The organism is Mycobacterium sp. E2497 (genome assembly GCF_001668695.1).
GTDB lineage: Bacteria > Actinomycetota > Actinomycetes > Mycobacteriales > Mycobacteriaceae > Mycobacterium.
The window spans coordinates 55,060-110,753 of sequence record NZ_LZKD01000137.1; the positions used below are offsets into that span (position 1 = coordinate 55,060).

Sequence of the window (55,694 nt, forward strand, 5' to 3'; positions counted from 1 at the left end):
CCACCTCCAGGGCGTAGCGCCGGTAGGACTCCCGCCCACCCGGGTTCTTGAACTTCAACAGGTTGACCATTACCACCGGCTCGTCGGCGGGCCGGGTGGCCAGGGCCGCGAACTGTTCGGGGGTGGGCTCCAGGGAATGGCTCATGAAAACGATTCCAGCAGATCGGTGATGGTCTTCAGGCCCGCTTCGTACAGGACGCCGGGCAACATGCCGCCGTCATGCTCGATGGTGGTGCCGTTGACGAAGTCGGCCTCCCCGCCGGCGAGGAATACACAGACCCGGCCCACCTCCGCCGGTTCGCCCGCCCGGCGCAGCGGGACGGCCGCGAAATACTTTGCGCCGGTAGGGTCGTCTTTGGGCAGTACGAACGACCGAAAGTTCTCGGTCATGGTCGGTCCCAGTGCGATGCAGTTGACCCGGACCTTGGGCCCCCACTCCTCGGCCAGCGATCGGGTGAGATGGTTGAGCCCGCTCTTGGCGGCGCCGTAGGAGACCAACGTCGGTGACCCCGCCGGATGCCCGGCCCCGCTGGAGATGTTGATGATGCAACCGACCCCGTCCTGGGTGCGCATCTGCCGGTACGCGCGGATCGCGAACCAAAGGGGGCTGATCAGGTTCATCTGCACCGCGAACGCGTGAAAGAACGCCGTGCGCTCATACTCGTCATCGCTCGCCGGCGCACCCTGAATGCGTTGCACCAGTTCGGGAATGCCCTCCGCGTGCGGAGCCGGAACCGTCCCGCCGGCATTGTTGACCAGGATGTCGATGCGGCCGTGCTCGGCGACGACGTCCGCGACGAACGCGTCGATCGCGCGGTAGTCCCCTTGGTCGCAGACCTGTTGTGAGGCCCGCCCCGCCCATTCGGGTTCGACACCGGGGATGGTGTCCAGGGGCGAACGGGAACACCCGACGACGGTGGCGCCGGCGCGGAGCAGCTCATGGGCGATGCCGACGCCCACACCGCGGCTGGTTCCCGTCACGATCGCGACTTTTCCGTCCAGGGCACTCATGACAGGCCTTTCCACGCCAGGCAGATGTTGACAGTGACTGTCAGCGGGTCATACTGTGCCATTCCGGTCATCGGCGTGTAAAGGCATGCGATTGGGAGGTCACCCAGATGAGCAGTCCGTCCAAGCTCCGCGTCATCCAATGGGCGACCGGGGGCGTCGGCAAGGCGGCCATCGCGTGTGTGCTCAACCATCCCCAGTTGGAGCTCGCCGGCTGCTGGGTGCACTCGGCGGACAAGAACGGGGTCGACGTCGGCCGGATCCTGGGAACCGGGGACCTCGGCGTCACCGCCACGTCCAGCGCTGAGCAGATCCTGGCGCTGGACGCCGACTGCGTCGTCTACAGCCCGTTGGTACCCAACGACGACGAGGTCATCGCGATCCTGCGATCCGGCAAGAACGTCGTCACGCCGGTCGGCTGGGTATACCCCGACCCCGCCAACCGGCGGCACCGGGCCGTCGCCGATGCCGCGGCCGAAGGCGGGGTGACCCTGCACGGTTCGGGGATCCACCCCGGCGGCATCACGGAGCGGTTCCCGCTGATGCTGTCCTCCCTCTCGTCGGCCGTCACCCACGTCCGCGCCGAGGAGTTCTCCGACATCCGCACCTACAACGCCCCGGACGTCGTGCGTCACATCATGGGATTCGGCGGTACCCCCGAGGAAGCCATGCAGGGGCCCATGGCCGGCCTGCTGGACGGGGGCTTCAAACAATCGGTCCGAATGATCGCCGACCACATGGGTTTTCGCATCGACCCGAACATCCGGACCATCCAGGACGTCGCGGTCGCGACCTCCGACATCGACTACGCCCCGTTCCCGATCACGACGGGGGCCGTGGCCGCTCGCCGGTTCCGCTGGCAGGCCCTGGTGGACGGCGAACCGGTCATCACGGCGGCGGTCAACTGGCTGATGGGCGAGGAAAACCTGGATCCGGCCTGGGATTTCGGCGGACGTGGCGAACGGTTCGAGGTCGAGATCACCGGCGATCCCACCGTGAACCTCACCTTCAAGGGGCTGCAACCCGTGACGATCGCCGAAGGGCTGGTGAAGAATCCCGGCGTGGTGGCCACGGCCAACCACTGCGTCAACGCCATCCCCGACGTCTGCGCCGCAGAACCCGGGATCAAGACCTACCTCGACCTGCCCCTGTTCGCCGGCCGCCCCGCGCCAGGCCTCGCGGCGTCATGACCGGCGTCCTCGGCGACGTCTCGTTCTGCCACCTCGTCGTCGGGGTCACCGACATGGACCGCGCCCTGGCGTTCTACCGCGACCTGCTCGGCATGGAGGTCGTCTTCGAAACCCTGATCTCCGGTGAGCCTTTCGACGCCGCGCTGCACGCCACCCGCAGGCAGGAGGGCCGGGTGGTGGGCGGATTGCTCGGTGGGTTGATGGTCGAGCTGCTGTCGCTGGGTCCGAACACTCCAGAGCACCAGTCGGCACGCCGCGGCATCACCGGGATCCACAACGTCGCCCTGTCGGTGACCGACCTCGACGCCACCCACCGCCGTGTGACTGCGGCCGGCTACTCCCCCGACCAGGAGCCCTTCGAAATCGGCGGCGTGCGAATGTTTTTCGTCAAGGACCCGGACGGGACAACTCTCGAGTTCATCGAACTTCCCGGCGGCGCGCGCAGCACGTACGAGATGCACCGCGGGGTGCCGCTACACATGGGGCCCGCGACATGAGCTACACACACCCCGAGTCGATGCGCGACCACGTCGCGATCGTCACCGGCGCGGCCCAGGGTGTGGGCAAGGGCACCGCCGCCGCCCTGCTGGAGCGCGGCGCATCGGTGCTGCTGGTCGACATCCAGGACGAACTGCTGGGCACGACCACCGAGGAGCTGTCGGCGCTGGGCCGCGTCGAGAAGCTCACCGCCGACCTGCGCGACCCGGCCAGCGCCCAGCGGATCGTGACGGCCGCCGTCGACGCCTTCGGTACGGTCCACGGCCTGGTCAACAACGCGATCGCCACCAACGAGCCCAAGGCATTCGTCGACATCACCACCGAAGACTTCGCGCTCGGCCACGACGTCGGCCCACGCGCGACCTTCCTGCTCATGCAAGCCGTACACCCCGTCATGGTCGAAGCGGGCGGCGGGTCGATCGTCAACCTCGGCTCGGGCACGGGGACCGGTGGTGAGCCGAAGTGGGGTGGCTACGCCGCCGCCAAGGAGGCCATCCGGGGCCTGTCGAAGGTCGCCGCCCTAGAGTGGGGCCGAGACAACATCCGCGTCAACGTCATCTGTCCATTCGCCGAATCGGATGGCGTCAAGTTCTGGAAGTCGTTCGCGCCCAAGGAGTACGAGAAGGCCGTCGGACGCGTACCGATGAAGCGCATCGGCGATGTCCGCACCGACGTGGGCGCGTTGGTGGCGTTCCTGCTGGGCACCGACTCGACGTTCATCACCGGACAGACCATTCACGTCGACGGTGGGATCGGCTGCTTCCGGTGAGCTCGCCCGACAGACCGGAGTCGTTGCGCGATCGGCAGCGCGCACAGATCCGGGCCGACATCAGGCGTGCGGCGTTCCGGCTGTTCGTCGAGCGGGGGTACGACGCAGTGACCACCGAGGAGATCGCCGCCGCCGCGGGCGTTTCGGCGCGCACCTTCTTCCGGCATGTGCCGACGAAGGAAGACCTGTTACTCGCCCCCGTTCGCCATGGCGGCGCCGCGATCGTCAACCTGCTCGAGCAGCGACCCGCGAACGAGCCACCGGACGTCGCGTTGATCAACGCCATCGTCACGCGGACACGCTCATTCGAGCAGGCCGACACCGACGAGTGGCGAGAAGCGCTGCTGGTGGCGCCCCACCTGCTTCCCAAGGTGACAGTCCACACGCCCGCCGACAAGGAGCGAGCGGCCAAGCTGGTCGCCGGGCGCATGGGCGTGAACCCCGACGCCGACATGCGTCCCGGCCTACTGGTCCAACTCGCCTTCGCCGCAGCCGATTTCGGCTTCCAGCAATGGGTCCGCCGGCCCGGACGCGCGTGGCCGCTCGATCGCTACGTCACCGAGGCGCTGGAAGCGGTCAAGAGTCCGCACTGGAGACGCCAGCGCGGCTGATCACCCTCGCGACGCCTCGGGGTTGGCGATCCGAATGGGGGCCCCGTCCAGCCAGGCGGCCACCGACTCCACGGTGTCGGAGTAGAAGGCACCGAGCATTTCGCGGGTGACGTACCCCAGGTGGGGCGACAGGGTGACGTTCGGGAGCACCCGCAACGGGTGAGCAGTCGGCAGCGGTTCGATGTCGTAGACGTCAAGCCCGGCGCCGGCGATGCGCCGCGCCGTGAGGGCGGCGATCATCGCGGCCTCGTCCACGATCGGCCCCCGCGACGTGTTGATCAGGTACGCGTGCGGCTTCATCAGGGCCAGCTCGGACTCGCCGACCAGGCCGCGTGTGCGCTCGGAGAGCACCACATGGATGGACACCACGTCGGCCTCCTCGAACAGCGCCGCCTTGTCGACCCGGCGGGCGCCCAGCACCGCGGCGGCGTCCGCGGTGAGGTTCTGGCTCCACGCGATGACCTCCATCCCAAAGGCTTTCGCGTATCCGGCCATCCGCGTGCCCACCCGGCCGAGGCCGAGCAGCCCGAGCGTCTTGCCGGACAGGGTGAGACCCGTCGTCACCTGCCAGCCGCCGTCTCGCATGCGCCGGTGTTCTTCGGCCAGGTTGCGCACCGTGGCGATCAGCAGTCCCCACGCGAACTCGGGCGTGGCGTCCTGGACCGAGCGGAACCGCGGATGGGCGAAATCGGTGTTGGCGACCAGGATCCCCCGCTCGGTGGCCGCGGCCAGGTCCAGGTTGGGCAGGCTTCGGCCGACGATGGTGATCAGTTTGAGATTCGGCAACCGCTCGAGAAGCGTCCGCGGCAGTGCCATCCGCTCGCGCAGGGTACAGATGACGTCGAACGGCCGCAGCGCCTCCGCCGCCTCCTCCTCGGGCAGGTGCCGGTCGAAAACCGTTACGCGGGAACGGGTTTGCACCGGCGACCAGTCGGCAAGCCGCAGTGCCACGCCCGCGTAGTCGTCAAGGATCGCCACCTGGGGCGCGGGGTTCGCCATGACCCCCATTCAACCTCAGGTCAGGAATCGTCGATGGCCCACTGTTGGTTGACGAGGTCCGCGTCCATACGCCGGGCGAACTGGAATACTCAGCCACCACCTCCACCGGCGCCTCCACCACCCCCGACCGTCCCCGGCGGGATCTACGGTGGCGGCGGCAGCGGTGAAAGCGGTGCGGGTGGCGGGGCCGGGCTGGATGACGTCGGCACGGGCGGCGCCACGGGCACGTTGCTTGCCAGCGTGTTCGCGCCGGCCGCGCCACCGATGGCGACGGACAGTCCGAATGCGGCGGCACCACCGAGGACCACCAGGGCTCTTTTCGCTTCAGGTTTCATGGTGGGCCGCATACCCCTTGTTCGCATGCGCAATCTGAACTTCGGCGCCTTAGCTGAGCGCGGGCAGCACCTTGTCGGTGAGCAACTGGACCGACTTCCACGCCTCGTCGACGGGCATGCCGCCGACCAGCGGGTGCATCACGAGCGGCCCGTAGTTGGCTGTGTCGCGCACCTCGGCGATCAGCTCCGCGGGGGTCAGGAACCGGTACCGGCCCGACGCCTTGACCTCGTCCAGCGTCTGCACGCCGGGTAAATGCATGAGGGACCGCTGGTCGGTCGACCACCCGCCGTAAGTGACGGCCTCCCACAGGATGTGGTCGCCCAGCTCCGCCCAGGCCCGGTCGGGGTCCTCGTGCAGGAAGATCATTCCGCGGTTGACCGGCCCCGGCATGAGGATGAGTGGCGTCATGCCCGCGTCGGCACACAACTCGCGGTAGTAGGCCGCGATGTCGGGCAGGTGGTCGGCCAGGCTGAGCGGCAGCCGGAATCGCGCCGCCCGCCGCGCCGTGGCCCGCGCGCCGCCCCCGACATACAGCGGTGGATGCGGCCGCGTCCAGGTGCCGGTGCACATTGCCGCGTCGGCACCGCACCACACCGACAGCATGCGCTCGAGCAGCCTGTCCATCAGCGCGCCCCGTTGCGCGAAATCGGTTCCCAGAGCCTCATATTCGACCCTGCGGTAACCCAGGCCGACCGTGGTGTGCAGCCGGCCCCGGCTCATGTTGTCGACCAACGCGATGTCCTCGGCGAGGCGCACCGGATTCCAGAGCGGGCCCAGGGCACAGTCGACGCTGGCGATCAGCCTCGAGGTCCGCGCCAGGAACATCGCCGCCGCCATGATGGGGTTGCAGCTCCAGCCGTGTCCGGTCGCGTGGTGCTCGTCGACGCTGACCGAGGTGATGCCGTGCGACTCACCCCACTGCGCCAACTCGAGAGCGGCCGACAACAACGCGCTCTGCGTACGCGCTTCGCCCTGCGGGGACGCGAAGTTGAACCGCAACACCGTCAGCAACACGTCACGCCTCCCCCGGGCCCGCCATCGACTGCAGGAACGCCGGGAAGTCGGGAAACAGCGCGCGGTCGACGATCTCGATGCGCGTCCCGAAAGCGTCCGTGTAGTAGGCGAACAGGCCGAGGTCGGCGCCGGGCACGTCGGCGGTCATCTCGAGGGTGAAGCCGTTGTCCTGCAGCGCCCGTCCGCTCCTGGCCAGGTCGTCGCTGAAGTAGCCGATATGATGGACCGCGTTGCCCGGCGCAGCGGTCCACGCAGTTCCGGGCACCTCCCGGACGAGTTCGACGTGCGGGCTCTGCAACGAGTAGACGACCGTCGAAGTCAGTTCGCGGACGCCGGTCGCGGTGCGGAACGGCAGGGTGTAGCTCATCGGGGTGATCCACCGGTAGCCGGCCAGTGCGCTCAGCCGGGCCATGGCCGCATCGAGGTCGGGCACGACGATGCCGGTGTGGTAGAAGTCCTCGGGTCGCAGCGCCCCAACAAAAGAAGCCATGTTTTCCTCGTGTCTCAGACGCAATCCGACGCGGCGTCGACGACGAACACCGCGCCGCTGGTGTAGCTACTTTGCTCGGTGCACAAGAAGGCGATGGTGGGGGCGATCTCGCCGGTGGAACCGAAGCGGCGCAACGGGATATGCGCCAGCTCGGTCTCCACCAACTCGGCCGAGCCGTGCATGGGCGCGGTCATCGGGGTGTCGATGGCGCCCGGCGCCACTGCGTTCACCCGGATTCCCTTTCCGGCCCACTTGACCGCGAGATTCCTGGTGGTGCAGATAATCCCGGCCTTCGCCGCGCCGTAGCCGGGCACCAACGGGACGGCCCGGAGTGCGGACATCGACGTCAGGTTCACCACGCTGGCACCGCCGGCCGCGGTCGACGCCTTCAATGCACGATAGAGCCCGACGGTCAGCCGATAAGGTCCGGTCAGGTTCAGCGCGACCGACGCCTCGAACCCGTCCGGCTTCGATTCATCCAGGCCGCCCGGGAAATTGGCGCCGGCGTTGTTGACGAGCACGTCAAGGCGGGTGAACTTCCGCGCCAGCGCGTCGACCGACTCCGGGTCGCTGATCTGCAGCCGGTGATAATCCATGCCGGACAGGTCGGTCTCGTAGTCGTCCGGCGCCGGCTTGGTTCCGGTGACGGCGACGCGGGCCCCGGCGTCGCGGAACAACACCGCGGTCGCGTGCCCGATTCCGCTGGTGCCGCCGGTGATCAGCGCCGTGGTGCCCGTGAAGTCGAAGCTGACGCGCGCCGTCATGCGTTCCTCGCTATCTGGTTTCTGAGCCAGGCGCTTTCCCAGAAGTTGGAGCTGCCGGCCAGCAGTTTTTCATGGGCGTCCCGCAGTACGGACCGTGCCCCAACGTCGTCAGGCGGGACAAGCTCGGCCAGGTGAATGGCGTGCAGGGGGCGGCCGGCGGCAAGGTGTTCCCGGGCCCGATCCACCAGAGCGGCGGCCCCGGCCAGCTCGACCACGTCGGCGGCCACGGCATCGAACCCGACCGGATAGAGTTCGGTGGTCGACTCGTGGTGAAACCAGCCGGAGTAGTTTTCCCAGACGGCCCGCACGTCCCAGGCCACCTTTCCATAGCCCTGCCCCACTTCGCATTCCGCGGGCAACGTGATCTCGCGCATCAGGGTCCGGACGTCCTTGCCGGCATTCATTCCCTCGACGGTCTGGTCATGGACGTAGCGGATGGCGTCGCGCAGCCGGGTCAGTTCGGCGTGGATGCGCTCGGCGCCCGCGATCGGTTCGAAATGACCGGTCACCAGGAGTTCGGGCCTCAGGTCGCGCACTCGCTCCACCGACGCGATCGCGGTCAGCGCGTCGCGGTACCGGTCGCCGCGCATGGTGACCAGGTTGGGAATGTGCCCGAACAGCGGACCGAAGGTGTTCCCGCACAGGCAGATCCGCTCATCCGGCAGCCACACCACCAGCGAATCGGTGGTTTCGCCGCCGGGCACCGAGATCAGCTCCATCCGCCGGCCCCCGAGGTGCAGGGTCAGCGTGTCTTCGAAGTCGACGTCCACGACGGGAACGCTCTGGCCGGCCAACCGGGTGCTACCGAGGCGCCGCTGAACGGCTTGGATGCCGGCCGCCAGGGTGTCCTTGAACGCGAAGGCGCTGCGGCTGGCGCGGTACGGGATGAGGCGCTCGTTGTCGTCGCGCCACAACGTCCAGTTCGCCTGCGCGACCACGGTCGTCTCGGGGTCGCGCACGCTGTCCAGGCCCCCGACGTGGTCGACGTGACCCTGGGTGAAGATGACGTATCGCACCGGCGAGGGGTCGACCGCGTCGAAATTCGCGCGATGCACCGGGCCCTCGAACCCCATGCCGGTGTTGACGATCACCCGGCCCTCGTGCGTGGTGAGCAGGTAGGCGTTCGAGAGCCCCGGTGAACACCACAGGCCGGGCGCGATCTCCTCGGCCCGGTCGGCGGCCGCGGGCCGCATGGCGTCGGCCCCGGGCCTGCTGCGGTGGACCGGTTCGAAGCTCATCGTTCTCGTTCCCTTCGGGCTACGTCTCGGCCTGGACGTCGAACTTGTCGAAGTAGAAGTCAAATCGGCGGCGCAGCTCGTCGGCCGTGATGCCGAAGTGCCGATGCAGGTCGTAGCGGATGCGGCCATGTTTGCCGCGCGGATTGTCATCCAGGTACTTCTGGAACCGCGCCCGCACCTTCGGTGTCAGTTCGACGCCGCCACATTGGTAAAGCCGCTCGAGCACCGCCATTTCGCCGGCGTTCAGCTGATGGAAGTTGATGTCGACGCTGCGTTCGGCCGGCACCAGGTCGCGGTCGCGCACCCATGCGCTGAGCAGCCGGTGCACGCGGTCGGACCAGTAGTCGAGCAGCCAGTCCGGATCGATGCTCGTTCGGCGCAGCCGATCGGAGTAGGCCATCATGGTGACCGCCGACTGGATCACCGCGACGGGATCGCGGTGCGTGAAAGCCACTGTCGCGTCCGGAAACGTCGCCAGGAGCGGACCGAGTTGCTCGCAGTGCTGCGGGCTTTTCAGGACCCAGGTCCGCGGGCCGCGCAGGAAAGTCAACGCCTGGAGGACTTTCCTCAGGTATGCGTAGTGCCGGTTCTGGTCCAGGTTCAGGTAGTAGTCGCGCCAATCCGGTACGCGCGCATGCCATTCCAGGACGTAGGCGGCCATATCGAGGTCGAGCAGTTCGACCTCCTCCTCGATCGCCTCGGGGAATCGGTCGTGCATGGCCGCCACTACCGGGGCGCTGGCCATGAGCGCGTCGTGCTCGGACTTGGCCCGCGCATAGCGCGGATCCACCCCGAAGATGTCGGGACCCTGGCCGCGAGCGGGAAGGGGCTCCTGGCTCTCCCAGTACGGCAACGCCCTCCGACGAGGGTCGGCGGCAATGAGATTCACCAGATGAGTGGTGCCCGATCGCGGCATGCCGACCACGATGAACGGGTTCTCGATCGGGATGGCTTCGATTTCGGGATACCGCCTGAGGAGATCGGTCAGCGACAACCGGTTGCGCAGCAATCGCACGACGCGTTGCCGCAGGGATGAGCGCGTGAGCTGACGCAGGCCTTCGTCGCCTTCGATGGCCGCGACGTGCGCCTCAAGTCGATCGCCGAAGCCGTCGACGTCGTCGAGATCGTCCGCCCCGGCCTGGTCGACCGCCTCCGCGAGCATCCGGCCCATGTCGAACTCGACGACTCTGGCCTCGGTGAACTCCAGGATCTGGCGTTGGACGTCGGTCAGCTTGGGCGCGGTCAGGTCGTCGAAGTCGATGTCGTCAACGGCAGAGCCCACCGGATCCTCTTTTCGACGCGTCGTCGACGGCAAATATGACACAGACGCTAGACGTCGATCCGGCGTGGTTCCCTACAGGTTCGCCAAGTCGTCGGGCACGTCGACCTTGTGTTCCTGCAACGCCTCCAGCGGCACCACCTCGAGGGTGCGCTCGTGCGTGGAGGCCAGCACCACCGGCGCGGCGCAGCCGTCCTGATGCGCCCGAAGCCAATTCAGCGCCGTGACACACCAACGGTCACCGGGAAGCAGTCCGGGGAACCGGTATTCGGGAACCGGTGTCAGCAAGTCGTTGCCGATGGAACGCTGATGCTCGAGGAATTCGGCCGTCATGACCGCGCAGATCGTGTGCCGGCCGAGGTCCTCGGGCCCCGTCGAGCAACAGCCGTCGCGGTAGTACCCGGTCAGTGGCTCTGTGCCGCACGGTTCCAGTGGACCGCCTAACACGTTTCGCTCGCGCACGGATTCAGTATCGCGCTCGGTAGGGCGAAGTTTGAAGTATCTTTGCCGTCCGCGTCCGGCGATTTTCTCCGGGCCGGTGCGGGTCGCTATCCCGCCACCCGGTAGCCGGCCAGCGGGCGAGCTCCGAGCACGCTGCCGGCCGCGGCCGCGTCGACCTCGGTGTAGATGCGAGCGATGTCGAGGATCGCGGTACCCGTCCGGGCCAGCTCTTGTTGCGCGGCCGTGTGCAGCGCCAGAAAGGCGGTGGCCTCCGCGGCGAACGCGACGGCCGCCTGCACCGACACCTCGTCAGCCCCGGCGGGAACCAGGGCCGTGGTCGACGGGACCGCGGTCATGCCGGCCTGAAGCCCCTGCGTGGCACCGCGGACGATGTCGGACCCGATGTTGGCTGCGGCCGGATCGAATGACAGTGCCTGCACGGGCCCACTCCTCAATGCACTGGATGATGTCGTGGGGCGATAGTAGCAGTATGAAACTGTTTGTGTATGCAAAACTGTTTTTGAGAAAGAGTTAAGAGGCCGCGGTGACGGAGTGATAACAATTCCCACGTCAAGCCGGCGCGACGCGCTGAGCAAATCCCGGGGAAATCGCCGGGAAAATTTATCGTCACATCGTGCATCGAAGAACGGCCCTCAAGCTGCCACTTCTGCTGGCAGCAGGCACCGCGCTGGCGCGAGCGCCCCGCGCCTCCGCGGAGGAACCCGGCCGGTGGCCCGCCGACCGGGCCAACCGCTGGTATCAGGCGCAGGGCTTCCTCGTCGGATCGAACTACATCACCTCCAACGCCATCAACCAGCTCGAGATGTTCCAGGCCGACAGCTACGACCCGCGGCGCATCGACACCGAGCTCGGCTGGGCCAGGTTCTACGGGCACAACACCGCGCGGGTGTTCCTGCACGATCAGCTCTGGAGCCAGGACCAGCGGGGCTTTCAGGCGCGGCTCGCGCAGTTCGTCGACATCGCCGCGCGCCACCGCATCAAGCCGCTGTTCGTGTTCTTCGACTCATGCTGGGACCCGGCGCCAAGGGCGGGTCGACAGCGCCCACCCACGCCCGGGGTGCACAACTCCGGCTGGGTGCAGAGCCCGGGCGCCGAACGCCTTGGCGACCCGCGCTACGCCGGCGTCATGCGCGACTACGTCACAGGGGTGCTGACGCAGTTCCGCAACGACGACCGCATCCTGGGCTGGGACCTGTGGAACGAGCCCGACAACCCAGCGCGCCAGTACCGCAACACCGAGCGCAGCGACAAGGAACAGCTCGTCGGAAACCTGCTCCCACAAGTGTTCCGCTGGGCGCGCGCCGTGGACCCCAGCCAGCCGCTCACCAGTGGCGTGTGGCGCGGCGACTGGGGACAACCCCAGGGCCGCAGCGCAATCAGCGATATTCAGCTGGCCAACGCCGACGTGATCACGTTCCATTCCTACGCCGACCCCGCGGGCTTCGAGTCCCGGATCGGCGAACTCGCTCCGCTCGGCAGACCGATCCTGTGCACGGAGTACATGGCCCGCCCGCGCGGCAGCACCGTCGAGGCCATTCTGCCGGTGGCCAAGCGCCACAACGTCGGTGCCATCAACTGGGGCCTGGTCGCCGGCAAGACGCAGACCTACTTTCCCTGGGAATCGTGGGACCACCCGTACACGACGATCCCGAAAGTCTGGTTCCACGATCTGCTGGGGCCCGACGGCCGCCCCTTCAGGGACAGCGAAGCACTGACGACCCGAAAGCTGGCCGGAACTCAGGCGTGAGCCTGACGCTTTGGCTCAACTGAGCGCTCGAATTGCGACGTCGACCAGCCCGTTTGCGGTAGTAGGCTGGCATCGCAGAAGGGGGCGGCCGTGTGCGTGATGTCAGGTAACCGTTGACGATGCGATGACGCTGGCAAATCTGAGCGAAGCCGAGCTGATCGGTGCGGCCGGCGGCGATCCGTGGGCGATCAACCACAGCCTGCAGGCCGGCAGCCCATTTCAAATCTCTCGCCTTGCCGAGGCTTTTCACGGCGCCGGCCGGCACAGTGCTGAGGCCGACCACGCATTCGAGCAAGCCCGGAAACGCTTCGAGGTGGCGTGGAACCACCAGAATGGCGACAACCCGATCAACGATTCCGCTGAGGTACAGCGGGTGACTAACGCCCTTGGCCAGCAGTCCGAGCAGTTGCCCAAGATCGGCGCCGACTTGGAGAACGTCGCTGCCGCGTTGGCCGACGCGCAGAAGCAGGGTGCCGCCGAGATCGCGTCCCTGGATCATCGGTTGCAGGTTCTCGACAAGCTCATCGGCGCGGCGAAGAAAGACCTACAGCTGAACCTGCCCGAGCAGGAGCGCAACAAACTGCTCAAGTTGATCGACGCTGCGCACGCCGACGCCGTTGACGACGTCCGCGATGCCGTCAAGCAAATGGATTCGATCCGCAATGCCTACTCGGACACGTTGCACAAAGCGCTGGGATCGTTGCACACCGAAGGTTACGACCCGCCCCCCGTCATGACGACACCATGGAGCGTCCGTTGCGGGGCCAGGTGCGAGACCTGGGGCCGATCGCCGGTACGGGAGGCGTTCCCGGCATTCCGGGGATCGGGGCGGCGGACTTGGGCGAGGTCGTCGAGGTGCCCGGACAGCCGGGAAAGTTTCTTGCGATCTTTGGGGATTCATTCTCCGGCAACAAGGTTGGCGAGGGTGACCACTATCGTTCCGTGGCCGTACCGGTGACCTTCGACGCCGATGGACGCCCGCACTTCGGAGCGCCACTGACCGGAGCGAAGGACAGCGGCCACGAGCTGTTCACCATGCCCGACGAGGCGGTCAAGGCGGGGATCGACGACACGCTCCCCGCCGGGACGATCACGCTGGGGAACAAGACATACATGATGGTGACGGGCACCAAGGGAGATCTTCAGCCCGTGGGTTCGTGGCTGGTCGAAGTCAATGGCGACCCCGCCAAGGGCTGGACCATGGTGCCGGGTTCATTCCGCGCCGCGGGAGACGCACCCACTCAGGTCAGCGGCTATAAGGGCTCGGACGGCAAGGTCTACATCGCCGCCGACTCCTTCGATCGCAGCCGCGGGGTCACCATGTACCGGGCAGACCCGGACAAGGTGTTCGATCGCAACAGCTGGCAGCCGTGGAACGGCAACGCCTGGGGCCAGGCGGGGCAACATGCCGCGCCGGTGACTACCGACCGCTACGGGGAGCTCAGCTTTCGGGAGATCGGCGGCAAGCCGGTCCTGTCCGGATTCAATGTGGATGCTCAAGGCGGACGTATGGAGGTGCGGGTCGGACCTGATCCGACCGGTATATTCGGCAACGTGCCGACAACAATTGTCGCGCAGAATGGCGATCCAGGTGCGGCCAAGTTTCTGCCCCAGCCGTACGGGGGATACATCATGCCTGGGTCAACATTGGATGATCTGAAAATATTTGTCAGTCAATGGAATACAGGGAGGGACGCGAGCGGTGTGCCCATCGGCACGCCCTATCAAACTCGAGAATTTCAAGTCAACCCTTTCCATTGAAACCCGCACGCGTCGAGCCACCCAGAGTCGACAGGAACGAAATGATCGCAAAAGCACTCCCCGGCTGTTGCGCACTCATGTGCGCCGGTTCAATGGTTGTAGGCATGGCGTACGCCGACGCGCTCAGCTTCCCTGACCTGAGCGGATACGCTCCCGCCAATGCGAGAGATTATGAGATCTCAGTGCCCAATCCGGGACGGCAGCCTGAACCGACGGTGTATTTCCTGACGCCTGACGGCGTCGTCTGCAAATTCACCCTCGATCAGGCATCGTGCAGTGGAAATAACTTGCCTGCTGTACCCCCGGCGGCATCAAATCCTGACGCCGGAATCAGCGGCGTCAATTGGATAGGAACCACGAGTGGTCTGAAACAGACGAGTGGGGGCGAACCGTCGCATGTAATTCTCGGGCAGCCCATCAAGACGCTTCCTCCGGAGCACTCTCTCACGGTGAATGGATTTGTTTGCGGAGTCGATAGTTCAGGGATGACCGCATGTAAAGACCCGCAAGGGCGTGGCTTCGTGCTGTCGCCGCACGGCTCCGGTTGGCTGCCACACGTGTGAACGGTGCTTGGGCGGGGCAGTTCTCAGGCGGCTTTGATCCTGCGTACGGTCTCGGCGAGAACCTCGTCGAGGTTACTCAACGGCAGGGGCGGAGTGTCCCCCTTGAACAGCCATCCCCCGACACTTGAGCTGCTGATGACGATCAGCCCGCGTACTTGGGCAACTCGCAGGGCCTCGACGCCTTCACCACACACGCCGTGGCCGCGGACATCGACCTCGCGCATCCACCGATGCGTTAACCGAACCGTGTCCTCGCCTTCGGCGACAGCCGAGTCGGTTTGGAGGGACTGGCGATTCTGGCGTTCCCCGCACACTGTCGGCTTCTCGGCCAAATGCGGGGTGCAAGTAGCGATCTCAGTCCGAAGATCGGCCAGGAAGTTATCGCCAGCATGCGCCCGGCTGATCATCACTTTGGGCCTCGGTGGTTTTCCGGGCTTGTCCCACTTCGATTCGTCGAAGTCCTGCCAGCCTGCCAAGGGGTCGTAACGCGGGGCGGAAACCTGGCCACCGGAGGGGCAGAGCGACCAAGATCGGCTGCCCGGCTCGCCGGCGGAGGTGCTGCTGTCAGCAGGTGCGGTCTCAATGCCGGAATCCACCCGCAGCGCCGGAAGCAGCGTCGAGATCTGGGCCTGGCTCCAGTCGGCGAGCAGCGGCGGCAGCGCCGAGCGTGGTCGCGGTCGTCCTGCCGCGCCGATCAATTGCCACAGAAGTTGATTACGCGAGGCCGCCGACGGATCGGGCGTGCGATACCACGCCTGCACGGTCACCCTGCTGGGAAGCTCGGTCGCCGCCATGTTGACGACGGAGGGCCATTGCATGCCGGTGTCACCCGACTGATACTGCGTCAGCTTTTCGCTGGATTCACCGATCAGCCAGCCTTTGATGCCGTCGTTGTCCATGGAATGGGCAGTCGTCCACATGGGACACCGACGAGCCCACGTTTCCATCGCACTCGTGACGTCGTTACCTTCGTCGGCAACGGTGAACCGGACCCGGACGGAATCGCCGCCGTTTGCAGGGAATCGATTGCTCAAGGAACGACCAGTGGCGTCTGTGGCTGGGCTGTACTCCACGTCCAATTCCGGCTTATCCGTCGCTCCGAACCTCGGCAGATGCTGGCAGTCTTCGGGAGTGGACTCCCGCCCTTGGAAGGGCGGCTCAGCCCCGAAACTCGAACGGGGCTCGTAGACGCTCACGCGGTTGAAGAGATTGTCTTGTACGTCGGCCAACCCCGGTATGCAGCGTGCCAACCGGTCCGGCGCACAATCCCCGCCTTCGGTCGGCGCGGCCGTCAGCGTCGCCGGACTCGAAGCCGATTCGTGCTTGTGAGATGTGCAGGCAACCGCGGTCATCACGAGCACCGCCACCACGCCAAGCCTCGCGACCGCACGAACGAGACCCCGATCAACCGACGCCACGGGCCGACTCTATGCCACTGGCCTGGTCGAGCAACGAAACGTTTTGCGCAGCGAGCTTTACGGAGCCGCGAAGTCACCCACCACGGTCATCTTGTTGCCGTCCCAGGCGGTGGCGAAGCCGGCCGCGGTGAAAGCGCAGTTCACGATGATCCCTCGGTGTGGAGGGCTTTGCATCCACGAGTCGAGGGCCTGGGTCGGATTCGCCGCTGATCCGGTACCCCAAAAGACGATCTCCCCCGTTGCCGGGGTCCTGCTGTAGCCGGCATCTGCGATGCGCGTCCGCGGCGAAGATCCATCGGACCCGATATGGCCGCTTAAACCGGTGCGCAGCATATCGTCGGCGTGCCGCTGCGCCGCCGCCCGCAACCGCGGGTCGTCACTGAGCGGAGCGCATGGCTGACGGAGTCTGTTGACGCCGCTGTACAGCACGGTGCCCGGATCGTCTGCGTGCGCGACGAATTCAGTGGCGGTGCCCGGAGTCGCGACGAGCGCACTACAACACGAGAAGAGGGCGACGATCGCGATGTTCTTCGTCATGTGGCCTCTTGCCGCGCGCTTGGCAGTTCTCCGTAAGGCAATGCTATCCACCTTCGACCGAGCATGCCGAGGATCGGAAGGAAATCGGTGCACTCACAGGGAAGAACGGGCGCCAACCACGCGGACAATCCGGATTGACTCGGTTGCGTCGAATGTGATCAAAGCCGCGCCGGCATTTGCTATGCTCCGCCGATGGCGCTGCAGGGTCAACAGCGCGGCTTTCGTCGCATGCTCCTGGACACGGTCAATCTGAAGTATGCGCAGTATATCCATGAGTATTTCTATCAGAAGTTCTTCTACCGCTACTTGACCCGCAAGCTGTCCGTCAAAGACGTGTTGTTCCTCAACTACGGCTATGAGGAAGATCCACCGATGGGCATTCCGCTTGCGCCCTCCGACGAGCCGAACCGGTATTTCATTCAGCTTTATCACCGCACGGCGACGCAGGTGGATCTCAGCGGCAAGCAGGTCCTCGAGGTCGGTTGCGGCCACGGCGGTGGGAGCTCATACCTCATGCGGACCCTGCACCCGGCCTCATACACCGGGCTGGACTTGAACTCGGCCGGTATCGCCTTTTGCCGGGAAAGACACCATGTCGCCGGCCTGAAGTTCGTCGAAGGCGACGCCGAGGACCTGCCTTTCCCGGACGAATCGTTCGACGCGGTGATCAATATCGAATCCTCGCACCTTTACGCGCAATTTCCCCGCTTCCTCTGCGAGGTTGTGCGCGTGCTGCGCCCGGGCGGGCATTTTCTCTATGCCGATTTCCGCCTCACCGAGGGGCTTGCCGTCTGGGAGGCACAATTAGCCGACGCGCCGATGCGGATCGTCTCGCAGCGGGTGATCAATTCAGAGGTCATGCGCGGGATGGAGAACAATTCACAGTGGTGGATGGCGGCGGTGAATGCGCTTGTGCCCGCCTTCGCGCGCAGCTTTGCCGTAACCCGCGGTTACCGATTCGTGTGGAACACGTACCAGGGCTTCCGAACCGGGGGACCCACCGAATACCGGATGTACTGCTTCGTCAAGGCGTGAGGCGGTCTCCCGCGCGGAGAACGCCTGGCCGCGGTGGGAACCGCGGACCGCGACCTGAGTTGCTGGACGCGGTTAGGGGCGTTGGCGGTGGCGGAGGGATTTGAACCCTCGGACGGTGTTAGCCGTCACACGCTTTCGAGGCGTGCTCCTTAGGCCGCTCGGACACGCCACCGCCGAGCAGCTTATCTGACGGCCGGCCCCTCACCCCAATCGCTGGCGAGCGAAGAAGGCCTCCAGCGGTGCGGCGCACTCTTCGGCGAGCACGCCGCCACGCACTTCCGGCCGATGGTTGAGCCGCCGATCGCGGACCACGTCCCATAGGGATCCCACCGCTCCGGTCTTCGGTTCCCACGCGCCGAACACGAGCCGGCCGATGCGGGCCAGGACCAGCGCGCCGGCGCACATGGTGCATGGTTCGACGGTGACGGCCAGTGTGGCGCCCTCCAGCCGCCAGCCGTCACCGAGGACGCCGGCTGCCGCGCGCAGCGCCAGGATCTCGGCGTGCGCCGTGGGATCGCCCAGGGCCTCTCGGGCATTGACCGCGCGGGCCAGTTCGGTTCCGTCGGCGCCGACGACCACCGCACCGATGGGCACGTCGCGGGGACCCGCCGTCGCCGCGACCGACAACGCGGCACGGATCAGGTCTTCGTCGCCGATCACCGACGGGGCTCGGTCATTCGTGGCGACCCGCTACGCCCGGTCCCCCGCAAGCGGGGGTGCCCCCACCGCCAGCGCTCGCGATCACCGACCGATGCGGTCGATCACGGCCGACAACTGGTCGGCGAAGCCCATCTCCCGGGCGATGCGGCCGAGCTGCTCGTCCGCGTACAGGTCGGCCTCGTCGAGGATGACGCCCAGCACCGCCTCGGGCAGGCCGATATCGGACAGCAGCCCCAGGTCGCCCTCCTCGAAGGGGTCCGATTCCTCGAGGTCCTCGGGGTCGATGTCGGCGTCAAGTTTGTCCAGCACTTCGGCGGCGATGTCGTAGTCCAACGCCGCGGTGGCGTCCGACAGCAGCAACCGCGTCCCGGACGGCGCCGGGCGCACGATCACGAAGAACTCGTCATCCACGTCGAGCAGCCCGAACACGGCGCCGGAGCTGCGCAGCTCCCGCAGCTCGGTCTCGGCGGCCTTCAGGCTCGTCAGCGATTTGCGCGCCATCGGGGAACACCGCCATTGACCCTCTTCGCGCACGACCGCTACGCCGAAACCGTCCGGCGTATCGGCAGACAGGCCCTGGGCTGAGGCCCGTTGTGCTCCCATGGCCGCTTACGGTAGTCGCAGACGAGGCCCCCTGACCAGATGGAGCGAAACGCGGCAACGTCTGACCACACCGCGCCGCCGGATTGTGCCAACCTTGGTCTGTGGCTAGCCCTGTTTCTCGACCACCGGTGTGCGTGCTCGGGCTGGGGCTGATCGGCGGCTCGATCATGCGGGCCGCCACGGCCGCGGGCCGGGAGGTGTTCGGCTACAACCGGTCGGTGGAGGGTGCGCACGGGGCCACCGCCGACGGTTTCGACGCCAGCACCGACCTGACCGCCATGCTGACCCGCGCCGCCGACGCCGGCGCGCTGATCGTGCTGGCGGTGCCCATGCCGGCGATGGCCGGCATGCTCGCCCACATCGGCGAACTGGCCCCGAACTGCCCGTTGACCGACGTCACCAGCGTCAAACGGGCGGTGCTCGACGAGGTCGTCGCGGCCGGCCTGCGGCAGCGGTTCGTCGGCGGTCACCCGATGACCGGCACCGCTCACTCGGGTTGGGCCGCGGGCAACCCCGGCCTGTTCACCAGGGCGCCGTGGGTGGTCAGCGTGGACGACCACGTCGACCCGGTGGTGTGGTCGATGGTGATGACGCTGGCGCTCGATTGCGGCGCGGTGGTGGTGCCGGCCAAGTCCGACGATCACGACGCCGCGGCGGCCGCCATCTCCCACCTCCCGCACCTGCTGGCCGAGGCGCTGGCGGTCATCGGGGGGGAAGTCCCGCTGGCCTTCGCGCTGGCCGCCGGATCGTTCCGCGACGGGACAAGGGTGGCCGCCACCGCCCCGGACCTGGTGCGGGCGATGTGCGAGGGCAACGCCGACCAGCTGGTGCCCGCCGCCGACCGGGTCATCGAGCTGCTGAGCCGGGCCCGCGACTCACTGGTCGGGCACAAATCGGTGGCCGAACTCGTCGAGGCCGGGCACGCCGCCCGGACGCGCTACGACAGCTTCCCGCGTTCCGAGATCTTCCACGTCGTCATCGGCACCGAGAACTGGCGCGAGGAGTTGGCAGCCGCCGGCCGGGCGGGCGGGGTGATCAGATCCGCTCTGCCAAGCCTGGATAGTCGACGATGAAGCCCTCTTCGTCGACGCTCACGACGGTGTCGGCGACCGGGGAGCGCAGCTTGATGCCGTCGAGGCCGCCCGAGCTGGTGTAGCTCACGACATCGGCGGTGATGGACATGTCAGGCAAGGTGACATAGACCACCGGCAAGGTGACCGAGTCTGCCCGTTCGTGGAGGCCGAGCCTGCGGATGGGCAACGCGTTGAAGAACGGGCTGAACACCACGTCGCAGTCCAGGGCGCCGTTGTACGCCGCACGGCGCTCGCCCTGATGGTCGGTCACCAGCCACATGTTCTCTTCGTCGCGGGCGATGGAGATCACACGTTCACGCTCGGCCAGCGTGACGGTCATGCCGAGCCGCTTGGTGGCGCCGGTCTCATCGGTCTGCAGGTCGTAGTACGCGCCGAACGCCGGATTGGTTGCCGTGGCGGCGGCAACGATGCGGCCGTTGGCCTTGATTCTCTTGCCGGACACTTGAATTCGTACCGATTCCATCCGCGATACGTCCTGTGCACGCCAGGTGAGCATCGCCTGCCATACCCGCCGAGTCGAATCCGAGGAATCTGTGTTCACTCATCTACCGTAAATCGTGCCCGCCGGCCGTGGCGTACCTGCCCGGCGCTCGCGCCTGGCGGCGGTCTTGCGCAGGCGGTCGCCGCCCGGCACCGACGCCCACACCGCCAACGCCAGCAGCCCGTCGAGCGCCAACGCCAACACGGCCACCATCAAGGCGCCGACTAGGGCGAGGTGGAACTCGCGCTCCTTGATTCCGTCGATCAGGTATCTGCCCAGCCCGCCGAGACTGGCATAGGCCGCGACCGTCGCGGTGGCAACCACCTGCAGCGTCGCGCTGCGCAACCCGCCCAGGATCAACGGCATCGCGTTGCGCGCCTCCACCCAGAGCACCTGGGCCTCCGTCATTCCCATGGCGCGGGCGGCGTCGACCACGGTCGGGTCCACGTTGGCGATTCCCGCATACGTGCCGGCCAGCAGCGCCGGGACACCCAGCAGCATCAGGGCGACCAGTGGTGGCCCCAGGCCCAGCCCGAACAGCAGCGTTCCGAGCAACAGCACGCCCAGCGTCGGCAGTGCGCGAAGCCCGTTGACCGCGCCGACCACCAGCAGGGTGCCGCGGCCGGTGTGTCCGATGATCAGCCCCGCGGGAACGGCGATCAGGGCCGAGGCGCCCACCGCGATCGCCGTGTACTCGAGATGCTCCAGGACACGCGCCGCCAGTCCGACCGGGCCCGTCCAGTTGTCGGCGGTGAACAGGTAGGTGACGGCGCGCTGCACGAAGTTCATCGCGCGCCACCCACGATCGGGGCCACCACCGACCGTCGGCGCGGGGTGCGCCCCGCGCGCTCCCACGGTGTGACCAACCGGCCGGCCACCACGATCAACGCGTCGATGGCGATCGCCAGCGCGAAGAGCGCGATGATGCCCGCGAGGATCTGGTCGCTCTTGTTGGTCTGATAGCCCTCGGTGAACCAGGCGCCCAGGCCGCCGATGCCGATCACCGAACCCACCGAGACCATCGCGATGTTGGTGACCACCACCACCCGCAACCCGGCCACCAGGACCGGAACAGACAGCGGTAGTTCGACTTTCAGTATCCGGGCGAGCGGCGAGTAGCCGACCGCGGTCGCGGCGTCGCGCACCGGGGCCGGCACCGCGTCCAGCGCCTCGAACACCGCCCGCACCAGCAACGCCGCGGTGTAGGCGGTCAGCGCGACCATCACATTGGCCTCGTCGAGGATCCGGGTCCCGATGATCATCGGCAACACCACGAACAGCGCCAGCGACGGGATGGTGAACACGACGCTCGCGGTCGCCGTCGTCATCCGGCGCGCAAGCGGCGCGCGCTGCACCGCCGCGCCCAGTGGGACCGCGATCGCCAACCCGATCAGCACCGGCACCAACGACAGCCGCAGATGGACGAGAGTCAGCGCCCAGGCGCCGTCGAGGTGGGTGAGCAGGTAGTGCATCGCTCAGTCCCGCCGTCGGGCTGCCACCGCGTCCAGCACGTCGCCGGCCAGCACACCGCCGATGACCCGGCCGCCGTCGTCGACGGCGACGCCCATCCCCGACGGCGACGACAGCGCCGCGTCCAGCGCCTGGCTGAGATTTCCGCGGGGACGAAACAGCGAGCCGACGCCGCTCATGCTGTCGGACAACGAGGCACCCCCGCGATGACGGCGCAGCCCTTCGGTGTCGATCCAGCCCAGCGGCGCGCCGGCGCCGTCCACCACCACCGCCCAGCCGTCTGCCGGGCAGGTATTGAGCAGGTCGCCCGCGGGGATGCGCTGCACGTCGTGGAGCGGCAGGCCGGCGGCATCGATGAGTTGCAGCCATCGGTAGCCGCGGCCCAGGCCGATGAACCTCGCCACGAAATCGTTGGCCGGGCGCGACAGCAGCCGCGCGGGGTCGTCGTACTGCTGCAACGACCCGGCCCGGAACACCGCGACCTTGTCGGCGAGCTTGAGCGCCTCGTCGATGTCGTGGGTGACGAAGACGATCGTCTTGCGCAATTCGCTTTGCAGGCGCAGGATTTCGTTCTGCAGATCGAGCCGGACGACGGGGTCGACGGCCGAGAACGGCTCGTCCATCAACAGGATGGGCGGATCGGCCGCCAGTGCACGCGCCACGCCGACGCGTTGTTGCTCCCCGCCGGACAGCTGCGCGGGGTAGCGGCCGGCGAGCTTGGCGTCCAGCCCCACGCGTTCGAGCACCCCATAGGCGGCGGCGCGCGCCCACCGCCGGGATTGGCCCTTGAGCACCGGAACCGTTGCGACGTTGTCGATCACCCGAAGGTGCGGCATCAGTCCGGCGTGCTGGATGACGTAGCCGATGCCGAGGCGCAGCCGCACCGGGTCGAGGGTGGACACGTCCACCCCGTCGACGGTGATTGCGCCGGCCGTCGGCTCGATCATCCGGTTGATCATGCGCAGCGCCGTGGTCTTGCCGCTGCCCGACGAACCGACGAAGACGGTCAACTTCCCAGTCGGAACGGTCAGGCTCAACCGGTCCACCGCGGTGGTCCCGTCGGCGAAGGCCTTGCTGACGTCGTCGAAAACGATCATTGCCCGACCGGGTGATTGAAGCCGTTGTCCCGCAGCCATTTCCGGGCGGCCTGATCCGGATCAACGCCGGAGTTTCCCGCCACGGCGGCGTTGAGTCCGGCCACCCCCGCGGTGGTCAGCCTCGCCGACACGGCATCCAGCACCTCCTTGAGCCGGTCCGACTTCTTCTGCGAGTTGACCAGCGGCACGATGTTACCGGCCAAGAAGTTGTGCGCGGGGTCTTCGAGCACCACCAAATGGTTCTGCGGGATGGCCGGTGACGTGGTGAAAACGTTTGCGGCGTTGACCCTTCCCTCGACCAAGGCGCGCACCGTTACCGCGCCGCCGCCGTCGTCGATCGCGACGAAGTCGCCGGGGCTGATGTCGAGTCCGTACTTCTGCCGCAACCCCGGCAGGCCGGCCGGCCGCGTCGCGAACGCCGAGGGTGCGCCGAACCTCACGTCCGCCGAATAGGCCGCCAGGTCGGCGATTGTCTTCAGCTTCCAGGCATTAGCCGTCCCGCCGGTCACGGTCACGGTGTCGGTGTCGGAGGCCGGCGAGGGCGTCAGGATCGCCAGATCCCCCGGAAGTTTGTGGTCGAGCTCCAACTCGACGGCGTCCAGTACGGTCGCCGTCGACTCGGGCGCGAAATAGAGCAGCAGGTTACCGATGTACTCGGGCACCAGGTCGATGGAATGGTCTTTCAGCGCGGGGATATAGGTCTCCCGGCTGCCGATCCCCATCCGCCGGCCCACCTCGAATCCGTTGGCCTGCAACGCTTGTGCGTAGATCTCGGCGATGATGTGTGATTCCGGGAAGTCGCCGGACCCCACGACGATTGACTTCGGGCTGCGGACGGCGCCGCCCAGCGGGTCGGAGCTACTGCACGCCGATAGGACGCAGATCGCCGTGAACCAGACCGTCGCTTGGATCATCGCGCGGTGCACGCGCGACGGCATCCTCATACCGCCGACACTAACGGCAGAACCGCGCGGGCGCCGGGACCAGGCGGCCCGGTTGCGCGGTTTGGTTTCATTCTTTGCCCGATGGGACAAAGATGACACCATGAGCAGCCACACCCCTGCCTCGCCCAGCCAGCCGCCCGCCAAGCCCGCCGCGGCGCCCGAACCGGGCAAGGCGCCCAGGGAACCGGCGATCGGGTTCACCCGCGCCGGTGCGCTGTGGTCGTCCCTGATCGGCGGCTTCCTGATCCTGATTCTGTTGCTGATCTTCATCACTCAGAACACGGTGGAGACGCCCTTTACGTTCTTGGGCTGGCACTGGAGACTGCCGCTGGGGGTGGCCATCCTGCTGGCGGCCGTGGTGGGCGGGCTGATCACTGTGGCCGTCGGCACCGCGCGGATCCTTCAGCTACGGCGGGCGGCGAAGAAGCACCACGCGGCCTCGCGCAAGGGTTAGCGCGCCGCGGGCACGCCTCAGCGGGGCAGCTTGGCCAGCTCCGCCAGCCCGCGGGAGATCAGCGGCGCCACGACCTCCGGTGTGTGGTCGGTGTCCAGCCCGCGCGCCTGGTCCGACATCCGTCTGCGGAAGTCGATGCCCGCGGCGATGATCGCGAGCTTGAAGTAGGCCAGCGCCATGTAGAACTCCCAATGCGCCAGCGGCAGCCCGGCCACGAGTGAATACCGGTCGGCCAACTCGTCGGCCGTCGGCAGCAGCGGCGACGTCCACGCGGCCTGGGCGTTGACGATCAGGTCCAGCGCGGGGTCGCGGTACACGCACATCAGCGCCGCGTCGGACAGCGGGTCGCCGAGGGTGGACAGCTCCCAGTCGACCACGGCGCGCACCTTCGTCGGGTCGTCGGCGTCCAGGATGGTGTTGTCGATCCGGTAGTCGCCGTGCACGATCGACGTGCGGCTCTGCTGGGGAATGGCTTCCTGCAGACCGGCATGCAGGCGCTCGACGTCGGCGTCGCGGCGGTCGTCGGGCAGCCGCACCAACGCCCACTGCGAGCCCCACCGCCGCACCTGGCGCTCCAGGTACCCGCTGGGCTTGCCGAAGTCCGCCAGGCCCACGGCCGCGGGGTCGACGTTGTGCAGATCGACGAGGACCCGGATCAGCGAGTCGACGCAACCCTCGATGACGGTGTGGCTGAAGGCTTCCAGCTGGGCGCGGCGGCGCACCACCTGACCGGCGACGAATTCGACGATCTGAAACGGCGCACCCAGCACGGATTGGTCCTCGCACAGCGCGATCGCGCGCGCCACGGGGACGGGTGTGTCCCACAGCGCGGCGACCACCCGGTACTCGCGCGCCATGTCGTGCGCCGACGGGGTCAGCCCGTGCAGAGGCGGGCGCCGCACCAGCCAGCTGGTCGCGTCGTCGTAGACCCGGAACGTCAGATTGGACCGGCCACCGGAGATGAACTCCGCGCGCAACTCGCCCTCGCGTCCGATGCCCAGCGAGCGCAGGTAGGCGTCCAGCGAGGCCAGGTCGAGCCCTTCGAGTTGGTCAGCTGAAGTCACCGGACTTGTTTACCACCGCCACAGGGCGGTCCGGCTCACCACCGCTGATTTCGCGGCAGCAGGTCCCACACGTGCTCGACCCCGTTGACCCCCGCGACCGTCGCCTGGCCTGATCGCGAGAACAGCAGCCGGGTTATCGAGGCGTAGTCGACCGGAAAGGACAACAGGCGGGACGTCCCCAGGATCTGGTGCAGCAGGACGTTGATCACGCCGCCGTGGCTGAACACCGCGACGGTGTCCTCGGGGTCGGCGGCGGCGACGAGGTCGTCGACGGCCGCGCGCAGCCGCGCCAGGAAGGCGTCCTCGTCGACCGCGCTCGGCAGGTGGCCTTGGGCCAGGCGCGCCCACTCCTCGGGCATCTCCTCGCGGATCTGCTCGACGGGGATGTAGAGCGGAAGGTCGCGGTCGTATTCAGCGAATCGGTCGTCGATCTCTACCGCGAGCTCCCGCGCCGCCGCGACCGGTTCGGCGGTCTGGACGGCGCGCCTCTGGGGGCTGCTCACCACCCGGGAGATGGGAAACCGGTCCAGCGCCTTGGGTAGCCGCTCGATCTGCGCCAATCCCTCGTCCGACAGGTGCGGGTCGGAGCCCTGCCCGTGTTCGCTGCGCAATGGCAGCGCGTGCCGGACCAGAAGCAATTGCATGTGTTCGTTCCTGTCTGTGGTTGGCGCGACGTGTTCATTCAAAGCACGCGGACCGGCCGCCGCAAAACGGGGGCGCGGCGACGGCCGCCTCAGGGCCCCGGGGTTTCTGCTCTCCGCCCACAAGCCGGACTGAGCGGAAAGCCCGCCGCGCGCCGGAGAATGCTATTCTCCGTACAGAGAGCGAGGTGTGCGGATGGCGACGGTAGGCCAGGCCCAATTGGAAGCGGGCGTTCTTGCGCGTTGGCTGGACGCGAACGATGCGCCGGGAAACGGCGAGGAGCCGCGGCTGGAGCAGCTGAAGGGCGGTTCGCAGAACACGCTGTACCTGCTCGAGCGCGGCGGCGAGCGGATGGTGTTGCGCATGCCCGGCGCCCGCGCCGACGCCGCGCGCATCGACGGCTTGCTGCGCGAGATCCGGCTGGTGCGCACGCTGTCCGGCACCGACGTCCCGCATGCGGCGCTGATCGCCGCCGACGACACCGGTGCCGTGCTCGGCATGCCGTTCTACGTCATGCAGGCCATCGACGGGTGGAGCCCGATGGACGGCGGATGGCAGCCGCCGTTCGACACCGACCTGAATGCCCGCCGCGGGCTGGCCTTCGAACTCGTCGAAGGCGCGGCCAAGCTGGGCCGGGTGGATTGGCGCGCACAAGGTCTCGAGGGTTTCGGCCGCCCGGACGGATTCCACGACCGGCAGGTGGATCGCTGGCTGGCGTTCCTCGACGCCTACAAGGTGCGCGAGCTGCCCGGCCTGGATATGGCCGCGGACTGGCTGCGAAACAACCGGCCCGCGCACTACCGGCCCGGCATCATGCACGGCGACTACCAGTTCGCCAACGTGATGTTCGCCCACGACGCGCCGGCGCGGCTGGCCGCGATCGTGGACTGGGAGATGACGACGGTCGGCGACCCGCTGCTGGATTTGGCGTGGTGCCTGCTGGGCTACGACGGCGAAGAGCCGCGCGCCGACGGCTTCTATCTGGACATGCGCGGCATGCCCAGCCGGAGCGAATTGCTCCGGCATTACGAGACGGTCAGCGGGCTTTCCACCGAGAACATCGACTACTACCTGGTGCTGGCGAATTGGAAGCTCGGCATCGTGCTGGAAAAGACCTACGCTGCCGGGGTGCGCACCGGAAAGGTCGACCCCAAGGTCCAAGACGCCTTCGGGACGATGATCCCGCAGCTGATCGCGACGGCGGCCGAGCTGGCCCGCTCGTTGCCCTCCGGGGCCCACTGAAATGGGTTATGCCGACCAGCTTTTCGATCTCACGGACCGGGTCGTGCTGGTCACCGGGGGCAGCCGCGGGCTGGGCCGCGAGATGGCGTTCGCGGCAGCACGCTGCGGCGCCGACGTCGTGATCGCCAGCCGCAACATCGACAACTGCGTGGCCACCGCCAAGGAGATCCAGGCCGAAACCGGCCGCTCCGCTTTGCCGTATCAGGTGCACGTCGGCCGCTGGGACCAGCTCGACGGGCTGGTCGAGGCGACCTATGACCGATTTGGCAAGGTGGACACGCTGATCAACAACGCCGGCATGTCACCGCTGTACGACAAGCTGACCGACGTCACCGAGAAGTTGTTCGACGCGGTCGTCAACCTCAACCTCAAGGGCCCGTTCCGGTTGTCGGCCTTGGTGGGCGAGCGAATGGTCGCGGCCGGGCGAGGATCCATCATCAACGTGAGCACGGCCGGGTCACTGCGCCCGACGCCGGACATCGTCCCGTACGCCGCAGCCAAGGCCGGGCTCAACGCGATGACCGAGGCACTGGCGAAGGCGTTCGGGCCATCCGTGCGGGTCAACACGCTGATGGCCGGGCCCTTTCTCACCGACGTGAGCAAGGCCTGGGACCTCGAGGCGGCCCAGAGCAAGCCGTTTGGACACCTGGCGCTGCAGCGCGCCGGGGAACCGGCCGAAATCGTCGGGGCGGCATTGTTTTTGGCATCCGACGCGTCCAGTTTCACCACCGGCTCGATCCTGCGCGCCGACGGCGGTATCCCCTGACGTGGCGCGTCGCCACCTATGACCGCTGCCCAATGAACGAATAGGAGCATTCGAATGTCCTGGGACTTCTCCACCGAACCGGAATTCCAGCACAAGCTCGACTGGGTCCGCGACTTCGTCCACCACGAGGTGGAACCCCTCGAGGTGCTGTTCCCGGGTTGCGAGTTCCTGCCGCTGAACGACGAGCGCCGGCGGATCGTCGATCCGCTCAAGCAGCAGGTGCGCGACCAGGGGTTGTGGGCACCACACCTTGGCCCCGAACTCGGCGGACAGGGCTTCGGCGCGGTCAAGCTGACGTTGATCAACGAAATCCTGGGCCGCAGCCCGTGGGCGCCGATCGTGTTCGGCACGCAGGCGCCCGACACCGGCAACGCGGAGATCATCGCCCGCTTCGGAACGCAGCAGCAGAAGGACCGCTATCTCGCCGGGCTGCTGTCCGGGGAGATCTTCTCCTGCTTTTCCATGACCGAACCGCAGGGCGGCGCCGACCCGCGGGTCTTCCGGACGCGCGCCTTCCGCGACGGCTCGGAAAAAGACGGGGACTGGGTGATCACCGGGCGAAAGTACTTCTCCTCCAACGCCTCCGTCGCCTCGTTCTTCATCGTCGTCGCGATCACCGACCCCGACGTGCCGGTCCACCGCGGCGCGTCGACGTTCCTGGTGCCGGCTGGCACCGAAGGCCTGACCATCGAGGCCACCCATCATCTGGTGGGGGCGCTGCCGCACGAACCCGGGCATTCGCTGGTGCACTACGACGGGGTGCGCGTGCCGTCGGACGCGCTGCTGGGTGAACCGGGCCAGGGGTTCATGATTCTGCAGACCCGGCTGGCCGGCGGGCGGCTGCATCACGCGATGCGGTCGATCGGGGTGGCCCAACGCGCGGTGGAGATGATGGCCCGTCGCGCGAAAAGCCGTTTCACTCAAGGAAGTTCGCTGGCCGACAAGCAGCTGGTGCAGGCGTTCGTCGCCGACTCGTACACCGAGCTGATGCCGTTCCGGCTGGCGGTCCTGCACGCGGCGTGGCTGATCGACACTGCCGGCGAACACGCGGCCCGCGCCGAGATCGGCGCCTGCAAGATCCTGGCGTCACAAGTGCTCAAATCGATTGGGCTGCGGGCGATCCAGGTGCACGGCGCACTCGGCACCACCGACCAGCTTCCGCTGGTCAACGTGCTGCTCGGCGGCGTGGCGCTCGGCCTGGCCGACGGGCCGACCGAGGCCCACAAGGTCAACCTGGCCCGGCTGCTGCTCAAACACTACGAGGCCGAGGACCCCGAGTGGCCCAGTGAGCTGCTGGACATCCGCCGGGAGGCCGCGCGCACCAAGTACGGCGACCTCATCGACCGCGTTCCGGCGCTGCCCGATTCGCCGTGAGCAGCCGGGTGACCGCGGCGGTCGAGCGGGCGCTCGACGACCGCCAGCGGGAGGCCACCGAGGAGGTGGAGCGCATCCTGGCCGCCGCGGTGCGCGTCATGGAACGGGTGGCGCCGGAACCACCGCGGGTCAGCGACATCGTCGCCGAGGCCGGCACGTCGAACAAGGCGTTCTACCGCTACTTCGCCGGCAAGGACGATCTCATCCTGGCCGTCATGGAGCGCGGCGTCGGCATCGTGGTGTCCTACCTCGAGCACCAGATGGCCAAGGAGAGCGAGCCGCGCGAGCGGGTCGCTCGCTGGATCGAGGGCACGATGGCGCAGGTCGCCGACCCGCACCTGATCAGCATGAGCCGCGCGGCGGCGGGCCAGATGTCACCCCGCACCAATTGGCCGGCGGTCGATCAGGAGATGCTGCGGCCGCTGCGCGACCTGCTCGTCGAACCCGTTGCGGCGCTGGGCAGCAGCGACGTCGAGCGCGACGTCGAGGCGGTGTTCAGTTGCACGGCCGCGACCATGCGGCGATACGTGGGGTCTGCCGACCGGCCCGGGTCCGACGACATCACGCACCTGGTCGGATTCTGCCTGCGCGGTCTGGGGGTCGGCTGATGCGCGCGGTGGTCTGCCGTTCCTATGGCACACCGGAAGACCTGGTTCTCGAGGACGTCGACGAGCCGGTCCCGGCCCCCGGGCAGCTGCTGGTGCGCGTGCACGCCGCCGCCGTGAATTTCCCCGACGTGCTCTTCATCGCCGGCAAGTACCAGGTCAAGATCCCGCCGCCGTTCATACCGGGCAACGAGATCGCTGGCGAGGTGATCGCCACCGGCGAGGGCGCGCCGTTCGAGCCGGGGCAGCGAGTGGCCGGAACCACCTTCGGGGCGTTCGCCGAACGCGCACTGCTGGACGCGAGCCAGGCGGCGCTCATCCCCGACGACGCGGACTTCGCGTCGGCCGCGGCCTTCGGCGTCACGTACCGCACCGCGTATCACGCGCTGCGCTCGACCGCCGCGGTGGCAGAAGGGGATTGGGTCGTCGTGCTGGGCGCCGCGGGGGGTGTGGGGCTGGCCGCGGTCGACCTGGCCGTCGCCATGAAGGCCCGGGTGCTGGCCGCGGCGTCGAGCCCCGAGAAGCTCGACCTGTGCCGGCGACGCGGCGCCGAGGCGACCGTCGACTACGACCGGGAGGACTTGAAGGCGCGCATCCGCGAGCTCACCGGCGACGCCGCCCGGGTGGTCATCGATCCCGTCGGCGGGCCGTACGCCGAGCCGGCGCTGCGCGCGCTGGCGCGCGGCGGCACGTTCGTCACTCTGGGCTACGCCGCGGGTTCCATACCGGCGATCCCGCTCAATCTCGTTCTGCTCAAGGACATCTGCGTGCGTGGCATGGAGATCCGCACCTTCATGACCGACCATCCCGACCAGGCCGTCCGCGACATGCGGGAATTGTCGGAGATGTTCGCCGCCGGCACGATCCGCCCGTACATCGGTGCGCGATTCCCGCTGTCCGAGACCGCGGCCGCGCTGCGGCACGTGGCCGACCGCAAGGTGTTGGGCAAGGTCGTCATCGACGTATGACGCGGTGTGGCGCCGAGATTGCCGCCATGGTCGTGAAATCCAGGTCCGGAGCAGCCGTCAGGGCAATCTCGACGTCAGGGCGTGACGATGTTGAAGCTCGGGTCGGGTTGGTCCAGCGCACCGAGGAGGGCCTGTAGCGCCGCCTGGTCGCCGGATATCTGCAGGCCCGGGGACGTGAAGTCGCCCAGCGCCGCGGCCAGCAACCGGGACTTGCCGTCCAGCTGCACCGTGACGGTCGCCGTCGCGGGTTGGGCCGGAGCCTGGCGGTAGACGAGCACCCCGTTGCGCAGGGTGAGCCGGTAGTTGGCGGCCAGATCGGTGAAGGCGATGTCGACGGCGAGGTCGAGATCCCAGCTGCGTGGCCCGTCGACCCGGATGGCGAGGCTGTCGAAGATCTGTTCGGGGGTCAGCTGGGACAACATGGTGGGCGACGCGACCTGGGCCGCCGTGCCGAAGTTTCCGTTCCGTAATTCGGTTGCGCCGCTGAGGAAGAAGTTGCGCCACGTTGCGTTCTCGGCGCCGTAGGCCAGCTGCTCGAGCGTGTCGGCGTACAACGCACGAGCGTCGGCATGGTCGCTGTCGGCGAAGACGGCATGGTCGAGAAGGGTTGCCGCCCACCGGAAGTCGCCGGAGTCGAACGCCGTCCGGGCCAGCTGAACAACTCGGTCGATGCCGCCCATCGCCTCGACATAGCGGGGAGCGAGGGCCTCCGGCGGATGCGGCCACAGCCTGGCCGGGTTGCCGTCGAACCAGCCCATGTAGCGCTGGTAGACGGCCTTCACGTTATGGCTGACCGAGCCGTAATACCCGTGGGTGTGCCAGGCGCGCTCGAGCGCCGGCGGCATCCGGAACATCTCCGCGATCTCGACGCCGGTGTAACCCCGGTTGAGCAGCCGCAGCGTCTGGTCGTGCAGGTAGGCATAGAGGTCGCGCTGCAGCGAGAGAAATTCGACGATGTTCTCCCTGCCCCAGGTGGGCCAGTGATGCGACGCGAACACCACGTCGGCGCGGTCGGCGAAGGTGTCGATCGCCTCGGTGAGGTAACCGGACCAGGCGTGCGGGTCGCGCACCAGGGCGCCGCGCAGGGTCAGCAGGTTGTGCAGGTTGTGGGTGGCGTTCTCGGCCATGCACAACGCGCGGAAACGCGGGAAGTAGAAATGCATTTCGGCGGGCGCCTCGGTGCCGGGCGCCATCTGGAACTCGATCTCCACGCCGTCGATGGTGTGCCTCTCGCCGGTCTCGCGGACGTCGATGGTGGGGACGATGATCGCCACCTCGCCGGTGGACGTGGCCTGGCCCAGCCCGCAACCGACCTGGTCCTGCGGCCCGCGGGGCAGCAACGTGCCGTACATGTAGGTCGCCCGCCGCGTCATGGCCGGGCCGGCGTAGACGTTCTCCCGGACAGCGTGCTCGGCAAAGCCTTCCGGCGCCAGCACGTCGACCGCGCCGGCGTCCACGTCCGCCTGTGTGGTGACGCCCAGCACGCCGCCGAAGTGGTCGACGTGGCTGTGGGTGTAGATCACCGCGACGACGGGGCGCTCGCCGCCGCGGTGGGCGCGATACAACGCCAGCGCCGCCGCCGCGACCTCGGTGGACACCAACGGGTCGATGACGATGATGCCGGTGTCGGTCTCGACGAACGTGACGTTCGAGATGTCGAAGCCACGGACCTGGTAGATGCCGGGAACCACTTCGTAGAGGCCCTGTTTGGCGGCCAGCGTCGACTGCCGCCACAGGCTCGGGTGCACCGACGCCGGCGCCTGACCACCGAGGAAGGAGTAGGCGTCGTTGTCCCACACCACCCGGCCGTCGGCCGCCTTGATGACGCACGGGGACAGGGCGGCGATGAACCCGCGATCGGCGTTGCGGAAGTCCGCGTCGTCATCGAATGGCAGCGCGTGTGCGCGGTGCGCCGCCTCGATGACCGCGGTGGGGGGTTTGTGCTGCACGCCAATACATTGCCACCAACGCGCCATTCCGCGAAGCCGTTCCACCGCATCCTGTCCAGTGATCAACGGACACAGAAACAATTCGCCCGAATGCTAGATGTTCGGCCCAGTTAACCCGCATACTGCCCCAGACGGCCCTCAATGCCGAGGGTCGCAACTTTCGGGCAAAGGAGAACACGTGAAGCGTGGACTGACGGTCGCGGTGGCTGGAGCGGCAATTCTGGCCGCCGGAGTCTCCGGCTGTTCAAGCAACAAGCAGCCTTCGGGCGGTTCGGGCACCAGCTCGGCCGTGAACACCTCGGCGGGCGCCGCCAGCGGAACCAAGGTCCTGATCGACGGCAAGGACCAGAACGTGAGCGGCTCGGTCGTGTGCACGTCCGCGGGCGGCACCGTCAACATCGCGATCGGTGGCGCAGCCACCGGCATCGCCGCCGTGCTCACCGACGCCAACCCGCCGCAGGTGAAATCCGTTGGCCTGGGCAATGTCAACGGCGTGACGCTCGGATACACGTCCGGAACCGGCCAGGGCAACGCCTCCGCCGAGAAGAACGGCAACAGCTACAAGATCACCGGAACGGCCACCGGGGTCGACATGGCCAACCCCATGCAGCCCGTGAACAAGCCGTTCGAGATCGACGTCACCTGCTCTAGCTAGTCGAGGTCGCGGGCGGTTGCCACCCGTTGAGTGGCAACCGCACCGTGAACTCGGTATGACCGGCTGAGCTGTTCACCTTGATCGTCCCGTTGTGGGCCTTGACCACCGCGGACACGATCGCCAGACCCAGCCCCGTGCTGCCGCCCTTGCGCGAGCGCGAGGTATCACCGCGGGCGAACCGCTCGAACACCTCCGATTGCAGCGCCGCCGGGATGCCGGGCCCGTTGTCGATCACCTGCAGCACGGTGTGTTCCGGCTCGGTACTCAACCGCGTCGTCACGACCGTGCCCGCGCCGGTGTGCAATCGGGCGTTGGCGAGCAGGTTGGTCAGCACCTGGTGGAGCCGGGCCGCGTCACCGGTGACGATCACTGGTTCTTCCGGCAGGTCGAGTTCCCACTGATGGTCGGGCCCCGCGACATGCGCGTCGTTGACCGCGTCAACGGCCAGCCGTGACAAATCGACCGGCTCGCGTTCCAACGGCCGGCCGGAGTCCAGGCGGGCCAGCAGCAGCAGATCCTCGACCAGCCGCGTCATCCGTTCCGTCTCGGAGGCCACCCGGCTCATCGCGTGCGCCACCGCCTCGCGGTCGTCACCCATGCGTTGGGTGAGTTCGGTGTAGCCGCGGATCGCGGCCAGGGGCGTGCGCAGCTCGTGGCTGGCGTCGGCGACGAATTGGCGGACCCGCGTCTCGCTGGCCTGCCGCGCCGACAGGGCGGACGCGATGTGGTCCAGCATCCGGTTGAGGGCCGAGCCGAGCTGGCCCACCTCGGTGGAGGGGTTGGCATCGGACTCGCGCACCCGGACCGGCAGCTGGACCTCGCCGCGGTCCAGCGGCAGGTCGGCCACCTTGCTCGCGGTCTGCGCGACCCGCCGCAGCGGTGCCAGCGCCCGGCGGATGATGACGACCCCGGCGATCGTCGCAGCGGCCAAGGCGATCACGGTGACGATGCCGAAGATGATCAGCATCCGGATCAGGGTGGCGTCGACGTTGGACATCGACAGGCCGGTGACGATCGTGTCGCCCCCGTTCCGGCTCGGGGCCGCGACCACCCGATATCGGCCGAGGCCATCCAGGTCGACGGTGACCGGTGCGCGACTGGAGGCGACCTGTTCCAGTTGGTTCTGGGCCGTCGGGGTCAGCGCGGCCCGGGTGCCGCTGCTGGTCAGGTAGCCCGCGTCGACGGTCTTGCCGTGATTGACGACCGCGGCCACCATGCCCGCCGGCTGACCGGGGGCGTCGAGAAATCGCGGGCCGGGGCCCGGCCGCGGATAGAAGGAGTGCTCGTGGCGCCAACCCGGGCGGTTCGGTTCGGGATACATCAGCGCCGAGCGGAACGATGTGCCGGCGAGCTGCCCGTCGAGCTGCTTGACCAGGTGGTGGTTGAGCGCCAGTTCGGTCGCCGCGGTGATGCCGACGCACACGATGGCCAGCACCACGATCTGTCCGACCAGCAGCCGCAGCCGCAGCGACCAGGCCCGCCGCGGGTTAGCGGGCCGGCTTGAGGACATAACCCGCGCCACGCAGCGTGTGGATCATGGGGTCGCGACCGTTGTCGATCTTCTTGCGCAGATAGGAGATGTAGAGCTCGACGATGTTGGACCGGCCGCCGAAGTCATAGCTCCACACCCGGTCGAGGATCTGGGCCTTGCTCAGCACCCGCTTGGAGTTGCGCATCATGAACCGCAGCAGCTCGAACTCGGTGGAGGTCAACGCGATCGGTTCGCCGGCCCGGGTGACCTCGTGGCTGTCCTCGTCGAGCTCCAGGTCGCCGACGACCAGCTGGGCGCCGCTGTCCAGCGTGGTCACGCCGGTGCGCCGCAGCAGCGCGCGCAGCCGCAGCACCACCTCTTCGATGCTGAACGGCTTGGTGACGTAGTCGTCGCCGCCCGCGGTCAGCCCGGCGATGCGGTCTTCCACCGCATCCTTGGCCGTCAGCAGCAGCACCGGAAGCTGCGGGTTCTCTTCACGCAGCTTGTGCAGGACGTCGAGCCCGCTCATGTCGGGCAGCATCACATCGAGGACGACCACGTCTGGGCGCTGGGCCCGGGCGGCGGCGATAGCCGATGCCCCGTCGCCGGCGGTGGCGATGTTCCACCCCTCGTACCGCAGCGCCATGGACACCATCTCAGCCAGGACGGACTCGTCGTCCACGACCAACACGTTGATCGGATTGCCGTCCGCGCGGCACATGACAACCCGCTCGACGGAGGCTCGGGGCTGTGTCACAGGTTCCAGTATGCGCAGCGCGCTGAGCCGCCGCTATGGCCTGGCTTTGCGTGACCTGTGAACGGGATCGCGCGGCCGCCCGGCAGTCGCGCGATCCCGTTTTCCGGCGTGGTGGCTAATACCAATAGCGCCGGCCGGCGACTGGACGACCTATCGAACCCATGATCCACAACACGGCGCCGATGACCAAGACCACGACACCGATTTCCCACAGCAATGGGACACTGAATACAAACCCGAGAATAAGCAGGACTACGCCCAAGACAATCATCACAACTCCTTTTAGGTGAGGGGTAGTAGAACACCAGGCATTGAACTGGGCTGCGGAACATGGCAGTCCTTGACTTTCGGGTTGACGCCCCCGTAATTCAAAGGCCCCGCAATGACGGTCAACGCAATGTTTCCCGCCGTGACACAGCTGGTCGAGTCACCTTTGAAGTAGTCGCGTTGCCATGCCGCGAACACCCCGATGAGCAGCCATACCAGGGCAATGGTGCCGATGATTCCGCTGCCACGCATAGTGACCTCCAATGTGGTCGAGAAAAATTTCTCGTGGACGATAGTTACCCATTGGACTTATGTCTAAACATTCGCCGCGGCTGAATTCGGCAGTGCGCCAGCGGAGCCCGGGGAGCGAATCGAAGTGGTTTGACGCGCTAGCTAACGCCGCTGCGCGGAGACATACAGGGTGGGCGGCATCGCGGACTCTGCGTCCTGCGGAACGCTGCGACCGTAGCGAGCCATCAACTCGGCGAACGTCGCCGTGGCGACGTCCCAGCCACGCTCCCGCAACCAGGCGTCGACGGGGGTGCGCTCCTCGGGATACCAGAGGTCGTCGAAGTCGGTGATCTCGGAATCGACCAGCTTGGCCGCCGCGGCCCGCATGCGCCGCATGTCCTCACGCTGGCGCTGGACCAGGTCGGGGTCGGTGAACCCGGCGCCCGGCACGTTGGAGGCCAGCCAGCTGCCGTCGGCGCTGAGCGAATGGATGCGCTGGAACAACAGGTCCTGGCCCTGCGCCGGCAGGTAACGCACCAGGCCCTCGGCCGACCAGGCGGCAGGCCGCGACGCGTCAAACCCCGCCTCCTGCAACGCCTTCGGCCAGTCCTGGCGCAGGTCGATGGGCACGTTGACCAGCCGCGCCCTGGGCTGCGCGCCGTGCTCGCTCAGCGTGGTGGATTTGAAGTCGAGGACCTTGGGCTGATCGAGCTCGTAGACGACCGTGCCGTCGGGCCACGGCAGCCGCCAGGTGCGCGCGTCCAGGCCGGCGGCCAGGATCACCACCTGACGTACGCCGGAGTCGGCCGCGCCCAGGAAGAACTCATCGAAAAAGGCTGTCCGCGTGGCCATGAAGTCGATCATCAGCTGGATGCGCGTGCCGACCTCGGGCTCGAGCTCCACCGCCTTGGCCAGCAGCGCGGGATCGGCATAGATGCTCCACATGCCTTCGCCGGCCGCGTCCACGAACACGCGCGCGAACGGGTCGTTGATGAGCGGATTCTCGCTCTCCGTCTCGGCGGCCCGCGCCGCCGCGACGCCAAGTGCGGTGGCTCCCACGCTTTGGGTGATGTCCCAGGAATCGTTGTCGGTACGCGGCATCGCCAGTTCCCTTCCAGGCGCGAGATTCAGTTAGTTGCCCACACTATTGTTCCAGGCTCCGCCGCCCGGAGCCCGTTCGCGGCGGTGGCCTACGCTTTTTCCCAGACGGCCCACAGGGTTGCAGCAAAGGAGCTGGCATGGACGAGATCGGTATCGGCTGAACGTGGATGCCGTGAACCTGGACGCCGTCGCGGCCTGGATGTCCGAGCGGAGACTCGGCGAAGGGCCGCTGGAGGACGTCACCGCCGTCACCGGCGGAACCCAGAACGTCATGATCCGGTTCACCAGGGCCGGCCGGCCGTACGTGTTGCGCCGGGGACCGCGGCACCTGCGCCCCCGGAGCAACAGCGTCATCCTGCGGGAAACGAAAGTCCTTGCCGCCCTGGCCGGTTCCGACGTGCCGCACCCCCACCTGATCGCCGCTTGCGAGGACCCCGGCGTGCTGGGCGACGCGGTCTTTTACCTGATGGACCCGGTCGAGGGATTCAACGCCGGGGAGGGACTGCCGCCGTTGCATACGGGTGATCCCAGCGTGCGGCACGGCATGGGCCTTTCGATGGCCGACGCGCTGGCAAAGCTGGGCGCCGTTGACCATGTCGCCGTCGGTCTGGGCGATTTCGGCAAGCCGGAGGGCTTCCTGGAACGCCAGGTCCCGCGCTGGCTGTCCGAACTGGACTCCTACAGCGAGTACGAGGGCTACCCCGGGCCGCAGATCCCGGGAATCGGGGAAGTGTCGGCCTGGCTGGAACGCCACCGACCGGCAACGTGGACACCCGGGATCATGCACGGCGACTACCACGCCGCCAACGTGATGTTCTCCAACACCGGCCCGGATGTGGTCGCGATCGTCGACTGGGAGATGTGCACGATCGGGGACCCGCTGCTGGATCTGGGCTGGCTGCTGGCGACCTGGCGCCAGCCCGACGGGTCCAGCGTGTTCAGCCACGCCCTGGGCGGGCAGGACGGGCTGGCCAGCACCGACGAGCTTTTCCAGCGCTACGCGGCCAACACCACCCGCGACCTCTCGCACATCACCTGGTACACGGTGCTGGCGTGCTTCAAGCTGGGCATCGTCATCGAAGGCACGCTCGCCCGGGCCTGTGCAGGCAAGGCCGAGAAAGAGGTCGGCGATCAATTGCACGCAGCCACTGTTCACCTCTTCGAGCGCGCGTTGGGCCTGATCGAGAGCGTGGCCTGATCCACTAGCGTCTCCCTTCGCGCCGCCCTACCCCGAAGACGCGGCCCGTTCGGGGTCCGTTCGGGGGCCACTAGATCCTCGGCCTCCTCCCGAGCGGATTTGAACCCCCGAACCTACTCATCCATAAGGGCTGGTGCGTTCGCAGCCGTCTGCCGTCAACGGCTCGAGCGTTATCCGTTGCGACGCATCGGCTACCGCACGCTTTACGTTCCGTTAAATACCGCGTTCCAAATCGGCCATTGCCCTGTCAACAACAGGCCATTGGTGCAACCATCTTCTGATGGGTGAAAGCGATGCCGCCCAAGCCGTCGAGCTGATCCGGGCTCTGTGCGAGGTGCTGGACAAAATGACCCGCCAACTGACCTGGCTGGAAGCCCGCGGCGCTGGGGCCGAAGCGACCGCCCTGCACCGGGACATCGCCGAAGCGCGGGCGCACATCAACCGGCTACAAAGCCGATACCTCAAGAGCTCCCCCACGCGCCAGTTCGCTTAGCAAGCCTGGCGGGCGATGCCGCGCAGGCTCCGGAGCCGCACAGATTTTCGTCTCACTAGACCGCTTCGGCGCTCGGGAACTCCGGTCTCAAGGACCAGGCGAAGATGAAATGTCGAGCGTCAACGAACGTCATACCGGTGATGAGCGCGCCCGAAGGGATTCGAACCCCTAACCTTCTGATCCGTAGTCAGATGCTCTATCCGTTGAGCTACGGGCGCCCGTGTGTTCAGTTGTCTTGCGTGGTGTTCCTTGGCGGAGGCGAGAGGATTTGAACCTCCGGTCCCCTTTGAGGGGGACAACTCATTAGCAGTGAGCCCCATTCGGCCGCTCTGGCACGCCTCCCTTGGACTGTTCGAGGGTACCCGACCCCTTTCCGGTCTCGCGGAACCGGCCATAGCGTACACATCCGCGACATAAACTGTCGAAGTGACCGCCCGCCTGCGTCCCGAACTGGTCGGACTGCCAGTCTATGTCCCCGGCAAGAACGTGCCGGGCTCCATCAAGCTGGCCAGCAACGAGACCGTCCACGGTCCGCTGCCCAGCGTGCACGCGGCGATCGAGCGGGCCGTCGCCGTCGTCAACCGCTACCCGGACAACGCCAGCGTCGACCTCAAGGCGGCCCTGGCCATGCACCTGGGCTCCTCCGTCGCAACGGAGCACATCGCGGTCGGTAGCGGTTCGGTCAGCCTGTGCCAGCAGCTGGTGCAGATCACCTCCGCGGCCGGCGACGAAGTCATGATGGGCTGGCGCAGCTTCGAGTGTTACCTGCCGATCGTCCAGGTGTCGGGCGCGACCGCGGTGAAAGTGCCGCTGAGCGACCACACCCACGACCTCGACGCCATGCTCGCCGCGGTCACCGATCGCACCCGGCTGATCTTCGTCTGCAACCCGAACAATCCGACGTCGACGGTGGTCGATCCGGACGCCCTCGTTCGTTTCGTCGAAGCCGTGCCGCCGCACATCCTGATCGCCATCGACGAGGCCTATGTCGAATACATCCGCGACGGAATGCTGCCCAGCAGTCTGGAGCTGGCCCTATCGCGCAGCAACGTCGTTGTGCTGCGGACGTTTTCGAAGGCCTACGGGCTCGCGGGTCTGCGCGTCGGTTATGCAATCGGTCACCCGGACCTGATCACCGCGCTGGACAAGGTCGTCATGCCGTTCGCCGTGACCAACGTCGCCCAGGCGGCCGCCATCGCGTCGCTGGAGGCGTCGGACGAGCTGATGGCGCGGACCGACGCGCTGGTCGCCGAGCGCACCCGCGTCAGCGCGGGGTTGCGCGACGCCGGGTTCACCCTGCCGCCGTCGCAGGCCAACTTCATCTGGCTGCCGCTGGGTTCTCGTACCACGGACTTCACGGAGCAGGCCGCCGACGCGCGGCTGGTGGTGCGCCCGTTCGCCGGCGAGGGGGTGCGCATCACCATCGGTGCGGTGGAGGAGAATGACGCCCTGTTGCACTTCGCCCGGGATTGGATTTCCCGCACCGAACCGTAAGGAGCACTCCATTGGACTTGGCGCGCAAACAGTTCACCGAGTTCAAGGAGCGCGACGGTGACATCCCCGATGCCGAGCTCGACGACTTCTGGGCCGGCCTGGAGCCCGCGACGATCGAGGGCATGCTGGGCGAATGGCAGGGCGGCGAATTCCGCACCGGCCACCGGATGAACGGCCAGCTGGAGAAGGCCGGCTGGTTCGGCAAGACCTTCAAGTCGGCTCGGGACGTGCAGCCGCTGGTCTGCCTGGACGCCGACGGCAACAAGTTCTCGAACGTCGAGATGGGCAAGGGCGAGGCCAGCCTGTGGCTCGAAGAGTTCCGCGGCGAGGTCACCGCGACGATGGTCTACGACGGCCAGCCCGTGCACGACCACTTCAAGAAGATCGACGACAACGCCGTCATGGGCATCATGAACGGCAAGGGCGTCCGGGATAACGGCCGGTACTACTACTTCTACCTCGAGCGGGTGTAGCGCCTCGCCGAGCGTGGACTGACTGCGAAAACGCTGCCCGGATTTCGCGTTGTCTGCACGTTCGGCAGAGGCCGACGCTAACTGGCCGGTTTGCGGGCGGTGAAGGCGACCAACCGCTCGAGCGGGCCGGCGTCTCCGGGTGCTTGCGCGCGCCTCGCCCGACGAGCAGGCGGGCCTCCTTCGTGGGTTGAGGGAGGCCCGCCCGTCAGTTTGGTCAGTTCTCAGCGCCTTTCTGCCGGCGCCGTCCGATGACGCCCTCGGTCCAGGGCCGCTCCTCGGTGTAGAGCGCCTCCTCGTCCGGCTTGGCGTGCCTGCCCCTTCCGGCGTTGTTCCCCTGCACACCGGGCGACCCCACCGGGGGGACGCCCATGCCGGCACCGCCCGTCGCGGCGCCGAGGCCCGGAACGCCGCGGCCGGCCCCCGCGGTTGCCGCCGCGGGCCCGGTCGCGCCGGGTCGTCCCGGCGCCGCTTCGGCCTCCACGGCCGGCTGCAGCGGCCCCGCCGTGATCACCGCACCGCCACGGCCGATGCCGCCGCCGGACAACTTCGGTTTTTGGCCGTTCGAGGCTGTCGGCGCGCCGGTCCAGGCGTGCGGATATCCCTTGGCGCCCGCCGGAACGCCTGTGGTGGCATTCCTCGACCAGTTCGGCATGGCAGGCATCGGCGAAAAGCCGGGGTAGCGGTCACTGGGCGACTCTGTCGGGAGGTCACCCAAGCCGTCTTCCCAATCCCCGTCCCAGGGCGGCTTCCCGTCCGGGGCGCCGGGGTCGGGAAGGTTGTTGCCCGGGTCGGGGAAACCGTCGCCGGGGTCCGGAAGACCATTGCCAGGCTCGGGGAAACCGTCGCCAGGGTCGGGGAAACCGTCGCCGGGGTCCGGAAGACCATTGCCAGGCTCGGGGAAACCGTCGCCGGGGTCCGGAAGACCATTGCCAGGCTCGGGAAGACCGTCGCCAGGGTCGGGAAGACCGTTGCCGGGGTCGGGAACCAGGTCGCCGAGGTCGGGCGGCGGCGCGGGCGGCGCCCAGGCGGTCGGGGGGCTTGACGGCTTGATCGGCGGCAGCGGCAGAGCCGCCTTCTTCTCGTATTCGGGCAACACCTCCTCCGACTTCTCCTGCAACCTCGCGTACTCCTGCTGAACTTGGTGTTGGATGATCGTGGCCCCGACGCCGGAGCCGGACGCTTTCGACCACATTTCATCGAGCTGGGCGATCTCCTCCGCCGTGGGGTGTTCGGCAAGTGCCCAGCGCTGTGTCGAGGCGACGTTGCGCGCCTGAGCCGCCATCGTGGCGCACTCGTCCGCCATTTCGTACAGCCAGGCCCGCTGCTGGTCGAAGTTGGCCTCGACCGCCTGACTCGCGTCGCCCGCCCAGTGGTCGAACGGCCGGAAGCGGCGGGCGGCCTCGAGCAAGGTCCGCTGATATGCGGTCCACGCGTCGGCGAATCGGTCGAATGATGCGCCCCGGTCGGTTGCCGCGATCTTCTGCGCCGCCTCTTTGACCGGGTAGTAGGGGGTGAAGAAATTCGCCGACATCAGCTCCTCGGCGACCGGCGGTGCCTCAACCGGCTCGACCGCGAACCCGGTGACCGCCGACAGTAAACGGCCGGTCAGGATGGACTGCCCAGCACTCTCGTCGACGTCCTCATATGCTTTGGCGACATTTCGCAGCGCCTCTGCCAGCCGCTGCCGCACCCGGTCGCCCACGCCCAAGTACAGCCGCATGTTGTCGGCGGACAGCGCGAGTTGGGCGGCGGCCGCGGTGACCATGTCCAACGCACAGGGTGCTTGGGGGTTGTCGCTCGGCGGTGCCGGGATCGGGGCCTCCAGCTCGGCGGCCCGGGCGATCAGCTCGTCGTGGTCGACCGTGAGGGTCAGCATTTGTGTCATGTCGGGTCTCTCCTTCGGGCTCGAGGGGGATAAAGTTCTTACACCTAAAGCCTCTTGCACCTGCTGACATTTGTGAAATGAATGGTTAGCATGCGACACATGCGCGAGACGCATATCGATAAGGTGGACCTGAATCTGCTTCCGCCCCTGACGGCCCTGCTCGAGGAGCGGCACGTCTCGCGCGCGGCGGAGCGGGCCCGGCTCAGCCAGCCGGCGATGAGCCGCGCGTTGCAGCGGTTGCGGCGACACTTCGGCGACGAGTTGCTGGTGCGCGGCCCGGACGGCTACTCGTTGACCCCGCGAGCCGAGCGGATCCGCGACCAGCTGGCGACGACCGTCACCCAGCTCGAGCAACTGTTTGCCAACGAATCCTTCGACCCGGCCACCGCAGCCCAATCGTTTCGCATGGCCATCACCGACTACGCGCTCTCCGCGTTCGGTCCCGCAGTCGTGCACTCCATCCTGGCGCAGTCACCGGCCTCCACGGTGCACTGCGAAGCCCTCGACTCGCGCGCGTTCGACAAGCTGGACGCTGGGACGCTTGACCTGGTGATCTACGGCCGCGCCGTGCCCGACCGGTACTGCAGCACACAGTTTTTCACCGATCAGTTCGTCTGCGTGGTGGCCGCCGACCACCCGCTCGCCGCGGAGACGGCTGTTTCGCTGTCGGCCTATCTGCGCTGGCCGCATGTGGACATCGCGCTCGACCAGCCGTGGATCGAGCGGGCGCTCGAGGCGCACGACGCCAAGCGCCGGATAGCGGTCCGGATGCCCTACTTCGCTCCGGGGCCAAACATGCTGCCCGGCACCGAGCTGATCCTGACGGTTCCGGCGCAGCTGGCCCGCGCCATCGCCGACCCGGCCCAGACCCGCGTGCTCACGGCCCCACCGGAGCTGGGCGAGCTACGGTCCGCCGCCGTCTGGCACCCGCGCCTCGACCAGGATCCGTCCCACCGCTGGCTGCGGCAGGTTGTCAGCGCCATCGCCACGGCGTCGGCGTCGCGTCCCGGCGGTTAGCCGGCCGGGTTGCGCCCGGTGAAGGCGACCAATTGCTCGAGCGCGCCGGCGTCGGCCGGGACGTCGATCGGGTCGTCGAACCCGGCACCGGCACGAATCTCCGGCCGGATGATGGTGCGCGCCAACCCCAGCACGTATTCGGACAGTGGTTCCGGGGCGTTGAGTTCGTGGCCCACCGCCGCGGCGTAATCCCAGGCGTGCACCAGGAATTCGACCGAGAAGATGCCGCACGCCGCCTTGGCGGGCATCTCGCTCTTGCCGAACGGCACCGTGCCGTCCAGGCCGCGGCGATGCCAGGCATCCAGCGCCGGCCGGGCCGCGGCGACCACCTGCCGTTCCACCGAATCGCCTTGCTCGCGCTCCGGCATAGCGGCGCCCACCATGCCCCCGAGCCCGGCGATCGACTTCAGCAGATGCTCGGTCAGCTGCGCCACGTCGAACTCGCTGCACGGCGTCCGCCGGGACAGATCGTCGGCCGGAATCGTGTGCAGCACGCGCTGCAGCACCCCGAGCGTGTCCTCGGCGCTGTGCAGTTCGTCGGTGGGCGGGGAATGTGGGCCGGGCCGCAAATCAGGAGCCATGTTTGCCACGCTACGGTCTCGATATGGCGCAAGCATACGAATCCGTCACGGTGGAAACCAAAGATCATGTCGCGCAGGTGACGCTGATCGGGCCGGGCAAGGGCAACGCGATGGGCCCGGCGTTCTGGTCGGAGATGCCGGAGCTGTTCGCGGCCCTGGACGCCGACCCCGAGGTGCGGGCCATCGTGCTGACCGGTTCGGGCAAGAACTTCAGCTACGGCCTGGACGTGCCCGCGATGGGCGGCTCGTTCACCCCGCTGCTGTCCGGCGACGCGCTGGCCGGCCCGCGCGCGGTCTTCCACCGCGAGGTCAAGCGCATGCAGGGCGCGATCACCGCCGTCGCGGACTGCCGCACCCCGACGATCGCGTCGGTACACGGCTGGTGCATCGGCGGCGGCGTCGACCTGATCTCCGCGGTCGACATCCGCTACGCCAGCGCCGACGCCAAATTCTCGGTGCGCGAGGTCAAGCTGGCGATCGTCGCCGACGTCGGCAGCCTGGCCCGGCTTCCGTACATCCTGAGCGACGGGCACCTGCGTGAGCTGGCGCTGACCGGCAAGGACATCGACGCGGCCCGGGCCGCGAAGATCGGCCTGGTCAACGACGTGTACGACGACGCCGACGCCACGCTGGCCGCCGCGCACGCCACCGCGGCCGAGATCGCCGCCAACCCGCCGCTGGCGGTACACGGCATCAAGGACGTGCTCGACCAGCAGCGCACCGCCGCCGTGTCGGAGAGCCTGCGCTACGTCGCCGCCTGGAACGCCGCCTTCCTGCCGTCGAAGGACCTGACCGAGGGCATCGCGGCGACCTTCGAGAAGCGCCCGCCGCGATTCACCGGGGAGTGATCCGGCGCCACGTACCCTCGCTGAGGTGACGACACCAGACGGCAAGATCCGCGTCCCAGCCGACCTGGACGCCGTGACGGCGATCGGCGACGAGGACTACTCCGAGATCGACAGCGCCGCCGTCGACCGGATTTGGGCGGCCGCGCGGCACTGGTATGAGGCAGGCTTCCAGCCGGCCATCCAGCTGTGCCTCCGTCGGCACGGGCGCGTCGTGCTCAACCGGGCGATCGGCCACGGCTGGGGCAACGCCCCGAGCGACCCGGCCGACGCCGAGAAGATCCCCGTCACGACGGACACGCCGTTCTGCGTCTACTCGGCAGCCAAGGGCATCGCGGCGACCGTGGTGCACATGCTCGTCGAGCGCGGCGTCTTCTCACTCGACGACCGGGTGTGCGACTACATCCCCACCTTCACCAGCCACGGCAAGCACCGGATCACCATCCGGCACGTGATGACGCACAGCGCCGGGCTGCCCTTCCCCACCGGACCCAAGCCGGACGTCAAACGCGCGGACGACCACGAATACGCGCAACAGAAGCTCGGTGAATTGCGGCCGATCTACCGCCCCGGGCTGTTCCACATGTACCACGCCCTGACCTGGGGTCCGCTGATCCGCGAGATCGTGTACGCGGCCACCGGCAAGGAAATTCGCGAAATTCTGGCCACCGAGATCCTCGACCCGCTCGGCTTCCGGTGGACGAACTTCGGTGTCGCCAAAGAAGACCTGCCACTGGTCGCGCCCAGCCACGCGACGGGGCGCCCGCTCCCGCCGATCGTGGCGCAGATCTTCCGCAAGGCGATCGGCGGAACCGTGCACGAGATGATCCCGATCACCAATACCCCGCTGTTCCTCACCACGATCATCCCGTCGTCCAACACGGTGTCAACCGCCAACGAGATGTCCCGGTTCGCCGAAATCTGGCGCCGCGGTGGCACTCTCGACGGCGTGCGGGTGCTGAGCCCGGAGACGATGTACGGCGCGGTCAAGGAATGCCGGCGACTGCGACCCGATTTCGCGGTCGGGCTGCAACCCGCCCGCTGGGGCACCGGTTTCATTCTCGGAACGGACCGGTGGGGACCGTTCGGGCTGCACGCGCCCAACGCGTTCGGCAACCTCGGCCTGGTCAACATCGCGATCTGGGCCGACCCCGCGCGCGGTCTGGCGGCCGGCGTGATCAGCAGCGGCAAGCCCGGCCGCGACCCGGAAGCCAAGCGCTACACCGCCCTGATGGACACCATCGCCGCCGAGATTCCCACCGATTGAGGGCACCCGGCGGTGGGAACACTGCCGGGATGGCTACCTACCGAGTGCTCAACCCCAAGGGCGACGTCGTCGCGACCAAGGACATCGAAAGCGCCGACAAAGCGCACGCCTGGTTCGCCGACGAGGCGGTCGAGGGCAACGAACTGGGCTGGCGTATGGAAGTCGAAGCCGACGGCCAATGGCGCTTCTTCGACAACAGCGAAGGCGACCGCAGCTACTAGGGTTTGCGGCCCGGCCCGCAGGGCACCCAAAGACATGGACTCTGAACGCTTCCGCAAGCTGCTGGATTCCCCCGGGCCGTTCGCGTCGGTCTACTTCGACGATTCGCACGACACCCACGACGCCGAAGCCCAGCTCGAGCTCAAATGGCGTGCGCTGAAAGAAGAACTCGACAGACAGGTCGCCGGCGCGGCGGTGATCGACGACATCGGGCGCGCTGTGCTGGGCCTGCGCCCGCCGATCGGCCGCAGCGGCCGGGGCGTGGTGGCGGGCTCCCAGGGCGTGCTCCTCAACGAGCACCTCACCCGGCCCACCGCCGAGACGGTCGTGCGCGTCTCCGAATTGCCTTTCGTGCTACCGATCGTCGAACTGGGCTTCGATCACCCGGACTATCTGCTGGTGGTGGCGGACCACACCGGCGCCGACATCACCGCCCACGTCAACGGCACCCTGCGCACCGAAACCGTTGACGGTGGCGGCTATCCCGTCCACAAGGCCGCCGGCGCCGAAACCGCCGGATACGGCGACCCGCAATTGCGCACCGACGAAGCCGCCCGCAAGAACGTGCGAGCCGTCGCCGACCGGGTCGGCGAGCTGGTCGACGACAAGTCGATCGAGATGATCTTCGTCGTCGGCGAGGTGCGGTCACGTTCGGACCTGCTGTCCGCCCTGCCAGATCGACTGCGCGAGCGGGCGATTCAGCTGCAGGTGGGTGCGCGACACAGCGGTCACGACGACGAAGAAGTTCGGCGGGCCATTGAAGCCGCGTTCGTCAGCCGACGGTTGCGGGTCATCGACGACGCGGCCGATCGGTTCACCGCCGAGGTAGGCCGGCAATCGGGGCTGGCCGCCGAGGGGCTGGGCGCGGTGTGCTCGGCCCTGCGCCAGGGCGCGGTGGACACGTTGATCATCGGTGACGTCGGCGACGCCACCGTGGTCGCCGACGCCGATCTGACGACCGTCGCCCCCAACGCGAACGTGTTGTCCGAGCAGGGCGCGGCCGCGGACAAGACGCTGCGCGCCGACGAGGCCCTGCCGCTGTTCGCGATTGCGGTCGGGGCGTCGCTGGTGCGCACCGACGAGCGGATCGCCCCGGCCGACGGCACCGGGGCACTGCTTCGCTACGCGCCGATGCTGCACCAGCCCGTCGGGTGACACGCGCGGTGGCGGAGGGATTTGAACCCCCGGACGGTGTTAGCCGTCTCTCGCTTTCAAGGCGAGTGCATTAGGCCGCTCTGCCACGCCACCGCCGATAAGCGTAACGGGGGTCGGTAGCGTGGCCACCATGCGCGCCATCGTCGCCGAATCCCCCGATCACCTTTCCTGGCAAGACGCGCCCGACGTGTCCGCTGGACCCGGCGAGGTGTTGATCAAGGTCGCCGCCGCCGGCGTGAACCGCGCCGACCTGCTGCAGGCCGCCGGTAAGTATCCGCCGCCGCCGGGCGCCAGCGACATCATCGGCATGGAGGTGTCCGGCGTGGTCGCCGACGCCGGCGAGGGTGTCACGGATTGGACTGTCGGACAAGACGTTTGCGCGCTGCTGGCGGGCGGCGGGTACGCCGAGTACGTCGCCGTTCCCGCCGGCCAGGTGATGCCGATCCCCTCTCGTGTCGACCTGATCGACGCGGCCGGGCTGCCGGAGGTGGCTTGTACGGTGTGGTCCAACCTGGTGCTCACCGCCCACCTGGGTGCGGGCCAGCTGCTGCTGCTGCACGGCGGCGCCAGCGGCATCGGAAGCCACGCGATCCAGGTCGCGCGGGCGTTGGGGGCCCGGGTGGCCGTCACGGCCCGTTCGGCGGAGAAGCTGGAATTCTGCCGTGAGCTGGGCGCCGAGATCACCATCAACTACCGCGACGAAGATTTCGTCGCGCGGCTGCAAGAAAGCGGCGGAGCCGACGTGATCCTCGACATCATGGGCGCCGCCTACCTGGACCGCAATATCGACGCCCTGGCCACCGACGGACAGCTGGTCATCATCGGCATGCAGGGCGGCATCAAGGGCGAGCTCAACATCGGCAAGCTCTTGGCGAAGCGCGCCCGGGTGATCGGCACCACGCTGCGTGCCCGCCCGGTGACCGGGCCCAACAGCAAGACCGAGATCGTGCAGGCGGTGATCGGCTCGGTCTGGCCGATGATCGCCGAGGGCCGCGTCCGGCCGATCATCGGCGCCCGCATGCCGATTCAGCAGGCCGGTGAGGCGCATCAACTGCTGACGTCGAGCAAGGTGACCGGAAAGATCGTGCTTACGGTCTAGCGGCCCGCAGGCTGGGGGTACCGCCCGCTCGCGGAACCGAAAGGCTCAGCCCAGGGACGCCAGCGCGCGCACCAACTGATCGACCTCGGCCGTCGTCGAGTAATGCGCCAGCCCGACGGTTACCGCTCCCCCGACGTCGTTGACGCCCAGCACGTCGAGCGCGCGGGAGTTCTCGTTGGTGACGGCCAGAATCCCGTTGTCCGCCAACCGCTGCACCACCCGCTCGGCGGGCACGCCGTTCAGGGCGAAGCTCACCACGGGTATCCGCACCTCCGGACGGCCGATGACCATGACCAACGGCAACGACCGCAACGACACCATGAGGTAATCGAAGATCCGGTTCAGATACGAACTGGCCGATTGCATCGACACCGACAGGCGTTCGCGCCGGCTGCCGCGGGCCGACTCGTCGAGCGCCGCCAGATACTCGATGCTGGCGACCACCCCGGCCAGCAGACCGAACTGGTGCGCGCCGATCTCGAGACGCGCCGCGCCGGTGGCCTTCGGGTCGGTCGAGATCGAGCTGAACGAATTGAGCAGTGCCGGATCGCGGAACACCACCGCGCCGATCGGCGGACCGCCCCACGCCAGGGCGTTCACCGCCACCACGTCGGCGTCGGTTTCCCGCACGTCGAGCAACCGGTACGGCGCCGCGGCGGAATGGTCGACCACCACCAGCCCGCCGACGTCGTGCACCAGCTTGGTCATCGCCCGAAGGTCAGTGACCGTGCCCAGCGTCGCGCACGCCTACGCGACGGCCACCAGCCTGGTCGATTTCCCGATCAAGCCCTCCCACTGCCAGGTCGGCAGCTCGCCGGTCTCGATGTCGATCTCGGCCCACTTCACCTTGGCGCCGTAGCGGTGCGCCGCCCGCAGCCAGGGCGCGATGTTCGCCTCGTCGTCCAGGCGGCTGACGATCACCTCGTAGCCCAGCCCCGCCCGCGAGGACGACGCCTCGGCCAGCGCCGACAGCAGGATCGCGCGGTCGGCCCCGAGCACCACGCCCGCCGGGTCCACATTGAACAGGTCGGCCACCGCCGCCCGCGCCGCCTCGAGGATGGCGGCGCTGCGCTGCGCGGACGGATGCGCGCCGACCGTGGTGGCGCTGGACCTGCGGAAGGCGGTCGAAACGGTGGTCGCGACGGAATCGGGGATGAGCATCCCGGTAGGCGCATCGAAGTGCACCCACCCGTCACCCAGCGACGGATGCAGTCCGCGCACCCGGGCGACGTCGTAAGCCATGCCAGCCACCTTAGAGCTTGCGCATTTCCGCGAAACTGTGACGGTAGCGGGTGCCCGGAACGCTCGAGCCGTTGAGGCCAGCCAGTGGCTTCGCAGGGGCAGGACACCCGGCCAGCCATACTAGTCGAGTGGGGCTCTGGTTCGGAACGCTGATCGCATTGTTTTTGCTGATAGCGCCCGGAGCGATCATCGCGCGTATCAGTCAGCTGAGTTGGCCCATCGCGGTCGCGGTGGGCCCGGCGCTGACCTACGGCGCCGTCGCGCTGGCGATCATCCCGTTCGGCGCAGTCGGAATCCCTTGGAACGGTTGGACGGCGCTGGCCACTCTGGTCGCGGTGTGCCTGGTGATGACGGCCCTGCAGCTGCTGCTCGGCCGCTACCGCGACACCGAGGCCGAGGCGCGGGGGATCGGCCGCTGGCCCGCAATCCTCGTCGCGGCCGGGGTGCTGCTGGGGTCCCTGCTCATCATGTGGGCGGCCTACCGCGGCCTGGCCACCCGGTGGCAGACCATCCCCAGCACCTGGGACGCCGTCTGGCACGCCAACGAGGTGCGGTTCATCCTCGACACCGGGCAGGCGTCGTCCACCCACATGGGCGAGCTGCGCAACGTCGAAACGCACCAGACGCTGTACTACCCGTCGGTGTTCCACGCGTGGGTGGCGGTGTTCTGTCAGCTCACCGGGGCCGCGCCCACCACCGGCTACACGCTGAGCTCGGTGGCGGCCTCGATCTGGCTGTTCCCCAGCAGCGCGGCGATGCTGACCTGGCGGCTGCTGCGCCCGCACTGGGGGCAATGGCGCACCGCCGGCGCGGCCGCCACCACCGCCGCACTGTCGGTGTCGTTCACGGCCCTCCCCTACGTCGAGTTCGGTGTCGCCGCGATGCCCAACCTGGCGGCCTACGGGGTCGTCGTCCCCACGTTCGTGCTGATCGCCTCGACGCTGCGCCACCGCGACCGCATCCCGGCCGCCGTGCTGGCCTTCGTGGGGGTGATGTCGGTCCACCTGACCGGCGGGTTCATCGTCGTGCTGTTCGTCGTCGCCTGGTGGATGTTCGACGTGCTGTGGCACCCCGTCCGCGCCCGCGTCGCCGACGCCGTGACGCTCGCCGGCGTGGCCGTGGCGACCGCGCTGATCCTGTTGCCGCAATTCATCAGCGTCCGCCAACAGGAAGACATCATCGCCGGGCACTCGTTTTTGACCAAGCTCAGCAAGAAGCGGGGGGTGTGGGACGCCGTCTTCCAGCACTCGCGTCACCTCAACGACTTCCCGTACCAGTACGGCCTGATGTCGCTGGCGATCCTCGGCGGGATCATCTTCGCCTACAAGAGGATCTGGTGGCCGCTGGCGCTGTGGCTGTTGCTCGTGGTGGTCGACGTCGACGCCGGAACGCCGCTCGGCGGCCCGGTCGGTGCGATTGCCGGTGCGTTCGGGGAGTTCTTCTACAAGGACCCGCGCCGGATCTCGGCCGCGATCACCCTGCTGCTGGAACCGATGGCCGGGGTCGCATTGTTTCTGACCGTCATGGTGGTGGTGGCCGGCGCCCAACGAGTCGCCGGCCGATTCAAACCCTTACCCGCGCCGGCGTGGACCGCGGCGACGGCGGTCCTGCTGGTGGCGACGACCGTCTTCACCGCCCGCCACTACTTCTATCGACACTTGGTGCTGTTCGGCGACAAGTACGACTCGGTGATGATCGACCAGCGCGACCTGATGGCCATGGCCTACCTGGCCACGCTGCCCGAGGCGCACAGCACCGTGATCGGCAACGCCAACACCGACGGCACTGCATGGATGTACGCCGTCGCCGACCTGCACCCGCTGTGGACCCATTACGACTACCCACAGCAGATGGGACCCGGCCCCAACCGCTACATCTTCTGGGCCTACGCCCGCAGGGGGGATTCCGACCCACGGGTGGTCGAGGCGATCAAAGCGCTCAACATCCGGTACATCTACACCAGCCAGCCGACGGTCCGCGGGTTCGCCGTACCCGACGGACTAGTGTCACTGGATAAATCGCAGTCGTGGACGCTGATCTACGACAATGGTGGAGCCCGAATCTACGAATGGCGCGGAAGCCGCGCGGCGCCGCACTCTTAGTCCGCAAAGGATGGTGATGGATTGACTACCCGCAACGACGACGATGGCATCGAGATCATCGGCGACGTGGATCCGCGGCTGACGTCGGCGCCGGAGGAAGACGCCGACGAGCACTCCCTGACCGATCTGGTTGAGCAGCCCGCGAAGGTGATGCGCATCGGGACGATGATCAAGCAACTGCTCGAGGAGGTGCGCGCCGCACCGCTCGACGAGGCCAGCCGCAACCGCCTACGCGAGATCCACGAGACCAGCATCCGCGAACTCGAGGAGGGGCTGGCTCCGGAACTGCGCGAAGAGCTCGACCGCCTCACCCTGCCGTTCAACGAGGACTCGGCGCCGTCGGACGCCGAATTGCGCATCGCCCAGGCCCAATTGGTCGGGTGGCTGGAAGGGCTGTTCCACGGCATCCAGACGGCGCTGTTCGCCCAGCAGATGGCCGCCCGCGCGCAGCTGGAGAACATGCGCCAGGGCGCGCTTCCCCCGGGTGTCAGCAAGCCGGGCGGGTCCGGGCACGGCCAGTACCTGTAAAGCGCAGCACGGTGGCGGGTCCTCACATCGAGACGCACAACGCGTGGGTGGAATTTCCCATTTTCGACGCGAAGTCGCGCTCCCTGAAGAAAGCCTTCCTGGGCAAGGCGGGCGGCACGATCGGGCGCAACAGCTCCAACGTGGTCGTCGTCGAGGCGCTACGGGACATCACCCTGTCCCTCGAGCTGGGCGACAGGGTCGGTCTGGTCGGCCACAACGGCGCCGGGAAATCGACTCTGCTGCGGCTGCTTTCGGGCATCTACGAACCCACCCGCGGCTGGGCGGAGGTCACCGGCCGGGTCGCACCCATCTTCGACCTGGGGGTCGGGATGGACCCCGAGATCTCCGGTTACGAGAACATCATCATCCGCGGGCTGTTTTTGGGGCAGACCCGAAAGCAGATGATGGCCAAGGTGGACGAGATCGCCGAGTTCACCGAGCTGGGCGACTACCTGTCGATGCCGCTGCGCACGTACTCCACCGGGATGCGGGTGCGGCTGGCGATGGGCGTGGTCACCAGCATCGACCCCGAGATCCTGCTGCTCGACGAAGGTCTGGGTGCGGTGGACGCCGACTTCATGAAGAAGGCACAGTCCCGGCTGCAGAGCCTGGTGGAGCGATCCGGAATCCTGGTGTTCGCCAGCCATTCCAACGAATTCCTCGCGCGGCTGTGCAAGACCGCGATGTGGATCGACCACGGGGTGATCCGGATGGCAGGGGGGATCGAAGAGGTGGTGCGCGCCTACGAGGGGGAGGACGCCGCCCGGCACGTGCGCGAGGTGCTGGCCGAAACGCGCAACGAGATATGACCGGAACCGTCATCGCCGTCGTCGTCACCCACCGGCGACCCGACGAGCTGGCCAAGTCGCTTGGCACGCTGAGCAGCCAGACGCGGCTACCCGACCACCTGATCGTCATCGACAACGACGGCCCCGGTTCCGGCCGGGTCAGCGATCTGGTTGCCGGCCAGCCGATCCCGACCACCTACCTGGCCTCCCGCCGAAACCTCGGCGGCGCAGGCGGTTTCGCCCTGGGAATGTTGCACGCACTGGCCCTGGGGGCCGACTGGGTGTGGCTGGCCGACGACGACGGGCGCCCACAGGACTCGCACGTGCTGGCAACCCTGCTAGCGTGCGCCGAAAGGCACGCCTTGGCCGAAGTGTCGCCGATGGTGTGCAACGCCGACGACCCGGAGCGGCTCGCGTTCCCGTTGCGCCGCGGCCTGGTATGGCGCAGGCGTGCAAGCGAATTGCGGACCGAAGCGGGACAGGACCTGCTGCCCGGGATAGCGTCGCTGTTCAACGGCGCGCTGTTCCGGGCGGAAACCCTGGAAGCGATCGGCGTCCCCGACTTGCGGCTGTTCATCCGGGGCGACGAGGTCGAGATGCACCGGCGCCTGGTGCGATCGGGCCTGCCGTTCGGCACCTGCCTGGACGCGATCTACCTGCACCCCTGCGGTTCCGCGGAATTCCGCCCGATCCTGGGCGGTCGCATGCACACCCAATACCCCGACGACCCCAACAAGCGGTTCTACACCTACCGCAACCGCGGCTACCTGTTGGCCCAACCGGGCCTGCGCAAGCTGCTGATCCAGGAATGGGTTCGGTTCGGCTGGTACTTCCTGGTGACCCGGCGCGACCCCAGGGGCCTGGCCGAGTGGATCCGGTTGCGCCGCTTGGGACGCCGCGAGCAATTCGGGTCGCCACCATCGGACCCGGGAGGACCCAGGTGACGTTTCTCGACGCGGCGGCCCAGTCGCGGACCTTCACCCGCGCCAGGGGCGATCTGGTGGCCGGTTTCCGCCGGCATGAGCTGTGGCTGCACCTGGGCTGGCAGGACATCAAGCAGCGCTACCGCCGCTCGGTGCTGGGACCGTTCTGGATCACCATCGCAACCGGCACCACGGCCGTCGCGATGGGCGGCCTGTATTCCAAGCTGTTTCACCTCCAGCTCTCCGTGCACCTGCCGTACGTCACGCTGGGTTTGATCATCTGGAACCTGATCAACGCGGCCATCCTCGAGGGGGCCGACGTCTTCGTCGCCAACGAGGGACTGATCAAGCAGCTGCCGACACCCCTGAGCGTGCACGTCTACCGGCTGGTGTGGCGGCAGATGATCCTGTTCGCGCACAACATCGTCATCTACGTCGTCATCGCGATCATCTTCCCCAAGCCGTGGTCGTGGGCGGATCTGTCGGTGATCCCGGCGCTGGGGCTGATCGTGCTCAATTGCATCTGGGTGTCACTGTGTTTCGGCATCCTGGCGACCCGCTACCGCGACATCGGCCCGCTGCTGTTCTCGGTTGTGCAGCTGCTGTTCTTCATGACGCCGATCATCTGGAACGACGACACCTTGCGGCAGCAGGGGGCGGGGCGCTGGTCGAGCATCGTCGAGCTCAACCCACTGCTGCACTACCTCGACATCGTTCGGGCCCCGCTGCTGGGCGCCCACCAGGAGCTGCGGCACTGGGCCGTGGTGGCGG

The 55,694-nt window shown here is 67.7% G+C and carries 58 protein-coding genes, 4 tRNA genes and 3 pseudogenes (1 of these 65 running past the window's edge); 30 read left to right on the top strand and 35 right to left on the bottom strand.

The genetic code is table 11. The features are described from left to right. Positions 1-145: the 5' portion of a DUF1330 domain-containing protein gene (locus A5713_RS11705; RefSeq protein ID WP_067919241.1), read on the bottom strand. It extends 242 nt beyond the left edge of the window; the window shows 145 of its 387 coding nt (coding positions 1-145); its start codon is at positions 143-145; its stop codon lies beyond the left edge, outside the window. Continuing rightward, the gene (locus A5713_RS11710) at positions 142-1,011 is read right to left on the bottom strand and encodes an SDR family NAD(P)-dependent oxidoreductase (RefSeq protein ID WP_068095634.1); all 870 of its coding nucleotides are present in this window, start codon (positions 1,009-1,011) and stop codon (positions 142-144) included. The genes A5713_RS11705 and A5713_RS11710 overlap by 4 nt, the downstream gene beginning before the upstream one ends. A 107-nt stretch (positions 1,012-1,118) precedes the next feature. Between A5713_RS11710 and A5713_RS11715 the strand changes: the two genes are divergently transcribed. Genes A5713_RS11715 through A5713_RS11730 form a run of 4 tightly spaced genes read left to right on the top strand, consistent with a single transcriptional unit; the run spans position 1,119 to position 4,076 of the window. Further along, positions 1,119-2,198: a dihydrodipicolinate reductase gene (locus A5713_RS11715; RefSeq protein WP_068095637.1), complete on the top strand. Its 1,080-nt coding sequence runs from the start codon at positions 1,119-1,121 to the stop codon at positions 2,196-2,198. Further along, a complete protein-coding gene (locus A5713_RS11720; RefSeq protein ID WP_068095638.1) occupies positions 2,195-2,695 on the top strand; it encodes a VOC family protein in 501 nt (166 codons plus the stop codon). Before A5713_RS11715 ends, A5713_RS11720 begins: the two co-directional genes overlap by 4 nt. Continuing rightward, on the top strand, positions 2,692-3,465 hold the full coding sequence (locus tag A5713_RS11725) for an SDR family NAD(P)-dependent oxidoreductase (RefSeq protein ID WP_068095640.1): 774 nt from the start codon (positions 2,692-2,694) through the stop codon (positions 3,463-3,465). The genes A5713_RS11720 and A5713_RS11725 overlap by 4 nt, the downstream gene beginning before the upstream one ends. After that, positions 3,462-4,076: a TetR/AcrR family transcriptional regulator gene (locus tag A5713_RS11730; RefSeq protein ID WP_068095642.1), complete on the top strand. Its 615-nt coding sequence runs from the start codon at positions 3,462-3,464 to the stop codon at positions 4,074-4,076. The genes A5713_RS11725 and A5713_RS11730 overlap by 4 nt, the downstream gene beginning before the upstream one ends. Here A5713_RS11730 and A5713_RS11735 read toward each other — a convergent pair whose 3' ends face one another. The 9 genes from A5713_RS11735 to A5713_RS11770 all read right to left on the bottom strand — a co-directional run bounded on the left by A5713_RS11735 (position 4,077) and on the right by A5713_RS11770 (position 11,077). Beyond that, on the bottom strand, positions 4,077-5,075 hold the full coding sequence (locus A5713_RS11735) for a D-2-hydroxyacid dehydrogenase family protein (RefSeq protein WP_068095772.1): 999 nt from the start codon (positions 5,073-5,075) through the stop codon (positions 4,077-4,079). Between the two features lie 143 nt (positions 5,076-5,218). Further along, on the bottom strand, positions 5,219-5,410 hold the full coding sequence (locus tag A5713_RS27545; RefSeq protein WP_156751855.1) for a hypothetical protein: 192 nt from the start codon (positions 5,408-5,410) through the stop codon (positions 5,219-5,221). A 49-nt stretch (positions 5,411-5,459) separates the two neighbouring features. Then, positions 5,460-6,425 carry an LLM class flavin-dependent oxidoreductase gene (locus tag A5713_RS11740; protein WP_068095647.1) on the bottom strand — a complete coding sequence of 322 codons (966 nt, stop codon included), beginning with the start codon at positions 6,423-6,425 and terminating at the stop codon, positions 5,460-5,462. Between the two features lies 1 nt (position 6,426). Beyond that, positions 6,427-6,915 carry a VOC family protein gene (locus A5713_RS11745; protein WP_068095654.1) on the bottom strand — a complete coding sequence of 163 codons (489 nt, stop codon included), beginning with the start codon at positions 6,913-6,915 and terminating at the stop codon, positions 6,427-6,429. 14 nt (positions 6,916-6,929) lie between these two features. Beyond that, positions 6,930-7,679: an SDR family NAD(P)-dependent oxidoreductase gene (locus A5713_RS11750; RefSeq protein WP_068095656.1), complete on the bottom strand. Its 750-nt coding sequence runs from the start codon at positions 7,677-7,679 to the stop codon at positions 6,930-6,932. Beyond that, positions 7,676-8,917 (bottom strand): MBL fold metallo-hydrolase, encoded by a 1,242-nt coding sequence (locus A5713_RS11755; RefSeq protein ID WP_068095658.1) that lies wholly within the window; start codon positions 8,915-8,917, stop codon positions 7,676-7,678. The genes A5713_RS11750 and A5713_RS11755 overlap by 4 nt, the downstream gene beginning before the upstream one ends. A gap of 19 nt (positions 8,918-8,936) precedes the next feature. Continuing rightward, positions 8,937-10,199, bottom strand: coding sequence for a sulfotransferase (locus A5713_RS11760; protein ID WP_068095664.1), 1,263 nt, complete (start codon positions 10,197-10,199; stop codon positions 8,937-8,939). 72 nt (positions 10,200-10,271) lie between these two features. Continuing rightward, positions 10,272-10,658 carry a DUF2237 family protein gene (locus A5713_RS11765; RefSeq protein WP_067920174.1) on the bottom strand — a complete coding sequence of 129 codons (387 nt, stop codon included), beginning with the start codon at positions 10,656-10,658 and terminating at the stop codon, positions 10,272-10,274. Positions 10,659-10,744: 86 nt separating this feature from the next. Continuing rightward, a complete protein-coding gene (locus A5713_RS11770) occupies positions 10,745-11,077 on the bottom strand; it encodes a PE domain-containing protein (RefSeq protein WP_067920176.1) in 333 nt (110 codons plus the stop codon). 194 nt (positions 11,078-11,271) lie between these two features. On the opposite strand from A5713_RS11770, the gene A5713_RS11775 reads away from it, so the two are divergent. Both A5713_RS11775 and A5713_RS27550 read left to right on the top strand, forming a co-directional pair. Continuing rightward, positions 11,272-12,405 (top strand): 1,4-beta-xylanase, encoded by a 1,134-nt coding sequence (locus tag A5713_RS11775; protein ID WP_067920178.1) that lies wholly within the window; start codon positions 11,272-11,274, stop codon positions 12,403-12,405. A gap of 124 nt (positions 12,406-12,529) precedes the next feature. Continuing rightward, a pseudogene (locus A5713_RS27550) lies at positions 12,530-14,166 on the top strand (DUF4185 domain-containing protein). 586 nt (positions 14,167-14,752) lie between these two features. Here the strand turns inward: A5713_RS27550 and A5713_RS29175 are convergent. Both A5713_RS29175 and A5713_RS11790 read right to left on the bottom strand, forming a co-directional pair. Continuing rightward, complete coding sequence (locus A5713_RS29175) at positions 14,753-16,147, bottom strand: hypothetical protein (protein ID WP_231980372.1); 1,395 nt, start codon at positions 16,145-16,147, stop codon at positions 14,753-14,755. Positions 16,148-16,204: 57 nt separating this feature from the next. Next, positions 16,205-16,684, bottom strand: coding sequence for a CAP domain-containing protein (locus tag A5713_RS11790; protein WP_197516357.1), 480 nt, complete (start codon positions 16,682-16,684; stop codon positions 16,205-16,207). A gap of 228 nt (positions 16,685-16,912) precedes the next feature. Between A5713_RS11790 and mtf2 the strand changes: the two genes are divergently transcribed. Beyond that, complete coding sequence (gene mtf2 / locus A5713_RS11795; RefSeq protein WP_068095777.1) at positions 16,913-17,719, top strand: fatty-acid O-methyltransferase Mtf2; 807 nt, start codon at positions 16,913-16,915, stop codon at positions 17,717-17,719. 82 nt (positions 17,720-17,801) lie between these two features. On the opposite strand, the gene A5713_RS11800 is transcribed toward mtf2, so the two are convergent. From A5713_RS11800 to A5713_RS11810, 3 genes are all read right to left on the bottom strand, one after another. Next, positions 17,802-17,891, bottom strand: a tRNA-Ser gene (locus A5713_RS11800). 29 nt (positions 17,892-17,920) lie between these two features. After that, a complete protein-coding gene (locus A5713_RS11805) occupies positions 17,921-18,379 on the bottom strand; it encodes a nucleoside deaminase (RefSeq protein WP_067920184.1) in 459 nt (152 codons plus the stop codon). An 81-nt stretch (positions 18,380-18,460) separates the two neighbouring features. Next, on the bottom strand, positions 18,461-18,982 hold the full coding sequence (locus A5713_RS11810) for a tRNA adenosine deaminase-associated protein (protein WP_067920185.1): 522 nt from the start codon (positions 18,980-18,982) through the stop codon (positions 18,461-18,463). Between the two features lie 128 nt (positions 18,983-19,110). Between A5713_RS11810 and A5713_RS11815 the strand changes: the two genes are divergently transcribed. Beyond that, positions 19,111-20,055 (top strand): prephenate dehydrogenase, encoded by a 945-nt coding sequence (locus tag A5713_RS11815; RefSeq protein ID WP_082972910.1) that lies wholly within the window; start codon positions 19,111-19,113, stop codon positions 20,053-20,055. On the opposite strand, the gene A5713_RS11820 is transcribed toward A5713_RS11815, so the two are convergent. From A5713_RS11820 to A5713_RS11840, 5 genes and pseudogenes are all read right to left on the bottom strand, one after another. Further along, entirely contained in the window at positions 20,018-20,617 is a 600-nt protein-coding gene (locus A5713_RS11820; RefSeq protein WP_068095670.1) for a putative glycolipid-binding domain-containing protein, read from the bottom strand. The genes A5713_RS11815 and A5713_RS11820 overlap by 38 nt on opposite strands. Positions 20,618-20,621: 4 nt before the next feature. Further along, positions 20,622-21,346: pseudogene (locus A5713_RS11825) on the bottom strand (ABC transporter permease). Further along, positions 21,343-22,029: an ABC transporter permease gene (locus A5713_RS11830; protein ID WP_068095675.1), complete on the bottom strand. Its 687-nt coding sequence runs from the start codon at positions 22,027-22,029 to the stop codon at positions 21,343-21,345. Before A5713_RS11830 ends, A5713_RS11825 begins: the two are co-directional and overlap by 4 nt. Before the next feature lie 3 nt (positions 22,030-22,032). Next, positions 22,033-23,124 (bottom strand): ABC transporter ATP-binding protein, encoded by a 1,092-nt coding sequence (locus A5713_RS11835; RefSeq protein ID WP_068095679.1) that lies wholly within the window; start codon positions 23,122-23,124, stop codon positions 22,033-22,035. Further along, positions 23,121-24,068: an ABC transporter substrate-binding protein gene (locus A5713_RS11840; protein WP_068095683.1), complete on the bottom strand. Its 948-nt coding sequence runs from the start codon at positions 24,066-24,068 to the stop codon at positions 23,121-23,123. The genes A5713_RS11835 and A5713_RS11840 overlap by 4 nt, the downstream gene beginning before the upstream one ends. Positions 24,069-24,168: 100 nt before the next feature. On the opposite strand from A5713_RS11840, the gene A5713_RS11845 reads away from it, so the two are divergent. Continuing rightward, the gene (locus tag A5713_RS11845) at positions 24,169-24,522 is read left to right on the top strand and encodes a lipopolysaccharide assembly LapA domain-containing protein (protein WP_067920270.1); all 354 of its coding nucleotides are present in this window, start codon (positions 24,169-24,171) and stop codon (positions 24,520-24,522) included. Positions 24,523-24,539: 17 nt separating this feature from the next. Here A5713_RS11845 and A5713_RS11850 read toward each other — a convergent pair whose 3' ends face one another. Continuing rightward, positions 24,540-25,586, bottom strand: a complete 1,047-nt coding sequence (locus A5713_RS11850) for a phosphotransferase family protein (protein ID WP_067920196.1) — start codon at positions 25,584-25,586, stop codon at positions 24,540-24,542. A 35-nt stretch (positions 25,587-25,621) separates the two neighbouring features. Beyond that, positions 25,622-26,230 carry a histidine phosphatase family protein gene (locus tag A5713_RS11855; RefSeq protein WP_068095689.1) on the bottom strand — a complete coding sequence of 203 codons (609 nt, stop codon included), beginning with the start codon at positions 26,228-26,230 and terminating at the stop codon, positions 25,622-25,624. Between the two features lie 193 nt (positions 26,231-26,423). On the opposite strand from A5713_RS11855, the gene A5713_RS11860 reads away from it, so the two are divergent. Genes A5713_RS11860 through A5713_RS11880 form a run of 5 tightly spaced genes read left to right on the top strand, consistent with a single transcriptional unit; the run spans position 26,424 to position 31,183 of the window. Further along, positions 26,424-27,470 carry a phosphotransferase family protein gene (locus A5713_RS11860; protein ID WP_068095695.1) on the top strand — a complete coding sequence of 349 codons (1,047 nt, stop codon included), beginning with the start codon at positions 26,424-26,426 and terminating at the stop codon, positions 27,468-27,470. Position 27,471: 1 nt separating this feature from the next. Then, a complete protein-coding gene (locus tag A5713_RS11865; RefSeq protein ID WP_067920202.1) occupies positions 27,472-28,236 on the top strand; it encodes an SDR family NAD(P)-dependent oxidoreductase in 765 nt (254 codons plus the stop codon). A gap of 54 nt (positions 28,237-28,290) precedes the next feature. Continuing rightward, positions 28,291-29,610: an acyl-CoA dehydrogenase family protein gene (locus tag A5713_RS11870; protein WP_067920204.1), complete on the top strand. Its 1,320-nt coding sequence runs from the start codon at positions 28,291-28,293 to the stop codon at positions 29,608-29,610. Then, positions 29,607-30,218: a TetR/AcrR family transcriptional regulator gene (locus A5713_RS11875; protein ID WP_068095699.1), complete on the top strand. Its 612-nt coding sequence runs from the start codon at positions 29,607-29,609 to the stop codon at positions 30,216-30,218. Before A5713_RS11870 ends, A5713_RS11875 begins: the two co-directional genes overlap by 4 nt. Then, positions 30,218-31,183: an NADPH:quinone oxidoreductase family protein gene (locus A5713_RS11880; protein WP_068095701.1), complete on the top strand. Its 966-nt coding sequence runs from the start codon at positions 30,218-30,220 to the stop codon at positions 31,181-31,183. Before A5713_RS11875 ends, A5713_RS11880 begins: the two co-directional genes overlap by 1 nt. Before the next feature lie 74 nt (positions 31,184-31,257). On the opposite strand, the gene A5713_RS11885 is transcribed toward A5713_RS11880, so the two are convergent. Next, positions 31,258-33,138, bottom strand: coding sequence for an alkyl/aryl-sulfatase (locus tag A5713_RS11885; RefSeq protein WP_197516360.1), 1,881 nt, complete (start codon positions 33,136-33,138; stop codon positions 31,258-31,260). Positions 33,139-33,310: 172 nt separating this feature from the next. Here A5713_RS11885 and A5713_RS11890 point away from each other — a divergent pair, with 172 nt between their 5' ends. Further along, the gene (locus A5713_RS11890) at positions 33,311-33,787 is read left to right on the top strand and encodes a lipoprotein LpqH (RefSeq protein ID WP_068095715.1); all 477 of its coding nucleotides are present in this window, start codon (positions 33,311-33,313) and stop codon (positions 33,785-33,787) included. Here the strand turns inward: A5713_RS11890 and A5713_RS11895 are convergent. From A5713_RS11895 to A5713_RS11905, 5 genes are all read right to left on the bottom strand, one after another. Beyond that, on the bottom strand, positions 33,780-35,297 hold the full coding sequence (locus tag A5713_RS11895; protein ID WP_068095780.1) for a cell wall metabolism sensor histidine kinase WalK: 1,518 nt from the start codon (positions 35,295-35,297) through the stop codon (positions 33,780-33,782). The two genes, A5713_RS11890 and A5713_RS11895, sit on opposite strands and share 8 nt — an antisense overlap. Continuing rightward, a complete protein-coding gene (locus A5713_RS11900) occupies positions 35,275-35,979 on the bottom strand; it encodes a response regulator transcription factor (protein WP_068095716.1) in 705 nt (234 codons plus the stop codon). Before A5713_RS11900 ends, A5713_RS11895 begins: the two co-directional genes overlap by 23 nt. A gap of 151 nt (positions 35,980-36,130) precedes the next feature. Further along, positions 36,131-36,286, bottom strand: a complete 156-nt coding sequence (locus A5713_RS29180) for a DUF6131 family protein (protein ID WP_090419013.1) — start codon at positions 36,284-36,286, stop codon at positions 36,131-36,133. Between the two features lie 11 nt (positions 36,287-36,297). Then, the gene (locus A5713_RS27555) at positions 36,298-36,546 is read right to left on the bottom strand and encodes a hypothetical protein (protein WP_082972912.1); all 249 of its coding nucleotides are present in this window, start codon (positions 36,544-36,546) and stop codon (positions 36,298-36,300) included. 129 nt (positions 36,547-36,675) lie between these two features. Then, positions 36,676-37,614: a class I SAM-dependent methyltransferase gene (locus A5713_RS11905; protein WP_068095717.1), complete on the bottom strand. Its 939-nt coding sequence runs from the start codon at positions 37,612-37,614 to the stop codon at positions 36,676-36,678. 199 nt (positions 37,615-37,813) lie between these two features. Between A5713_RS11905 and A5713_RS11910 the strand changes: the two genes are divergently transcribed. Then, complete coding sequence (locus A5713_RS11910; protein ID WP_231980374.1) at positions 37,814-38,812, top strand: phosphotransferase family protein; 999 nt, start codon at positions 37,814-37,816, stop codon at positions 38,810-38,812. 280 nt (positions 38,813-39,092) lie between these two features. Further along, the gene (locus tag A5713_RS11915; RefSeq protein ID WP_068095719.1) at positions 39,093-39,305 is read left to right on the top strand and encodes a hypothetical protein; all 213 of its coding nucleotides are present in this window, start codon (positions 39,093-39,095) and stop codon (positions 39,303-39,305) included. A gap of 145 nt (positions 39,306-39,450) precedes the next feature. Here the strand turns inward: A5713_RS11915 and A5713_RS11920 are convergent. Continuing rightward, a tRNA-Arg gene (locus A5713_RS11920) sits at positions 39,451-39,523 on the bottom strand. Between the two features lie 32 nt (positions 39,524-39,555). After that, a tRNA-Ser gene (locus A5713_RS11925) sits at positions 39,556-39,647 on the bottom strand. A gap of 84 nt (positions 39,648-39,731) precedes the next feature. On the opposite strand from A5713_RS11925, the gene hisC reads away from it, so the two are divergent. Then, positions 39,732-40,799, top strand: a complete 1,068-nt coding sequence (gene hisC / locus A5713_RS11930; RefSeq protein WP_068095724.1) for a histidinol-phosphate transaminase — start codon at positions 39,732-39,734, stop codon at positions 40,797-40,799. 11 nt (positions 40,800-40,810) lie between these two features. Continuing rightward, positions 40,811-41,272: a DUF4334 domain-containing protein gene (locus tag A5713_RS11935; RefSeq protein ID WP_068095730.1), complete on the top strand. Its 462-nt coding sequence runs from the start codon at positions 40,811-40,813 to the stop codon at positions 41,270-41,272. A gap of 214 nt (positions 41,273-41,486) precedes the next feature. On the opposite strand, the gene A5713_RS11940 is transcribed toward A5713_RS11935, so the two are convergent. Continuing rightward, a complete protein-coding gene (locus A5713_RS11940) occupies positions 41,487-43,157 on the bottom strand; it encodes a hypothetical protein (protein ID WP_156751856.1) in 1,671 nt (556 codons plus the stop codon). Positions 43,158-43,256: 99 nt separating this feature from the next. Between A5713_RS11940 and A5713_RS11945 the strand changes: the two genes are divergently transcribed. Beyond that, complete coding sequence (locus A5713_RS11945) at positions 43,257-44,174, top strand: LysR family transcriptional regulator (protein ID WP_068095734.1); 918 nt, start codon at positions 43,257-43,259, stop codon at positions 44,172-44,174. On the opposite strand, the gene A5713_RS11950 is transcribed toward A5713_RS11945, so the two are convergent. After that, entirely contained in the window at positions 44,171-44,755 is a 585-nt protein-coding gene (locus tag A5713_RS11950) for a TIGR03086 family metal-binding protein (protein ID WP_197516358.1), read from the bottom strand. The two genes, A5713_RS11945 and A5713_RS11950, sit on opposite strands and share 4 nt — an antisense overlap. 23 nt (positions 44,756-44,778) lie before the next feature. Here A5713_RS11950 and A5713_RS11955 point away from each other — a divergent pair, with 23 nt between their 5' ends. The 4 genes from A5713_RS11955 to A5713_RS11970 are packed head-to-tail and all read left to right on the top strand — an operon-like array spanning position 44,779 to position 48,241. After that, positions 44,779-45,603, top strand: a complete 825-nt coding sequence (locus A5713_RS11955; RefSeq protein ID WP_068095740.1) for a crotonase/enoyl-CoA hydratase family protein — start codon at positions 44,779-44,781, stop codon at positions 45,601-45,603. 25 nt (positions 45,604-45,628) lie between these two features. Beyond that, on the top strand, positions 45,629-46,867 hold the full coding sequence (gene lipE / locus A5713_RS11960; protein ID WP_068095741.1) for a lipase LipE: 1,239 nt from the start codon (positions 45,629-45,631) through the stop codon (positions 46,865-46,867). A 29-nt stretch (positions 46,868-46,896) separates the two neighbouring features. Continuing rightward, a complete protein-coding gene (locus tag A5713_RS11965; RefSeq protein ID WP_067920236.1) occupies positions 46,897-47,088 on the top strand; it encodes a hypothetical protein in 192 nt (63 codons plus the stop codon). A 34-nt stretch (positions 47,089-47,122) separates the two neighbouring features. After that, entirely contained in the window at positions 47,123-48,241 is a 1,119-nt protein-coding gene (locus A5713_RS11970; RefSeq protein WP_068095743.1) for a hypothetical protein, read from the top strand. A gap of 6 nt (positions 48,242-48,247) precedes the next feature. On the opposite strand, the gene A5713_RS11975 is transcribed toward A5713_RS11970, so the two are convergent. Next, positions 48,248-48,334: transfer RNA gene (locus tag A5713_RS11975), tRNA-Ser, on the bottom strand. A 37-nt stretch (positions 48,335-48,371) separates the two neighbouring features. On the opposite strand from A5713_RS11975, the gene A5713_RS11980 reads away from it, so the two are divergent. Next, a complete protein-coding gene (locus A5713_RS11980) occupies positions 48,372-49,340 on the top strand; it encodes an NAD(P)H-quinone oxidoreductase (protein WP_068095782.1) in 969 nt (322 codons plus the stop codon). Between the two features lie 45 nt (positions 49,341-49,385). Here the strand turns inward: A5713_RS11980 and A5713_RS11985 are convergent. Continuing rightward, positions 49,386-50,582 (bottom strand): annotated as a pseudogene (locus A5713_RS11985) (cysteine desulfurase-like protein). A 128-nt stretch (positions 50,583-50,710) separates the two neighbouring features. Here A5713_RS11985 and A5713_RS11990 point away from each other — a divergent pair. From A5713_RS11990 to A5713_RS12010, 5 genes are all read left to right on the top strand, one after another. Then, entirely contained in the window at positions 50,711-52,684 is a 1,974-nt protein-coding gene (locus A5713_RS11990; RefSeq protein WP_068095747.1) for a DUF6541 family protein, read from the top strand. A 21-nt stretch (positions 52,685-52,705) separates the two neighbouring features. Continuing rightward, positions 52,706-53,212, top strand: a complete 507-nt coding sequence (locus A5713_RS11995; RefSeq protein WP_067920243.1) for a bacterial proteasome activator family protein — start codon at positions 52,706-52,708, stop codon at positions 53,210-53,212. A gap of 11 nt (positions 53,213-53,223) precedes the next feature. Then, a complete protein-coding gene (locus tag A5713_RS12000; RefSeq protein ID WP_068095749.1) occupies positions 53,224-54,021 on the top strand; it encodes an ABC transporter ATP-binding protein in 798 nt (265 codons plus the stop codon). Next, positions 54,018-54,944: a glycosyltransferase gene (locus A5713_RS12005; protein ID WP_068095751.1), complete on the top strand. Its 927-nt coding sequence runs from the start codon at positions 54,018-54,020 to the stop codon at positions 54,942-54,944. The genes A5713_RS12000 and A5713_RS12005 overlap by 4 nt, the downstream gene beginning before the upstream one ends. Next, on the top strand, positions 54,941-55,694 hold a 754-nt coding region (locus A5713_RS12010), incomplete at its 3' end, for an ABC transporter permease (RefSeq protein WP_068095756.1). The genes A5713_RS12005 and A5713_RS12010, both read left to right, overlap by 4 nt.

Bases quoted from the DNA above. Each gene is read 5' to 3' on its own strand.
- A5713_RS11710 (WP_068095634.1), bottom strand. From the start codon at position 1,011: ATGAGTGCCCTGGACGGAAAAGTCGCGATCGTGACGGGAACCAGCCGC.
- A5713_RS11715 (WP_068095637.1), top strand. From the start codon at position 1,119: ATGAGCAGTCCGTCCAAGCTCCGCGTCATCCAATGGGCGACCGGGGGC.
- A5713_RS11720 (WP_068095638.1), top strand. From the start codon at position 2,195: ATGACCGGCGTCCTCGGCGACGTCTCGTTCTGCCACCTCGTCGTCGGG.
- A5713_RS11725 (WP_068095640.1), top strand. From the start codon at position 2,692: ATGAGCTACACACACCCCGAGTCGATGCGCGACCACGTCGCGATCGTC.
- A5713_RS11735 (WP_068095772.1), bottom strand. From the start codon at position 5,075: ATGGCGAACCCCGCGCCCCAGGTGGCGATCCTTGACGACTACGCGGGC.
- A5713_RS27545 (WP_156751855.1), bottom strand. From the start codon at position 5,410: ATGAAACCTGAAGCGAAAAGAGCCCTGGTGGTCCTCGGTGGTGCCGCC.
- A5713_RS11745 (WP_068095654.1), bottom strand. From the start codon at position 6,915: ATGGCTTCTTTTGTTGGGGCGCTGCGACCCGAGGACTTCTACCACACC.
- A5713_RS11750 (WP_068095656.1), bottom strand. From the start codon at position 7,679: ATGACGGCGCGCGTCAGCTTCGACTTCACGGGCACCACGGCGCTGATC.
- A5713_RS11755 (WP_068095658.1), bottom strand. From the start codon at position 8,917: ATGAGCTTCGAACCGGTCCACCGCAGCAGGCCCGGGGCCGACGCCATG.
- A5713_RS11790 (WP_197516357.1), bottom strand. From the start codon at position 16,684: ATGACGAAGAACATCGCGATCGTCGCCCTCTTCTCGTGTTGTAGTGCG.
- mtf2 (WP_068095777.1), top strand. From the start codon at position 16,913: ATGCTCCTGGACACGGTCAATCTGAAGTATGCGCAGTATATCCATGAG.
- A5713_RS11810 (WP_067920185.1), bottom strand. From the start codon at position 18,982: ATGGGAGCACAACGGGCCTCAGCCCAGGGCCTGTCTGCCGATACGCCG.
- A5713_RS11830 (WP_068095675.1), bottom strand. From the start codon at position 22,029: ATGCACTACCTGCTCACCCACCTCGACGGCGCCTGGGCGCTGACTCTC.
- A5713_RS11835 (WP_068095679.1), bottom strand. From the start codon at position 23,124: ATGATCGTTTTCGACGACGTCAGCAAGGCCTTCGCCGACGGGACCACC.
- A5713_RS11840 (WP_068095683.1), bottom strand. From the start codon at position 24,068: ATGAGGATGCCGTCGCGCGTGCACCGCGCGATGATCCAAGCGACGGTC.
- A5713_RS11845 (WP_067920270.1), top strand. From the start codon at position 24,169: ATGAGCAGCCACACCCCTGCCTCGCCCAGCCAGCCGCCCGCCAAGCCC.
- A5713_RS11855 (WP_068095689.1), bottom strand. From the start codon at position 26,230: ATGCAATTGCTTCTGGTCCGGCACGCGCTGCCATTGCGCAGCGAACAC.
- A5713_RS11860 (WP_068095695.1), top strand. From the start codon at position 26,424: ATGGCGACGGTAGGCCAGGCCCAATTGGAAGCGGGCGTTCTTGCGCGT.
- A5713_RS11865 (WP_067920202.1), top strand. From the start codon at position 27,472: ATGGGTTATGCCGACCAGCTTTTCGATCTCACGGACCGGGTCGTGCTG.
- A5713_RS11870 (WP_067920204.1), top strand. From the start codon at position 28,291: ATGTCCTGGGACTTCTCCACCGAACCGGAATTCCAGCACAAGCTCGAC.
- A5713_RS11880 (WP_068095701.1), top strand. From the start codon at position 30,218: ATGCGCGCGGTGGTCTGCCGTTCCTATGGCACACCGGAAGACCTGGTT.
- A5713_RS11895 (WP_068095780.1), bottom strand. From the start codon at position 35,297: ATGTCCTCAAGCCGGCCCGCTAACCCGCGGCGGGCCTGGTCGCTGCGG.
- A5713_RS11900 (WP_068095716.1), bottom strand. From the start codon at position 35,979: ATGTGCCGCGCGGACGGCAATCCGATCAACGTGTTGGTCGTGGACGAC.
- A5713_RS29180 (WP_090419013.1), bottom strand. From the start codon at position 36,286: ATGATTGTCTTGGGCGTAGTCCTGCTTATTCTCGGGTTTGTATTCAGT.
- A5713_RS11905 (WP_068095717.1), bottom strand. From the start codon at position 37,614: ATGCCGCGTACCGACAACGATTCCTGGGACATCACCCAAAGCGTGGGA.
- A5713_RS11910 (WP_231980374.1), top strand. From the start codon at position 37,814: ATGTCCGAGCGGAGACTCGGCGAAGGGCCGCTGGAGGACGTCACCGCC.
- A5713_RS11915 (WP_068095719.1), top strand. From the start codon at position 39,093: ATGGGTGAAAGCGATGCCGCCCAAGCCGTCGAGCTGATCCGGGCTCTG.
- A5713_RS11940 (WP_156751856.1), bottom strand. From the start codon at position 43,157: ATGACACAAATGCTGACCCTCACGGTCGACCACGACGAGCTGATCGCC.
- A5713_RS11945 (WP_068095734.1), top strand. From the start codon at position 43,257: ATGCGCGAGACGCATATCGATAAGGTGGACCTGAATCTGCTTCCGCCC.
- A5713_RS11950 (WP_197516358.1), bottom strand. From the start codon at position 44,755: ATGGCTCCTGATTTGCGGCCCGGCCCACATTCCCCGCCCACCGACGAA.
- A5713_RS11955 (WP_068095740.1), top strand. From the start codon at position 44,779: ATGGCGCAAGCATACGAATCCGTCACGGTGGAAACCAAAGATCATGTC.
- A5713_RS11965 (WP_067920236.1), top strand. From the start codon at position 46,897: ATGGCTACCTACCGAGTGCTCAACCCCAAGGGCGACGTCGTCGCGACC.
- A5713_RS11970 (WP_068095743.1), top strand. From the start codon at position 47,123: ATGGACTCTGAACGCTTCCGCAAGCTGCTGGATTCCCCCGGGCCGTTC.
- A5713_RS11980 (WP_068095782.1), top strand. From the start codon at position 48,372: ATGCGCGCCATCGTCGCCGAATCCCCCGATCACCTTTCCTGGCAAGAC.
- A5713_RS12005 (WP_068095751.1), top strand. From the start codon at position 54,018: ATGACCGGAACCGTCATCGCCGTCGTCGTCACCCACCGGCGACCCGAC.